The sequence below is a fragment of the Streptomyces sp. NPDC058308 genome, from assembly GCF_042880275.1.
GTDB lineage: Bacteria > Actinomycetota > Actinomycetes > Streptomycetales > Streptomycetaceae > Streptomyces.
The window spans coordinates 66,829-124,499 of sequence record NZ_JBHVZA010000015.1; the positions used below are offsets into that span (position 1 = coordinate 66,829).

The window sequence follows — 57,671 nt, forward strand, 5'->3', positions numbered from 1 at the left end:
GCCCCGGCCGGGGCTCCTCGCACAACTTCGGAGGTTCAGGAACAGGCACGACTCGACGGCGCAGCTCACACAGATCGGTGGGGCTGTGGGCCTCTCCCCTTCGGCGGTGGAGCTGCCACCTGAGTGGACGAGGAAGAGCGGCTGTTCGTCGGGGAGTTGCCCGGACGGTGGATGTGTGTGTGCACACCTGGCGCAGCAGGGCCAAGGGTTGGTGCCGGAGCTGGGGTCAGGGTCGGGGCCTGTCGGGCCAGGTGCGGGCGACGGGGCCAGCGCCGTAGGTGTGCTCCGCCGTGGGGTGGTCGAGGCGGGTCTGGAGCTGGGCGAGGAGGCTGGCTCGCTCGGTGGGTCCGTAGGTGACCCGCTGCCCGGTCGCTGCATCGAAGGTCAACAATTCGCTGTTGGGTGCGGTACACATCAGGGCTCGTTCGATGGCGGGCAGCCCCAGCCGGATGGCGTCGCAGGTGCCGAAGCGGCTCAGGATGAGGAGATCGTGGGTGACCTGCTCCCAGTCGCCGACGGCCAGCCACCCGGCCCCGCCGTCCAGCTCATGGGTGAGGGTGGCCAGCGGCACGATCTCGCGGGTCCGGCGGCGGCCGTTGTTGAGGATGCGGTGCATGCGGTCACCGTCGGGCTGTTGCACCCGGCTGTGGAGCAGGATCGCGGCTTCCACGATGGTGGTGTTGATCTCGCGCAGTCCGTGCGGCGGGAAGTAGGGCTCGTGGGCGAACAGGAAGTACGGCGCGTCTTCCGCGTTCGGAAGGCTGCCGGAACGGCTCGTCATGGCAAGGGCTCCTCTGCGATGTGTTGGCTGTACGGCCTCTGCAGGCACGCGGTGCGGGGTGGACGGCGGGCGGTCATGGCTCCTGGTTTCGGTAGGGCCGTTGGGCGTCAGGTGGCACAGACAGTGCACTGGCCGTCCCCGCCCGGGGGCGCTCGCCGTGGGGTGGGACCGGGACAGGAGGTGCAGAAGGGCCATCCGAGGCAGGCCGGGCAGAGGTCCTGGCCCCGGGCCGGCCCGGGAGCCTGACAGCCTGCGCACTCGACGAGGACCCGGTGCTCCAGGGTCTGCTCGAGCGGGTGGGAGGCATGCGAGGCGGCGTCTCCTGCGGGCATGTCGTTCAGGACGGCCAACTCGCGGACCTGGTGCGGCGGCGGGATCTGCTGTGCGGCGCGCAGTCGGGCCGCGGTGATCGCTGCGACGGAGGTGCGGACGGGCTGAGGCAGAGGGCGGCCGGCGATGACGTGCTGCAGTTGCCGTGTGCTCCAGCCTGTCTGCAGAAGGCCAGCGACGACCGCGCCCTGGTCGTGCAGGGCGGTTCCGGTCAGGAGCAGTTCGGGATACAGCGCACCAATCGCGAGCAGCAGGCGAACGCCCGGCTCATGCGCGTCGGGCTCCGGCATCGGGTCTGTTGCACGAGGCGGCGGAGAGAGGGCTGTGTCCTTGCGCGGGTGCGCGTTACGGACGGCTGGACGGAGGGGGTTGGTGTTCTTCTCTCTGGTCTTCTTGTTCTTGGTGTTCTTAGTGGTGCGGTCCGCCTGTGCTGGCGCCTCCTGTGCTGGCATTCCCGGTTGTGGATGTGGCCTGCGGCTTTGCGGAGGCCGGGCGCAGTGGCGGGCCTCATCACCGGCCAGGATGTCGTGGAGGTGGGCGGGCAGGTCCGTGATCGCGTATACGGCCTCGCCGAGGGTGCCGTCCTCGCGTCGCTCCCGGTCGCGGACCAGGTATCCGTGGTCTTCAAGTTCCTTCAGTCCGCTGGCGACCGCGTCCCGGCCGTCGGTGCCGGCACGCGCCAAGCCCGCCACGGTCACCCGCCAGCCGTCCCGGTGGCTGGTGATCAGCCCGAAGAGGCCCTTGGCTTTGAAGCTGATCCGGGCGTCGCGGAACAGGGCGTTGGCAATCTGCACGAAGTGGTCGCCCGCCATCGCACCGCGTCGGATGCCTGATCCGTAGTGGTTCATCGTGATGCGCTCCGTGGCACGGGGCCGCCGTGCTGTGCCAGGTGCCTGATCGGTAGGGCACCTTTGGGGCGGGTGCGAGCGGCGGCGAGGAGCACCCTGCCCCGGGCGGTGGCTGCGGCACGGTTCGCCGTGGGGCGCATACGCGGCACCCCGTTCGTGCGGGGGCTCGGTGCGCAACGCGTGGCTGGCGGCGGGAGGGGCCAGGGCGCGAGGGGCGGGGCGTGGTTCATGGCCTGAGCCAATCCGGCGGCCTCGACCGGTTCGCCAGCCAGCGAGCCCCGACCACGATCACAACGGCATCACAACGGGCGGGGTTCGTGGTGGCCGGGTCCTACTGGCTGCGCTCTACGTCTCCCGGCGGGGTGCTGTCCATGGTGCGGGCGGCGGTGGTGAGCAGTGTTCCTGCGGTCGCGGCCGGCACGGTGCAGTGCCGGTAGAGGCTGCGCCGTCACGTGGTGCACCACGGCAGTGCGTGCTGGGTCCTCTCCGCTGTCGCCGGGTTCTCGGCCCGGCCACTGCTGGCCGCCCCCCGACCACCATCTGGTCGGCCCCGGCCACCGCTGGTCGCAGGGGGTGCGCAGCGCTCACTGTGACCTGGCGCCGCTGGCCGGAGTGGTGGCGCGTGTGCACCAACGGCGCGGGCGCTCCCCCGGGAGCCGGGCACAACTTCGCCGCTGGCACTGTGCCGCTCGGCGCTGCCGCGACGCGGGCTCTGCCCCGGAGCCGTGTTGCTGCGCGGCAGAGGGCGGGGCGAGAAGCCGCGCGCGTGCCGGCCTGGTGGGGTGGTAGCTGCTCCCACGGGCCGACCACGGATTCGTGACCGGTTCGACGCTGTGGTCGGGGCTGCATGGTCGGCGAAGCGGTCGGGGCGGACGGGTTCTCTCAGGGCACCAACCCGCCTGCTCTTTCCGGGAGTTCACGCATGTACCGACCCAAGCAATCAGCTGATGCCGGGGGGCCGCCGGTGGCTGCCGGGGTGGCGCTGACCCAGATGCGGCGACGTGTGCGGTACTCCCGTGCGGGCCTCTGGGCGGCCGTTGCGGCCGGCCCGATCGCGCTGGCGGTGGCCCTACTGCAGCCTTCTCCGACGGTCACGGCCGCGCCCCGCAGCGCCCCGCAGCATCCTGTGCACAGGCGCACGGTGGATCCTGCGGGCTATGTCGCACAGTTCGTCGATGTCTGGCTGCGCAGCCGCGAGGACACCAGCAGTGCGGCCGGGCGGCGCGCGCAGTCGATGGCTCCCGATGTCCCCCTGCCGTCGCTGGCCGAGGATGCGCCGGCGCCGCGCCGGGTGACACCGGTGCGCAGCGTGCCGCGCACCGGCGGGCAGTGGTCGGTGACGGTGGCTGCGCAGTATGCGCAGTCGGTGCGCTACTTCGCGGTGCCCGCGCTCGTCTCCGCGAGCGGCGCCTCCTTCGCGGTGACGGCCGCGCCGGCCGTGGTGGCCGCGCCCACCCCGCACGCGGTGCCTGCTTCCAGTTATCGGGTGAGAGTCCCTATGGGCCCGCTGTGGCAGACCGCCGAGGAGTTTTTGTCGGCGTACCTGGCCGGGCGCGGCGAGGTCGGCCGGTATCTGGCGCCCGGGGTGCAGATGTCGGCGGTGTCGCCGGTGGCCGCGAAGGACGTCAAGGTGCAGGACGTGGCTGCCCGGGAACCGGCGGCCGGCGCCGTGGGGCCGGGAGAGGGGACGCGGGTGCATGTCCAGGTTCACGTCGAGGCGAGCGATGCGGCCGGGCGCTGGCCGCTGTCCTACGAGCTCACGCTCGCTGCCCGCGGCGGCCGGTGGGAGATCGCCGCGCTGTCCTCCGGGGCGGGCGGTGAGCGGTGATGGACACCGTCAACCGTGCCGTGCTCGCAGGCAAGTTGGCTGATCTGGGCGATTCCTGGATCGGGACGGCGAAGGACTGGGGCACGGCCGGTCTGCAGGCGGCGCTGGTCGTCATCGTCGTCGTGATCATGCTGCAGCGGTTCAGTCTCAAGGCGGGCATCGGCGCTCTGATCCTCATGGTGATCGCACTGGGTCTGTACAACTCGCGTAACCAGCTGGCGGACATGTTCGAGGACGAGGTGAAGAATCCGGCCAGGAGTGCTCCCGCCTTAGAGCATCCGATACCTGCGGGCGGCCCGGTAGGCGGGCAGGGGCCGGTATGAGTACGGCGGCCGCCCCCCGCCGGGCACGCTTCTACACCTCCGCGCGGCGCTATCCCTGGGTGATGGGAAAGATCGCCGACTGGCGTTTGCCGTTGGGCCCCTACAACGCGGCCCAGATCGCGCTGGCCACCGTGGGCGGCTTCGTCCTGGTGAAAACCCTCTGGCTGTGGGGCGGGTTCGGGCCGCTGTCGGTGCTTCCGGTGACCGCCTGGATCGTGGGGATCTGGCTGCTGCGGCGCCCGAAGATCGGTGGACGTACACCGGTTGCGGCGGCCTTGGGCTTGGTGGCGTTGGCGGCTCAGCCCGCCGGTGGCCGCATGGGCCGCCGTGCCGCACGCGACCGGCCCGCACGGCGCCTGGGCGGCGGCTTCACCATCGAAGACCTTCCCCACCCCGGCGGCCAGCTGCGCCCGGGGCCCGCACCGCGCGCCGGGCACCCGGGCCCGCGAGCCGCCCGGGCCCAAGGCCCGAACGCCGGCCACTCGCCATCAGCCAGGCCATCGACCGCGGCGTCTGCTGCGCCCGTGCCTTCGGTGCGCGCCTTGCTGGCTCAGGCCCACCTCCGCGCCCAGAACGCCGTCGAGACCAAGGAGGGGTGATGCGTGTTCCCATCCGGCACATCGCCGGGCATCTGCTGTGGTCCGCCCAGGGGCATGTGTGGGCCCTCTACCGGCTGCATCCGGGCCCCGACAGCAAGGGCCGCGGCCAGGAGACGGTGCCGGGCACCTATGTGCCGCCCGCGGTCCACGACGAGCTGCTCGACAAGACGACCACTCTGGTGCGTTCGCTGTCCGGGGCGCCGCGGCTGTTCGGTCTGTGCGCGCAGGTTGATGCGGGTGAGGTCGCCTGGCGCATGGTCGACGGACTCACCGAGCCCGACGGGGCTCTGCCCTCCGGGGCCCGCCCGTGGATCGAGCACCTGGACGCGGCGCTGGATCTGCTGGAGGGCCAGGAGATGCACCAGCGCACCTGGTGGCTGGCCGTCCCGCTGGAGAGCGTCCGCCAGGGGCTGAAGGCGGCGACGGCACTGTGGGCGGAGGTCTCCGACTCGCTGGGGCTGCAGGCCGCGCCGGTTTCCCGCGCCGAGGTGAGCGTGTGCCGGGACCAAGCCGCGCAGGTGGAGGCGCAGTTGGCAGGCGGGGCTGCGTACCGCCCGGCGCGGCCTGCGGAGATCGTGTGGATGATCCAGCACGCGGTGCACCGGGGCCTGGCCGAGCCGCTGCTCGACCAGGCGGCGAGCAGCGACCTGTACGGCGGCCAGGTGCACGGCGCGGTGCTGCGCTCCCCCAGCTACGCCGATTTGGGGCAGGTACGCCTCGAGGAGGGCGGCACCGACAGCACGCTTGGGGCCCGGGAGTCGGCCGGCTCCCGGCGTCCTGGCCGGGCGGAGCGCCGGGGGCCGTGGTGCAAGACACGCTCTCCATCACCGCTGCGGCGTCGCTGGCTGCAGGTCGAGAGCGCGGCCGGGACGGGCTATCAGGCGCATCTGGCGCTGGCCGAGTGCCCGCCCGCGGTGCGTCAGGAGGCCGCGAATCTGTTCACCCAGCTTGAAGTCCTCGACTTCCCCGTCGATTTCACCGTCGATCTGACGCTGGTGCCGGCGGAGACGGCCCGCGCCCAGGTGCAGCGCAAGAAGAACGAGCTGGTGGACCAGGCCGACCAGTACGAAGTCCGGCCCACCGGCATGCCCGCCTCCTTGCCCGAGGCCGCGGTCGATCTGGGCGAGCTGGAGAGGCGGCTGTCGCGCAACAGCGTCGAGGTGGAGGTCCAGAGCGTCACGGTGCTCACGGTGTGGGCGCCCACTGCTCAGCTGTGCGATGCGCGGGCGCGGGCGCTGGAGAAGCTGCTGGCGGGCGCCGACTACCGGGCGGTGCGCCCCTCCGGACTGCAGGTCGACCTGTTCACGCTCGGGCTGCCCGGAGTGGTACGGGCGCCCAGGCTGCGGGAGTTCACCCAGCATCAGCTCAGTGAGGACTGGGCGCTGTCGGGGGCGTTCGCGCACAGCGAGGTGGGCGATCCGAGCGGGCTGCTGCTGGGCCTGGACCTGGACTGCGGCACCACCCGGCCGGTGCTGGTCAACGTGGCGGATGCGCCCAGGCAGGATGCCTCGGCCTCGCTGGGGGTGGTGGGAGATCTGGGCGGCGGCAAGAGCGTGCTGCTGAAGCTGATCGCCGGTTCGGTCGTGGACCGGGGCAGCCGTGTCATCTGTATCGACCGCACCCCGGTGCGGGAGTGGGCGGCGTTCGCTCGGGCGGCCGCGCCGGGCCGCTGCCAGATCATCGACGCCGCGCAGGCGGCGCTGTCCATCGATCCGCTGCGCTTGTTCCCGGGCGCTGAGGGCCGTCACTACGCGCTGAGCTATCTCACGCTGCAGCTGGGCGTGGGCCCGATGACCACGGCCGGTGAGGTGTTGCATCACGCCGTGGAGCAGGCCGCTTCGTCCGCCGCCTGTTCCATGAGCGGTGTGGTCGCCGTGCTGCGGCAGATGGCCGCGGGTGCGAGCGGCAAGCGTCAGGACGCGGCTGCCACGCTGGCCGGGCTGCTGCGCGTGGTCGAGCAGAATCACCTGGCCCGCATGGTGTTCGACCCGGCGCTGCCTCCGGTGCAGTTGGAGGGCACTGGGGCCTCGGAGTTCATTGTGGTGACGACGACCGGGCTGAAGCTGCCGCCCAAGCAGGCGTTCGCGCACCCGGAGGTGCTGCATCAGCAGCCCCTGGAGGCGCTCATCGGCCGGGCGGTGCTGTACCTGATCGCGGCGATCGCCCGCCAGGCCGCCTTCGCCCAGCCCGAGCGGTTCTGCGCGGTCGCACTCGACGAGCTGTACTGGCTCACCTCGTCCGCCGAAGGCACCGCCCTGGTCCACGAGATCCTCCATGACGGCCGCAAGCACGGCGCGGGGCTGCTGGCCGGCGCCCACGAGGCCGAGGAACTGGGGCCCGACCGGGGCCTGATGGCCTACCGGGCGCTGGCCCGCACCACGAATCGTGAACGGGCTCGCCGCGGCCTGGAGTTCGTGGGCCTGGACAGCGGCGACAGCGAACTGGTGCGGCTGGTCACCTCCAACCTCTCTCCCGTCGGGCGCCGGGACCGTGCCGGGGAGCTGCTGCTGACCGGCCCGCGGCAGAACACCGGACGCGTCAAGGTCGTCATCCCCTGCCTGGAGCGGATCGCGTCGCGGATCACCACCACCCCCGGCCAGGCCCCAGCGTCGGGGCCCGCACCACAGGAGGCCGCCTGATGATCAGCCGGGGATGGGACCGGGCACGGCGCCGCCAGGCCGCTCGCCGGGCTGCCGCCGTCCTGTGTCTGAGCGGCCTGATGCTGGCCGCGGCCGCCGTGATCCTGCGTCTGCCGCCGGCATGGCCTGCTGGTCACCCGGCCGGAGGCCCTGCCGGGGCTCAGGACCGTGCCGGGGCCTGCGCGTTGATCACCGGCCCGGCCCGGGGTTCGTGCACGGCCGGGCCGGACCGCACAGCGCGGGCGCGTCCGCAGGAGCACTCCGTTGTCGTGGCACAGCTCCTGCCGCCAGCCGCCGCCGTGGTCGCGCTCCTGATCCTGTGCCGGGTCGGAAGGAGGGATCCCTCATGATCAGGTGGCGGCCGCAGAGCGTCCGGCTGCATACCTTCGCCCACGCCCTGGCGCTCGCGGTGGTGTTTCTTGTCGTCAACGGACAGGTCGCCTACGCCGCGGACGGCGGCGGGGACATGATGGCCCCACTGAACGTGGACAGTTCCGAGGGCGTGCCGCTGGATGGCTACGAGCTGTCGGCACAGGGCGGTTCGGTCTTCTCGCTGAAGAGCAACGCGTACGCGTTTTTGATGAACGGGCTGTTCACGCTGGTGCGTCTGCTGGTCGGACTGGCGTGCTGGGCCGTTGAGTTCGCCCTGCGCTTCCCTCTGATCAAGATGCTGGCCGATCCGGCCCAGCGGGTCTCCGAGACCTATAACGACATCGTCGTGGACACCCTTGGCCTCAAGGGCCTGTTGCTGGCCTGGGCGTTCGTCTTCGGCGGGATCCTCCTGGTGCGGGGCAAGGCCAGCAAGGGACTGGGGGAGATTCTCCTGACGCTGCTGATCGCCGCGTTCGCCGCCTCCGCGTTCGTCCGCCCGGACTACCTGCTGGGCCAGGACGGTCCGCTCGCGCAAAGCCAGCAGGCGGCCGCCGAGGTCGCCCAGGCCACCATCGACTCTCACGACTGGGGCGGGAAACTCGCCAGCGGGAACGCGGGGCCGTGCGCCGGGATGTGGGGCAAAGCCCTGGAGAAGTGCCATCAGGTCCAGGAGGAGCGCCCCTACTCCGCCTCCGAGGTGGCCAAGCCCATCCAGGATTCGCTGTCCAACGTCCTGGTCGTCAAGGGCTACATGCTCGTGCAGTACGGCCGGATCCTCGACCCGGGCAAGAAGGCCGACCGGCAGGCCTACGCGCTGCACCTCAAATGGGTCTTGGGCGGCTACAAGCCCTCCGCCGAGCAGGACAAGAAGGACCCGTGCGGGATGGTGGCAGGCCCGCTCAAGAAGTACTGCCAGGACGGACACGCGGGCACCAAGCGCGCCGCGGCTCAGGACCTGCCCGAACTCACTTTGGGAGGACAGCTGCTGGAGTCCGCGACCCCGGTCCTGAGCGAGCCAGACCAGCAGTTCGCCGCGTTCCTGAAGGATCTCAAGAAGGCGGGGCCGGTGGGCCAGGCCTGCGCGGAGTACGCCAAGGAACCCGCCGGGTGGCGGGCCGCCGGCGTGTTGATGCTGTTCGTCTCCGCGCTGCTGATCTGCGCGATCGCCCTGTCCGGCGCGTTCGTGCTGGTGGGGGTGCAGGCCGCGGATGCGGCGGCCGCCGCGGTGGGCGGGGTCGCGCTGGTGTGGGCGATGCTGCCCGGTCCCAGCCGGCAGGCGGTGTGGAAGTGGCTGGCGCTGCTGGGCGTCTCTGTCGCCGCGATGTTCGCGGTGTGCATGTTCCTGCCCGCCTACGGCATCGGTATCGACATCATGCTGACCGAGGGCCCCACGGTGCCCGCCGAGCGGCTGCTGGCCCTCAACGCCCTGGCGCTGGCCGGTCTGGCCTTCCACCGGCGTCTGCTGCAGGCGATCTCCTCGGGCGGGCAGCGGCTGGCGCTGCGGATGCGCTACGCGAAGATCGGTGGCACCCATCTGCCGGGCGACAGCTCCGAGATCGGCGCGGCGCTGGCCGTGCACGGCGGCGGCCTGGGGGCCGGCGGCGGGTTCGGGCTGCGCACCCTGGGCGGCGGATACGGACGGCTCGGGACCCGCCAGCGCATCATGCGCTCGCTGGGCGCGATGACGGACGGCACCGGCCTGCCCATCGACTCCGGGCGGCTGCTCGCCGACGCGGGTGCGGAGGCCTCCCGCGGTCTGGGGCCGCTCGCGCTGGCTGCGACCGGCGCCCGGGTGGGGGCCCGCGGCGCCTGGTGGCTGACGGTGGGCAAACATCCCGGCGACCAGACGCTGGAGAAGATGCGCAAGCCCACCGCTGCGGGAGATGACGCGGCTCCCGCGACGCCCTTCGCGGGCGCGGGCTACCCGGTGCGGGGGCCGGGCGGAGCGGGCCGGGCAGGGCCGCCGGACCGCTACCGGGACAAGGACGGCATCATCACCGACCAGCACAGCGGCGCGGTCCTGCACGACCAGCACAGCGACCGCACGCTGTTGTCGACCCGCGCGCACAACCGGCTGGTGCGGCTGCGCGGTTACCGCATCCTGAACCGCACCGGCCGGATCGCGCACGGCGCCACCTACGGTCTGCCCGCCAACACCCGGCGGGCCCGGGCCCAGGCCTCGCGATACACCCACGACGCCCGTCAGCAGCTCGAGGTGTGGCGCAACACCGGGCGTGAGGACGGCCGGGCCTGGACCGGCCGCGCGTCGCGCGAGGACGGCAGCGATCCGGCTGGACCGGTGGCCGGCTCGCGGCGCCTGCCGCCCCCTTCCCCCGGGCCAGGACCGGGCGCGCCGGTGCCTGGTGGCCCCTCGCGTCCTCCCTCCGCCCCGTCGGGCGGCGCGCCGGCCTCGCCTTCTCCCGGCCCGACGCCGTCCGACTCTGGCTCCTCGGGGCCTTCCGGGCGGTGGCTGTCGCCCCCGCGGCCCGCTGCGCCTCCGCCCCGCCGGTCACGCCCCGGGGCCCTGGGTTCCAGTGCCGGCTCACGCGAGGAGGCACGCCGTCGCTTCGAGGAACTGCAGCGTCGCATCGCCCGGCAGCGGAACGAAGATCCCTCGCCCCGCGTGGACCTGCCCCCTGAAGACATGGAAGGGGAGGAGCCGTGACGCCAGGGAGACGGCGCCGGCGCGTGAAGTGGGGGTGCCTGCTGGTGGTCTTACTGGTCGCAGCCTCCTGTGCCGCCCCGGTCGCCGGGGTCCTGTCCGCTGCGGCCCAACTCTCCGGGCAGGACGCCCAGGGCGAGGAAGAACCGGTCCTGGAGGGCAGCGCCGCGGACATCCCGCCCACGATGCTGGCTGCCTACAAGAAGGCCTCCCGGCAGATCGGCCGTCATGTGCCGCGGTGCCGGGGCATGTCCTGGCCGATCCTGGCGGGCATCGCCAAGGTGGAGAGCAACCATGCCGCCGGGCGAACCATCGCCAAGAACGGCGACATCCACCGGCCCCGGATTCTGGGCGTACTCCTCAACGGGTCGGGCGCCGGACAGAACCACACCGTCTTCCCTGACACCGACGACGGCCGCTGGGATGGCACCGCGGACGGCGAACGGGCCGTGGGCCCCTTCCAGTTTCTGCCCTCCACCTGGGCGTCCGTGGGCCGCGACGGCAACGGAGACACGGCCAAGGACCCGCACAACGCCTTCGACGCGGCCCTGGGGGCGGCGGTGTATCTGTGCGACCGCGGCCGCGACCTCACCCAGCGCTCTGAGCTGCACGCCGCGATCTTCAAGTACAACCGGTCGCAGGAGTACGTGAACAACGTCAGCAGCCACATCACGCAGTACCGCACAGCGGCCCCCCGCTCCACGAGCGTGGAGCTGGAGGCGGTCTCCGGCAAGGCGAAGACCGTGCTGAAAGCGGCGCTCGCCCAACGCGGAATTCCCTACTCCTGGGGCGGCGGCAATGTGAACGGTCCCAGCACCGGGACATGCTGCTCCCCCAGCGGCACGTCCGGCGCCGGAATCAAGGGGTTCGACTGCTCCGGGCTGACCACCTATGCCTACGCCCGGGTCGGAATTGCCCTGCCCCGCACCGCCATGACCCAGGCCCAGATGGGCCGGCGCATCCCCGCCAGCAGCGGCACGGGCGCGCTGCACCCCGGCGATCTTGTCTTCTACGCCGGCCGCAGCGGCGCCATCTTCCATGTCGGGCTCTACGCGGGAAAGGGGCAGGTGGTCAACGCCGCACGGCCCGGCACGCAGGTGCGCATGGACCGCGTCGAGGCGATGTCCGGCTATGCGGGAGGGGCACGCCTGCTGTGACGCCCAGCTTTCCGCGATCACACCCGACACCGCGTACCCCGTGGCTGCTGCTCAGCTGCACCCTGCTGCTTGCCCTGGTCGGCGGCCTGCTCTTGGCGGCATCCCCCGGCGAGTCCGCGCAGGCCACAGGGCCCCCTTCCGCCCCTGTGGCGTCCGCGCCCGGGCCGCAGAGGCACAGCGCCTCCCTCCGCCCCGCCCGGCCCGCCCCGGGGCCGGCGAGTGCCGCCCCGAGCTTGTCGGCATCTGGCGGCGGCCGTGCCACCGACCCGGAGATGCAGCAGCAGCTGGAGAGCGCGTGGCCGCCGGATCTGCCCGTCGCGGACGAGGAGCAACTGCGCCGTCAGGGAGCAGCCTTGCTGCAGGCCGATGCGACCGGAGTGGGCCGCGGCCGCTTCCCCCAGGTGTTCGGCACGCGCCCCCAAGGCCTGATGGCGCCCGCCTTCAGCCGCCTGCGGATCCAGGCGGCCATCGCCCGCCGGGACCATGCCGCCGACCGGGCGGTGGTGCACCTGGTGTGGGCGGGCGCCGACCGGGGCGGGACCTTCACCGACGGGCGCACCAGCCGCTACCTCTTCCACCGAGCCAAAGGAGCCGCCACATGGTCACCCCGCACCTGACACCGCAGGCCGCCGGCCCGCTCGCCTACGCGACGGGGGCAGCCCAGATGGTGCTGTGGCTGGCCGCGCACTGGTGGCTTCTCGCTCTGGCCGTGGCCGCGCTCCTCATCGCCGCCGTGGCTCTGACCCACCATCTGGCAATGAAGGCCTCCCAGGAGCGGATGAGTCTGGAGCTCTCTCCCGCCCCCTACTTCGAGCCCACCACGGAAGAGATCTTCAGGCGCGGCGTGGAGCTCGCCCGGGCGTGCACCGCCTTGCCGTGGTGGGCGCCGCGCCGCACCAAGGCGGTGCGGATCCGGCTGCGCGCCGATGACCGCCATCCCTTCGCCTACCGGCTCGAAGGACCCGCGGGGGCCGAACGCATCCTGTCCACCACACCGTTCGGCCCGCACGTCCGCGTTGCCAAGGCCTCGCCGCTGGCCGACCGGGCCCGGGCGCACGAGGTGCGCGCCGAGTTCCTCCTGCGCGGCAATCCGGTCGCCGGGCTGCGCGAGGTTCCGCTGCGGCCCGACCCACTGCAGCCACTGGTGGACGCCGTCGCCGACCTGCGCACCGACCTGGGCGACCTGGCCGAGGTCTGCGTCGATCTGCAGCGGGCCCCCAAGTGGGCGCTCAGGGTGCGCCGCTGGCAGCTGATGGGCCGCGCCCGCCGCGCCGAGGAGCGGGAGGCGGCGCGCGCGGCGCGCTGGCTGCAGCGCGACGGGGCGGGCCTGGACGTGTCGCTGGTCGCTCACCTGCAGCAGTTGCTGTCCGAGCGCGGCAGCGGGGCACTCCGTGCACGCCCGGTGGTGATGCCGCCGTCGGTAGGCCGCGTGGACCGCTCCGAGGCGCTGGGCAAGCTCGCGGAGGACGACCAGCTGGTGCGGGTGCAGATCCTGGTGCGCTGTGCCTCCGACATCGAGGGCCGCGCGCACGCCCGGATGGCGCGGATCCAGGCCGGCTTCGACGTGTTCGGCGGGTCGGCGCGGCTGGCCATGCGCGGCCTGCGGATCGGGCCCTGGCGGCTGGGGGCCGACCGCTGGCCGCACCGTGCCGTCTTCGACCGGCGCTGGCGGACCGGGCAGTGCGAACCGCCGCGCGCGAACTGGGTGCGCCTGGAGGAGCTGACCGGGCTGCTGAAGCCGCCCACCGTGCACTGCCGGCTGCCACTGCTGCCCGCGGACCTGCCCACCTGGCGGCCGGGAGATCCCGAATTGCTGCTGCAGGGCTGGTACCGGGGGCCGGACGGGCAGCGGCGGCTGGTGGCCACACACGCCGCCGAGACGCTGTACGAGCTGGGCGTGGGCAAGTCAGGCGGCGGAAAGACGGAACTCGCCATAGCGCAGGCGATCGGGTATGCCCATGCCGGGGGCGGGCTGTTGTTCATCGACCCGCACCGCGACAGCTTCGCCCGGGCCGCGCCCTATCTGGCCCATAAACACGTCGCGCAGCGGCTGGCCCGAATCGACCTGACCGGCATCGGCGCCAACCCACAGGTCAGCTCGTGGAATCCGATCGGCATGGATCACCAGCGGGCCCGTCACGAGGTCGTCGAGGGCGTAGTGGACTCCTTCGCGGCCGCCTTCGGGTGGGACGACGCCTCCGCACCGCGCGCGATCGCGATCCTCACCGCGGCCTTGACGGTGCTGACCGCGGTCAACGAGCTCGCCTGCCGGGCCGGGCGCCCGGCGGATCAGGCCACCATCTTCCACGTCCGTGCGCTGCTCACCGACGCCGGCTTTCGTGCGCAGGTGCTCGACGCCGTCGGCAGCTTCCTCAATGAGGACTCACGCGCCTGGTGGGAGCACACCTTCCCCACCCTCCCGCCCGATGCGTTCGCGATCCTGCTCAATCCGCTGACCCGGCTGTCCGGCAACCCAGTCACCTACGGGTTCCTCGGTCAGGGCCAGGGCATCTACAACATCCGCGCGGCCATGGACGACCGCATGGTCGTGTGGGTGTGCACAGCCGGCCGCGGTCCCACCGACCGTCTCGTGGCCGCTCTTCTCAATCGTGATCTGCTGCAGGCCGGACGCTCCCGCGTAGACCTGCCCGCGGACCAACGGCTGTGGTTCAGGGCCTACTTCGATGAGCTCATCACGCTCGCCGAGGCGTCCTCGGACTCGATTGCCAGCATGTTCGAGGACTTCCGCAAGTACCGCGTGCAGATCCATGCGCTCACCCAGCTGCTGGCCCGACTGCCCAGCGATGTGCGCCAGTCCCTCCTGCAGAACGCATCCACCCTCTCGACCACTAAGGGGTCCCGGGCTGCTATCGCGCCCCTGGCCGAGGAATGGGGGGAGCGTCCCAGCGCTGCCGAGATCGCACACCTAATCCAGTACGACCACTACGCCACCTTCACCGTCGAAGGGCGCCGTATCGGGCCTGTCCTGATCCACGGGCCCCATCTGGACGACGTTTTCGCCCACTTGGCACGCCCGGCCAAGGTCGGCGCCTTGAAGCGATACGCCGACCGCAACGCCGGCACTTTGCCGTTGCCCGACCTCACTGCGCGGGCTGCCGCCCAGTTGCAGCGGGTGTGCGCCTTTTTGAGCGAACACGCACTGGCCCCTGCCGTCACGCTCACGAAAAACCGGAGCTACCAGTGACCCCACACAACCGTTCAGGACACCCTCGATCACGCTCGCCTCCCGCTCGAAGAGCCCTGAACGGAGAGCGGCCCTGCCCTCTCGCCGCGCTGGCGCACATAGGAGGCATGGGCGGGCACGGGATTACTTCCGATCAGGGCGGCACCGTGGCGCGCCGTGTGTGCGGGCCGCGGTGCCCCGTCCACACACCCTGTCACGGCAGGTGAAGCACCAAATAGGTACGTAGCCCGTTATAGATGCATACGCACAAGACCTACAGGCCTGCTGGACTGTGGCGCAATTGCATCACTCGTAGCGGAACGCAACCATCAACTATCTGAATCGCATGGAGCGTTGACAGAGAGCGCCCTACTGTTCGCATCACAAATCGCACGCATGACGACGGCCACAACTGGCCCTATCCGCCCCAGAGTTGCCGGTCTGACCACAGACCGCATCGGGCATTCACCTCAACAGGCCATGCGGGGAGAGCACACATGACATCGCGATCGCACCACTACGTCCGCGCGCGACGAACTATGCCTCTGGTATCTCTCACTGCTGTGCTCGGCATCGCCGTCGCCGCGTGCAGCAGCGGCAGCACCGCGGACGATGGCCCGGACAAAAACCCCACGAAGTCCGCCAAAGTCTCCCCGGCACCGACCAAGAGCTCGGCCGACCCGCAGGCGCAGGAGAAGAAGGCCGCACTGGCCACATATGCCCGCATGTGGGACGAGCAGGTCAAGGCGTACGCCAAAGCCGACACCGAGAGCACGGATCTCAAGAGGTACGCCACCGCGAACGCATTTGCCCGCGCCAAGAGCGACGTAATGGGTCTCAAGGCCAAAGGGATCGTCGCTACCGGCGAACCTCAACACGACACCACGGTCACCAGCATTGACGTCGACCGCGAGGTGCCCCGGGCCACGCTCCGTGACTGCCTGGACACCACGAACTGGCAGTACCAATACCGCAAGACCCGCAAGCCATTTCCCTTGCCGAAGGATCGCATCAAGAAGTACGTCGTCACCGTCAAAGCCGAGCAGTGGGAGAAGCAGTGGATGATTCTCGACGTCACTCCGCACAAACGCGCCTGCTAGCTGCCTCGTTAGGCAGCACAGTGGTGACTGCGGGACTAGTGCTTGCTTCTCCGGCACAAGCCAGTCCTCCGGAGACAGGGTGCACCTCAGTCTCCTCCTTCGTCCTCTGCGACGTAGAGAAGACCTGGGAGCAACCCCGCAGGTCCGGAGGCTCAGCAGATCCAGCCATGCAGGGCAAACACAAGAAGGGGCAGAGGGGTCCTTCCAGCGACTGCATCGTCACCAAAATGAGCCCTCAGCCCCCCTCAAGCAGCGAACTATGGGAGGGCAACAAGCCTGGTACCGGCGCCATATACACACGCACCTGCACAGGAATGCTGGTAGGCACCAGTCTGGGCGTTGGGCCGAGTGTGCCGTTCCAGACATTCTGGTCTGCGGCTGCCCCAGAGCCAACCGTCGACCCGCGAGCCCTTGCCCAACAAGCCGTGGACAAGATGCTGCTGACCGGCCCGAAGATCGCCAGCCCCCAGGCGACGGGCAAATACACGGTCGGGGTCCCGATGTGGTTGTGGGTGGACCCCTCCCCCACCACGTTCGGCCCGAATACCGCCAGCGCATCGGTGGGCAGCGTAACGGTGTCGGCCACCGCAAAGGTGTCCTCGATCCGCTGGTCGATGGGCGACGGCAGGAGCGTGCTCTGCCACGGCGCCGGAACCAAGTACAAGCCGTCGCACGGCATGACCAAGTCGCCCGACTGCGGACACCTTTATCGGGTCCCGTCCAAGAAGCTGACGGCAGGCCGTTTCAAGGGCACCGCGACCGCGACCTGGGCAGTGGAGTGGCACGTCACCGGAGGTGGCGAGACGGGCGAGTTCACCGAGGTCCGCGACAGCGACTTCACGGTAGCCGTGGGCGAGATGAGAGTCCTCGACTAGGCAGGAGGGCAAGCACGTGGTGTTAAAGAACATGACGAAGAACAGGCCGCAGGTGCCCGCCCCGCCCGGCGCTGACCCGGTGATGCGCCCGGACATCGCCATCACCGACCCGGAGCCGCCCCGCCGGCGACGCCGCTCCTTCATGGTGATCGGGTCGGTGATGGTGCTGGCCGGCGCCATCGGCTTCGCAGGGCTGATGAACGCCTCGAGTGAGCGCTCCGATGTGCTGGCGCTGGCCCGCGACGTGCCGTCCGGGAAGAAGATCACCGAGCAGGACCTGCGGGTTGTGGCGCTGCCTGATGATCCCGGGCTCAAGCCGGTCGCCGCGGCGGAGAAGGACGCCGTGGTGGGCCGCCGGGCCGGGGCCGCACTGTCCCAGGGCTCCCTGTTGACCTCTGCTCAGCTCACCGGGCGTGGCGGCCTCAAGGCCGGTGAGGCACTGGTGGCCGTTGAGGTGAAGCGGGGCATGGCGCCGGTGGATGCGCTGCGCCCAGGCGACGCGGTGAGTCTGGTGACGCGGCCCCAGGAAGGCGCGACGGACAAGGAGCAGTCCGAGCTGCCCCAGGTCGCCGGGCGGGTAGCCAAGGTGGGTGTCCCCGTCAGCAGTGGCGACGTCGTCGTCCAGGTTGCCGTCTCGGACGTCGAGAGCGGCGTGGTGGCCTCCGATGCCAGCGCGGGCCGAGTAGCGATCGTCCTCAAGGCCGGGGGCTGATCCATGTCCGTCATGGTGCTCGCCGGCGGACACGGTTGCGGAGTCACCGTGTCCTGTCTGGCGCTGGCTCTGTCCAGTCCACGTCCCTCCCTGCTGGTGGAGGCCGCGGGCCGGCAGGCCTCGATCCGCAGCGGATACCGCCAGGGCGCCTGGGGTGGTGACGTGGGGCTGTGGCACTTGGCCCAGGCCCACCTACAGCATCAGCTCGCCGAGGCCTTCGAAGTGCACCTGCGGCCGCTGGACGCGGATGGCAACCGCCTGATCCTGCCCGGGCTGACCGACCCGGCGCAGGCGTCGGCGCTGTCGGGGACATGGGAGCCGCTGGCGCTGCTGCTGCATGCCATGGACCAGCACGCCGGGTACGACGTGGTGGTCGACGCCGGGCAGGTCGTCGTCAACGGGGGCGGGCTGCATGCCGGGCTGTTCCCGGCCGTGCTCGCCTACCGGGCCGATGTGGTGCTGCTCGTGCTGCGCAACACCCTGACGTCGGTGGCGCAGACGCTGCCGGTCGCCCGCGTGCTGCAGGGCGAGCTGGAGCGGTGCGGCAGCGGCAGCGAGGCGCTGCGGCTGCTGGTCATCCAGGAACTGAGCTCTGCAGCAGGGGGTCTGCGGACGGATGCCATCGCGCGCCGGTTCGGCGTCCCGGTGGTGGACTTGCTGCCGTGGGATGTGCCATCCGGTTCGCTGTTCACCCATGGGGCGCTGCGGCCCCCGCGGCTGGCCAAGCTCCCGTTGCTCAAGCAGGCCCGGAAAACGGCTGCGGCGATCACGGTGGAGGTCAACACGCGGCGCCGGGCGCTGGATATGCCCGCCGCGCCGGTGACGTCACCGCAGGTGGCCGGGGTGCTGCAGCGGTTGGCCGCGGTCCGCCTGGCGGGCCAACCGGTTGATCCCCGGCTGCCGGGGGTGGCCTCTCATGGCTGAGAAGCAGCCGGTGCCCGGGGCGCCACGCCTGCAGGACGTCTTGCGCCAGTCCTTGACCCAGCAGGCGCCTGCCCCGACCGTCGCGCCGACGGCCGACGCGCACACGCGCCACTCTGCGGCGCTGTCCTCGCCCGCGGCGCTGGATGTCACCGAGCAGGCCGGGGCGTTGCCGGTCTCGCCGCAGGACATCGCCACGCTGCGCGACGCGGTGAGCGATGACATCGTCGCCGCGGATGAGCAGGAGCCGCTGGCCGATGAGAGTGCGCGCCGCGAGCGGGCCCGTTCGCTGGTAGCCGAGCGGGTTTCGCGGTGGGCGGTGGACCAGGCGCGGCGGCACGCGACGCTGACCCGCGCGCAGGTGGAGACGCTGTGCCAGTCCGTCTATGACGCGTTGTTTCATGCCGGGCCCTTGCAGAAGTATCTGGACGACCCGGACGTGGAGAACATCGTCGTGCTCGGCGACACCGTCCAGGTCGACTACTTCAACCGGCCCACCATCGCAGTCCCGCCGGTCGCGCAGAACGACGACGAACTGATCGCGCTGATCAACCGGTTGGCGTCCAGCTCAGGGCACCGCGAGCGGCGGCTTTCCGCCTCCTCCCCGATGGTCTCCTTCCGGTTGCCGGACGGCTCCCGCGCCGAGGCCACGACCTTGACCGGTGATCCGTTTTTGGGGGTACGCCGACACCGCGTGATGGCCTCGAGCCTGGAACAGATGCAGAAGTGGGGCACCCTCTCCCCCGCCCTGTCCGCGTTCTTGCACGCACTCGTGCTGGCAAAGAAGAACGTGCTGTTCGCCGGGGATATGGGCACCGGTAAAACGTCACTGCTGCGGGCGCTGGCGAAGAAGATTCCCGCCGACGAGCGGGTGGTCACCCTCGAGTCGGACCGGGAGCTGTACCTCGACCAGGTCGAGGGCGGCGCCCAGTTCCTGGCCATGGAGTCCCGCGAGTCCAACGGCGAACTCGTCGATGGCCGGCCGGTCGGGCAGATCACGGTGGAGGACATGTTTCCGCACGCCCTGCGGATGCTGTCCACGCGCATCATCGTCGGTGAGGTCCGCGACCGCGAAGCGATCGCGATGCTGCAGGCGATGAGCGCCGGCGGTGCCGGCTCCATGTGCACGCTGCACGCCGCCTACCCCAACCTGGTGCTGCCCCGCCTGGTCACGCTGTGCCGGGGGATGCACCGCGATGACGTCCACGAACTGGTGGGCACCGCTATCCACATCGTGGTGTACCTCAAGCAGATCAACCAGACCCGTCAGGGCGGGCGCCGCCACCGGTTTGTCTCCCACGTCCTGGAGGTGCAGCCCGGTGAGGGCGGGCACCCCTCCATCCAGGAGATCTTCTCGCCCGGGGGGTCCGATCCGCGCGGGATCCCGCAGCTCGTGCCGTCCTTCATCGAGGAACTGGAGGCGCTGGCCGGGTTCGACCGGCGCTGGCTGACCGTGCCGCAGTACGGCGCATGGCCCGCCCCGCTGGACCTGATCGGCACGAGGGAGGACGCGGCGTGAGCACAGATCAATGGAATCTGCTGGCCGCGGTGTGCGGGGCGCTACTCGTGGGCGGGGGCCTCCTCGCGGTGCGCGGCGCCGTCCCGGCGCCTCTGGCCGCCCAGCGTCCCCCCTCGCCGTGGGTGGCGCGCTGGTGGCAGGCGCGAGAGTCGCTGCCCGATGCCTGGGCGCGCCGCTACCGGTTCATCATGGCCCTGGCGGGCCTGTGCGCGGTCGGGGCCTGGCTGTACTGGGCACGGCCGGTGCATGGGCTGCTTGCCGCGGTGGGGGTGCTGGGTATCCCGTGGATCTGGAATCCGGCCGGCACCAGCCAGCGCCAGATCGTTCGCTTGGAGGCGCTGGCGGAGTGGATGCAGCAGCTGGCGGGGGTGCATGAGTCCGGCGGCACGCTGGACAGTGCGATCACCGCGTCGGCGACGCGTGCTCCGGTGACCATCCGCCCGCAGGTACGGCTGCTGGCCGCGCGGCTGCGGGTGGGCTCCAATCCGGTGCTGGCCTACCGGCAGTTCGCCGATGCCTTCGCGGACGGCGCCGTCGACAACGCGGTCATGCTGTTCCTCACGCACGCCCAGGACCACGGGCCGGGACTGAGTCGGGCCCTGCAGTCCATGGCCCACCTCACCGAGCAGGAGGCCATCACCCTGCGCACGGTGGATGCCAAACGCAGCCAGGTGCGCACCGGGACGCGCTGGGTTTCCATCATTTCGCTGGCGATCGCCGCGTACATCGTCACCAACCCGTCGTGGGGGGAGATCTACCGCACCGCGCAGGGCCAGCTCGTGCTGCTCGCCCTGGGGCTGATGTTCGCCGCGGCTCTGGTGGGGATGCGCAGACTCGCTCTGTCGCGGCCGGCACCGCGGCTGCTGGCCCCGCTGCCGGTCCCCGGCTCGGCCGGTCCCCTCGGGTCTGTGTCGGGCCCCTCGGTCCGGACGAAGGGGGCACTGCTGTGATCTCGACCGGCGCACTGGCCTACGGTGCGATCGCCGGCGCAGGCCTGTTCCTGGTGGTACGCGAACTGCTGCCCGCCCGGCCGGACATGGACGGCGTCCTGGACCGTCTGGAGAACACCACAGGCCAACCTGGGCAACCGGCGACGCCGGACGGGCACGGACGCGGTGCGCCCACGGTGTGGGAACGGGCCGGCGTGCAGATCCTGGCCTCCCACGGCCACCGCCTGAACGTGCCGCGCGCGGACTTGGAACTGCTCAACAAGTCGGTGCCCCACCATGTGGGCACCAAAGTGGTGGGGTCCCTGGTGGCCCTGGCCATGGTGCAGGCCGGTGGGCTGCTGCTGAACCTGGCAGGCTTGGGGATCTCCTTTGCTCCGCCGCTGCTGGTCTCGGTGGGCTTCGCCGCCTACATCTGGTTCTCCGCGGACGCCGACGTGCGGCGCAAGGCCAAGGCAGCCCGCCTGGAAGTGCGCTACGCCATCGCTTCCTTCCTGGAGCGCGCCCAGTTGGAGCGTGGCGCGAACGTTGGGCCCGAGGCAGCGGTCCAGCGCACCGCCGAGGTTGGCGACCACTGGATCCTGACCCGCATCAGTGCCGCCCTCAAACGCGCCGAACTGGCGGGCATCCCGCAGTGGGAGGCCCTCAAACAGCTCGGCGAGCAGCTCGACATCCCCGAGCTGGCCGCCCCGGCGGAGTCGTTCTCCCTGGCCGGTGCCGGCGCCTCGATCCAAAAGACGCTGGCGACCCAGGCGCTGCTGCTGCGCCAGCGGCTGCTCACCGACCGGGAGGCGGAGGCGAACGCGGCATCCGAGCGCCTCGTCGTGCCGGGCACGGTGCTGTTCACGGTCGTGCTGGTGATGTTCGCCTACCCGGCGTTCAGCGCCCTGACATCCATCTGACGACTTGACCGCGCACCCGTGGTGCGCCCTCCGACGAGGAGTTCCGATCATGAAGTTCACGGGGTTTGAGAAAGTGGCCTTGTGCCTGCACACGGCGTGGCTGACGCGGGCGGAGAAGATGGGCGGCGCCCGCCGGGATGCCGGGATGGAGACGCTGGAGAAGCTGATTCTGGGCGCGGTGGTGCTGGGCGTGGCGGTGGCGTTCGGCACCGTGTTCAAGAGCACCTCCACGACGCTGATCGACCGGTTCAAGGCCGCCGTCGGCGCATGAGGAGTCGCATCCGGCGGTGGTGGCGCGTACGGCGGCAGGCCGTGGGCGGCGGCCGCGGACAATCGGGAGTCTCCACGCTGGAGTTCCTGGTCATCGCGCCGATCCTGCTGTTCATCTCCTTGGTGGTGCTGCAGCTGGGTGTGTACTTCCTGGCCAGTACCGCCGCCCACACCGCGGCCCGCAAGGGCGCACGGAGCGGTGCGCAGTTCCAGTCCAGCCCTGGGCAGGGCGCGGCGCGCGCCGAGGACTGGCTGGCCCGGGTCGGAGTGGTGCAGCAAGCCCGCGTGAGCACCGCCGGGTCGAGCGGGGAGCGGGTGCGGGTGACCGTCTCGGGGCGGGTCATGAACTTCCTGCCGTGGGACGTGCGGATCGAGCGCAGCGCGGAGGACACCGTGGAGAAGAACCAGTGAACGAGCGACGTAGCCACGCGCACGCCCACCACCGGGATGCCGGGGAACGTGCTGCGGCGCTGGCCGGCCGCCGGGAGGGCGATCGGGGTTCGTACACGCTGGAGGCTGTGGTGTGCCTGACCGTGCTGGTACCGATCCTGGGAATCATCGCTGCGTTCGGGCTGGCCGGACTCGGAGACAGCACGTCCGCCAATGCCGCGGCCGCGGCCGCCCGGGCGGCCAGTGAGTCCACCGACCCCTCCACCGCGCAAGCCCGGGCCCGGCAGGCAGCGCTCAGGTCACTGGGGCAGGCGCAGCGCACCTGTGCCAGTTCCGACGTCCAGGTCGACACCAGCCGGTTTCCCTCGCAACCCGGCCAGGCGGGCAGCGTCACGGTGACCGTGCACTGCACGATCCCGCTGGCGCAGTTGGCGGTGCCGGGGCTGCCGGGCTCCAAGACGCTGCGGGCGACCCGGCACAGTGCAGTGGACCGGTATGTGGCCCGCACCAACGAAGGGCGCACCCCGTGACGGTGCCAAGGAGAGCCGCCCGGCAGGGCCGCGGCTGGGCCCGCCCCCGCTGCCTGACTCAACACCGCGGCGACCGCGGCTCGGTGACCTTGTACTTCCTCGGCTTCGCGATCGTCATGATCGGACTGCTCGCGCTGCTGGTGGACGGCGGGCGCCTGCTGATGGCCGACGCGGATGCCGAGGACATCGCCGCGGAGGCGGCCCGCGCCGCGGGCCAGGAGATCAACGCTCCGGGTGCCATCACCGGCCAGGGCACCCGCGCCGACCCGGACAAGGCCGTCGCCACCGCCCAGGCCTTCCTCGCCGACGCCAAAGTCCAGGGCACCGTCACGGTTGCCGCGGACGGGCAGAGCATCACCATCACCGTCCACGACACCTACCAGACCCTGCTGCTAGGTGGATTCGGCTACTCCAGCATGCAGGTCACCGCACACGCCGACGTCACGCTCGAACGCACCGACCCGGGAGCATAAAGATGTCCCACTCCTCCCCCGGCCGCCCCGCCCTGCCCGCGCGGGTGCTGCGCGCAGCGGGCAGCCTGGCCGTTCTGGCGCTGCTGCTGAGCGGTGTGCCGTGGGTCCTGGCCGCCGCCGGCACCCTCCCGGCCGGCATACCCAGCGGCACGGACATCACCGAGGCTCTGATGTCGCCGGACGACGGGCATGTCCTGTTCACCGTGCTGACCGTGCTGGCGTGGGCATTGTGGCTGTGGTTCGCCCTGGGCGTGCTGGCCGAGATCCCCCATCTGCTGCGTCGCCGCCCGTCTCGTGGACAACGCCGCGTCTTGGGCGCGCCGCAACGGCTGGCCGGGTTCCTCCTGGGCGGGCTGCTGGTGCTGCCCGCCGGTACGGCGATGGCCTCCCCGGTTCCCGCGGCGGCCGCCACCGCACCTCTGCACTTGGCCCACACCGTCCCGCACACGAAGGCCCCCGCGGCGCCCGCCATCACCGCCGCCTTGCGGGCTGAAACGCCCGTGCAGAGGGGGCCGGTCCATGTGGTGGGTGAGACGGGGGACACTGTGTGGGACCTGGCCGTGGAGTACCTGGGGTCGGGAAGCCGCTCCGCCGAGATCCGCCGGCTCAACCCGGGTCTTCCGCAGGGCGCGCTGTTGCCCGCCGGGCTCCACGTGCAGCTCCCGGCCGATGCCCACATCTCCTCCCCCGCCCCGGTGTCCGAACAGGCAGGGGGCAGCGGCGAAGCTGGGAGGCGGATGCGGCTCGCGGCAGCCCAGCGCCCAGCAGCAGCGGCCAGGGACGACCAGGGCGAGCGGATCCATACGGTCGAGGCCGGGGAGTCGTTGTCCGCCATCGCCGCGGACGAGCTGGGCGATGGCGACCAGTGGCCGCAGCTATTCGACGCCAGCAAGGGGCATGACCAGCCGGGCCATACACCGCCGCTGCACGATCCCGACCTGATCTACCCCGGCCAACAGATCACCGTGCCCGCGGCGCCGGGCCCCACCACACCCGGGGCCCCCGGCGATAAGAAGGAGGAACACAACCCGCAAGATGCTGGCGCCGACGGTGGCAAGGACACCGATCGCGAACCCGGCCCCGGGGCCGGGGAGAGCGGTCCCACGAAGCCGTCGGCCACACCCGAGAAACCCGACCGTGAGGATCAGCGGCCCACCCACCGGCCTTCCCCTCCCTCCGATGCGTCCACACCGTCCGGTAAGCCGACTTCGGTGCCCGCCCCGGACACTGACCCGTCCACGGAATCGGAGGTGTTCACTCTGCGCACCGCGGGGGTACTGGCCTCCCTGGCGGCCGCAGTGACTCTGGCCCTGTCCCTGCGCCGCATCCTGCAACGCCGCAGCGCCCGGCCCGGCGAGCTCATCGCCATGCCCCAAAACACCTCCCCGACCGAGGCGCAGCTGGCTCAGGCCGCTGAACCCACGGGCATCCTCCGACTCGACCGGGCGCTACGCACCCTTGCTCACCACGCCGCCCAGCAGGGGCACGCTCTTCCGGCCCTGCGCGGGGCCCAGATCACCGACCGCAGCGTGCAGGTCCTGCCCGACGACCTGCAGGCCGCCGCCGTACCCCCCTTCACGGCCGGCCGAGCTGGCTGGTGGGTGTGCGAGAACACCGCCGAGCTCCTCGCCGAGGACGAGGCCGCCGACGTGCCGCCCCCCTACCCAGGTCTGGTCACCGTCGGCGCCGACGGTGACGGCCAGCTGGTGCTGCTCGACCTGCCGCACACCGGTGTCCTCCTGCTGGACGGAGACCGCGCGCACCGCACGGAGGTCCTCACCTCGCTGGCCCTGGAACTCGCCATGAGCCCCTGGGCGAGCGACGTGGAAGTCGTCGTCGTCGGGTTCGGCGAGGGCCTGAACCACCTGCTGCCCACGGGCCGCATCGCGCACATCAGCGCAACCGCAGACGCGGCACGGGACTTTGCCGAGCGTCTCCTCGAAGCCCACCAGGAACCCAAGGAATCCCGCACTCCCTACTTGATCCTGTGCGCTGCCGACCTCGATGCCGACAGCTCCTGGCAGCTCGCCGAAACCTTCCACACATCGAGGACCACCATGAAGGTCGCGCTCATCGTCCCCGCCGGCCAGGCCCGTCTCCTCTTCGAGGACAGCGACCTCCTGGATGCCGCCAACACCCAACCGCAGACCCTCGACAGCCTCGGTCTCGACATCACCCTGCAGCGCCTGGAACGCGACGCCCTCGAAGAGGTCACGGCCGCCCTCAAGGTATCCGGACAAGAGCCGCGCCCCGCCGACGGAGCCTGGCAGCACGTGCCGTCCGAGACCCGGACCGCGCACGCGGCCCGCACCACGGCTTCCCCACACACCGGCCCGCCCCGCACCTCCGCAACCGACCCCCTCGGCCCAGCTGCCGGTGCAAGGAGCGCCAGCTCCCACCGCACGGCCGACGACGGAAAAGGTGACGGCGGGCTGGGGATCTTCCCTGCACTCCTGACCGCCTCCGCCTCTCCCACCACCGTGCCCGACCTGCCCGCACAGGAAGACCCTGACGGGCCCGATACACCGCTGGCCCCCGCAGCCGAGGACGACGAACAGCCCGCTCCCACGCTCCCGCAGGCGCCACCGGCACCCTCGCACAACTCCAGCAGCCCCTCCCCCGAGCCAGCCGCCGGCAGCCCGGGCTTTGAAGGCCCGCGTCCCGGTGTGCCGCTCATCCAAGTGCTGGGGACCGTCGCCATCTCCGGCGTGGCCGCCTCCCGTCACGGCGCCCGCGAGGCACAACTGGCAGCCCTGCTCCACCTGCGTCCCGGGCGCACTGCGGACGCCCTGTGCACGGAGATGGACCCGTCCCACCCCTGGGCAGCCGAGACCCTCAACTCCCGGCTCGGCGGCCTGCGCCGCGCTCTCGGCAAAGACGACACTGGCATGTGGTACGTGCCACGGCGCTCCGTGAAGGGCGACCCGTTCACGCTCTCGGCGAAGATCTGCTGCGACTGGCACGTCTTCCTGCGGACCGTCGAGGCCGCTCTCCCCCACGGCCCGGCCGGCCTGCCCGACCTTGAACGCGCCCTCCATCAGGTCCGCGGGAAACCCTTCGGTGCCCAGCCGCTGCCCTGGAGCGAGCCGCTGCAGCAGGAAATTGCGATGCGCATCGTGAGTACAGCGCACACCGTGGCAACGTTGCGTCTGGAGTCCGGTCCACACCATGACCTGACCCTGGCCCGCCGCGCCATCGCCATCGGACTCGAGGTCGACGACAGCGCAGAACTTCTCTACCGGGACTGGTTCCAGATCGAAGCGGCCGCAGGCAACCGGAGCGGCCTGACCGCAGCGATCTCCCGCCTCGACCAGGTCAACCGCTCCCTGGGCCTAGCGACCGAACTCGACACGGAAGTCCTCATGCGCAAACTCCTCGACCAGACCGGCGGTCAGGGGTGATATGCAGACAGCCGACCGCGCCTTCAGATTCGCGAGCCGCGCAGCACGCCTGCGCACGAAGGAGACCGCAGCCAGCCGGCGGTGAACCGCAAGGTGGAGTCAGGCTCTTCAGAGAGGGCAACTGATCTGGTTTGCAGGCAGTTTGGGGGCACCGTGATCGCAGCAGCGGGTTGGTTGTGACGTTGTTCAGCGGTCCCGGCATGTTGGCTGCCAGCGGCCCCAGTTGGTGGGTCGTTCGGGCGCATTGAGGCGTGGTGACGGGGCGAAGTGGCCCAACCTCGGCTCTTGCGGTGAGAGGGTTCCATGGTTTCCGGCAGGGGCAGTGCTGTGGATCTCATTGTCCAAGCAGGAGGAGCAGGGAGTTGTTGGCACGTCCTGTCCAGGGGTCGTGGATGCGCAGGACGTTAGGCATGGCCTGTCAGTGGTCACTGCCAGACTCTGGGTATGACGTGCCGTGACTTTGTGACACTCACCCTGCAGGAACAGCTCGCCATGACTGCCGAGGCCGATATCCCAGATGTGTGGGACGACGACGCATCCTTCGGCTGCCAGTTGCGCGGGTCTCACTCCGGCCGACATGTCGCCTTCATCGACCACCTCGCCTGGGACGAGGACCCCCCGGTTATGACGTACTGGCTGTGGTGGGACGCCAGCGGCCACACCCTGACCCGCGCCTCTTCATGCTCCGGCTGCCACCTGCCGCAAGGGCATCCGACTGACTCAGGCTGCAGCGCAGATGCCGAACAGTGCACGGCAGAAACCGACATCACTGACAGCGACAGGGCCATGTTGGAAAACCTGGCAGATGCCGTACACGAAGCTGAGACACACCATCGCTGCCAGTACACGGCTGACCACGGCGGTCCGCATGTCCGCCTGGCACAGAGTCAGGACCGAGCCGACAACACCAGCACCGCCTGGTGGGTGTGCTGGCCTACCTCCGACACCAGCCGCCCCTATGCCCTCTCGGTAATGCGCGAATGCCCCGCCACCGCGGCCGCAGCTAACGACGATGGCCTGTGCCTGCACCCTGCCGGGCATCCGGGCAGTCACCTGTTCTAGGACATCCGGCAACGTTGTCCCTGTTTAGGGCGGTGTCGCAGTCCAAGAACGCCGAGGCGCGCATTGATCTCGCGCCTCCGTTCCGAACGCCTCTTTTGCGATACCACGTACCCCAGTTACGGGACGAGGCCGGTCGGTGAGTGGCGGGCCCCGAGACGGGCCGGAAGTCCTGAGAGGCCGTCTCGAGACTTCCGGTCATGTCGGTTGAGGAAACGGCGATCAGCCTGGAGCAATGCCCTCTGCGGCAGCGTTGTCGAGTGGTCGGTCTAATCCGTCCGCCCCCCGGCCGCCCGGCGGTCTCGACAAGATCGCTCACACACCGTTCAACCGCACTCCCTCTGAGGGCATCAGCGGCCGCTGGGCCAGCCACTTGCCAGGTCGAACGAGACCAACAGCACCTGTCAGTTCCGTCGGAAGATCACAGCGGCTGCACCCGCGGTCACGATGGTGGCGAGCAACCATCCGAGAACGACCAGTACGAATGCGATCCGCTGGGAGCCCCGGCGGTGCGCCAGGCAGGCCGCGACGCGCGGTGTGAAGTGCCGTATAAGACGCTGAAGGCCAGGGTTTTCGACCACCGTTGGCCCTTAAATCAGACCAGCACCACACCCATTCGATCACGATGGCGTACTCGCATTCCTGGACCGCGCGCACAAGCGCACCAGTGGTCTGCCGTCGTAGTACAGCTCGTACTGGAAGCGCTCGGACCATTCCAGACAGCCGCGTGTGATGTGTGATCGTCGCGCCGGAGGGCGCCGGCCGGGGGTGGCCCCCTCGCGGCAAACGAGGGGGCCGTCTCCCGGACTGGGATCCCGCAGGGGCACCGTGCGAGTGCCCCTCGGGGCACAGGTGGGTGCGCCTTCCCCTTTATTGGGCGCCGCAGTGGCAACGCGGCGCAAGCGGAATGCGGAACATTGCCCTTTCCGGGCCACAGCGTGCACGAACGCGCGAGAGACGACACGAAATCGCCCGTTCTGCGCCCTCTAAGAGGTCGGGCATTGTTCCCGGATCACCGATGGGCGAGTCCTGACGTCGGTCCGCGCTCCATGCTGGGGCCCGGCTTCTCGACAGGGGGACGCGGCAAACGTCCGAGGAGCTGACCCCCACGGACTAGGAAACCGCCCTCAGAAGGAAGCCCATGACAAGCAGAACTGCCGTTGTCGCAACGGCACTTGTGTCGCTCGTCGCCCTGTGCCTGGTGATGATTGCTCTCGGAGAGACCGTCGCCGCAGCCATCACGCTTATCCCGTCAATCGGCTTCGGGGTACAGCAGATCCTGCAGGCCTACACCCAGCACACCGAAGCCCGGCGCACGGCCACCGACTCGCACGAGGCCGGGGAGTCCCCGCGGTGACCATGCCGATGCCGCCGACCGGGCCAGGTGGTCCGGCGCCGACCAGGCCGGGCCGCAAACTCGGGCCGATCGTTCCCAGCGCGGGCACGGCCCACCGGGCCTGGCTCCAGCCGCTGCGGGATGCCTACCAGGCCAGCGGGGCGACCCTCGAACAGCTCGAACGCAGCATGGGCTGGTCCCGCTCCAAGCTCAGCGAACTCCTGCGCGCGGTAGGTCTCTACCCGCGCTGGGAGTGGGTGCGTTCCCTCATGCGCGCCCTGGGCGTTCCCGACTCATCAGTAGCCGCCCTGCGCGGCCTGTGGGTCATGGCCGCGCTCGAGGTGAACAAGCGCACCGTGTGGATCAACCGTTGCGTTGCCAAAGACTTCCCCGACAGCGAGCGGCCCGTGCATCTGAGTGCCTTCTACGAGCTGTACGGCGCCACCTACTTCCACTACGCCAACACCTTCCTGCGCAGCCCGGCAGACGCGCAACGCGCCGTCAACGACGTCTTCTTCCTCCTCCAGGTCGTCTGGGACGACGCGCGGTCCAGCGACAACACCCCGCGCTTCGCCTGGCGCGTCCTGCGCGAGACCGTCATGGAACGCACCCCCCATCCCGACGGCTACCCCACCCTGGTCGAGTCCGCCTTCGACTCCCTCGCCCTGAACCAAGCCCACGGCAGCGCCGCCGAACTGCGCCAAGTCGAGGAAACCATGACCCTCTTCCAGGCCGTGCGCCGTCTACCGCCCGGCCAGCTGGACGTAACCGTCCTCATGTACCTGCGCGGCATGCAGGACACAGACGTCGCCGACGTCCTCGGCCTTTCTGTCGGTCTGGTCCGCTCCACCGAACTCCACGCCAGACGCAGCCTGAACGACCGCCTCTTCCCCAACCGCTCCACCCCGGAGGGATAACGGTGACCGCACCCATTGATCACCTTCTCGCCAGAGCCCGCCTCATCGATGCCCCCATCCCCATTTCCCCCGCCCCGTCCACATCCAGCGCCTCGCCCCCATGGATCTACTCCCCCATCCACCGGCGGGGTCGCGACAAGCAGGCACGGGACGCCGCCTGCGACCTGCACACCCTGTGCGAAACCGTGCTTACCCGCGCCGCGCTGGATGCCCTGACCCAGGACTTCCTCACCCACGCGCTCCCCACCGAACCCGATGCCGCCCGCGTGCTGGGCTGCATCCTCCAACTGGGCAACGTCCCCGACGCCGCTCGCTTCTGGTGGCAGTTCGCCGCCGGCGCCGGCGATCACATCGCCTCTTACTGCCTCGCTCTGCAGCACCAGTCCCTAGGCGAAGACACCGCCGCCACCTGGTGGATGGAACAGACGCCGGGCGCCACCGACCTCGACGAACACCTGCCCGCCACGCCCGACCAGATTCCCGACATCCACCGGCCAGCGAGCTTGCCCACCACGCTACGGATCCTCAGCAGACTTAGGCCCAGCCGTCGCCTCCGTGCCCGACAACCCCTACTCGCCGCCGTTATGGACTACGTCGTCTCCGCCATCAAATACGTCGACGACGACGTCGAACTCCCCCTGCCAGCGCCTGAATTCGTTGCTCGCATTCGCGCCCTGACCGCCCCAGGCACTTTGCACCCCAGCGATTCGACCATTTCGGACCAGGACGCGGCCCCTCTGCCCGCCCGGCCCCGTGGCGGCCCCGCCCGTTCCGTCTACGGACGCCTCGTCCTGGTGGAGTACATCTGCGCCCCATCTTGATCCGCACACGAACGCGGTTGCCCTGCACCCAGCAAGCGTTCCGGCGACACCCCTGAGGGGCCCCGCTCTGCCGGTGACGCGGTGAGGGTCCTTTAAGAGCCTGTCTCTGAACCATCTGATCAGAGGTTCAGAGACAGGCTCTAGCTTGATCTTTAACGTCCGGCGTCGAATGGTCCGTCGAACTTGATCACCCGGTTCGGTAACTGCCGTACATGGAGGCGGCCTTCGGCTGAACATGTGCTCCGACCAAGGAACACACACATTCAGCACGAAGGCCGTGAGGATGAGTCTGCTGCATCACGACGCCCGGCGAGAGTCGTTGGCGCAACTGTCATGCTTCCGGGGCGAGTTCTACGCTTGCCTGACCGCTCGTTCGGACGCCCTGTTCGAGCTGACTGATGCTGTTCTGTGCGGCGACGGTCCGGTGCGGTCACTGGCCGAGCTCTCGCTAGTGGGTGAACACCACCGCGGCCATGGAGGGCTCTATGCCGCGGTGGCCCGTGGAGGTATCGATGCTGGCCGGCTGCGGCGGGCGCTCGCCGAAGTACCACTGCCGCGGGCTGCCGACGGCCAGCTGGTCCTGGCCATCGACGTCACCTGCTGGCTGCGGCCCGACGCCCACACCTCACCGGAACGGATCCTGTGTCACACATACGGCCGGGGCAAGGACCACCACATCCCGGTCCCCGGCTGGCCCTACTCGATCATCTGCGCACCCGAGCCCGGACGCAGCTCATGGACCGCACCACTGGACGCACTGCGTCTGACACCCGGCGACGACACCGCCACCGTCACCGCCCGGCAGCTGCGCGAGCTGCTGCAGCGACTGATCGCAGCGGAACAGTGGCAGGCGGGCGACCCCGACGTCCTCATCGTGGCCGACGCCGGATACGACGCACCCCGCCTTGGCTTCCTCCTCAAAGACCTGCCTGTCCAGGTACTGGCCAGGATGCGATCCGACCGCGTCCTACGCAGAGCTGTCCCACCACGGCTCCCGCACACTCAGGGCCGACCGCCCCGGCATGGCGGCGAGTTCGTCTTCGGCCAGCCCGACACCTGGGGCACCCCGGACACCGAAACCATCACCGACACCCGCCTCTACGGAACCGCCAGGGCCCGCTCCTGGGACCGCCTGCACCCCAAGCTGACCCACCGCTCCTCCTGGGCAGCCGACGATGGCACCCTCCCCATCGTCGAAGGGACGGTGATCCGCCTGGACATCGACCACCTGCCCAGCGGAGCAACACCCAAGCCGGTCTGGCTGTGGTGGTCGGACACCGATGCCACCCCGGCAGACGCCGACCGTCTCTGGCAGGCATACCTGCGGCGCTTCGACATCGAGCACACCTTCCGCCTGTTCAAACAGACCCTCGGCTGGACCTCCCCAAAGATCCGCACCCCCGAGGCGGCTGACCGATGGACCTGGCTGATCCTCGCCGCCTACACCCAACTTCGGCTCGCCCGACCAATGGCAGCCGACCTGCGTCGGCCCTGGGAGAAACCCAGTTCCCCGGACAGGCTCACCCCCGCCCGAGTCCGCCGCGACTTCCGGCACATCCGCCCACAAGCGGTCTGCCCGGCCCAAGCACCCAAACCATCTCGTCCGGGCCCCGGACGGCCACCGGGCCGAAAGAACACCCGGCCCACACCCCGCCACGACGTGCACACACCCCGCAAACACCGTCAGCGAAACAGCGAACGACGAAATCAACAACCCCACGACCACGCCGCACAGGTTAAAGATCAAGCTAGGTCTCGTTCACCGTTCATCGCATCCTGGCCTCGGTCGCGGACGAGGACGAGCGGTGGGCGGCGATCGAGGACGCGCCGTTCAATCCGCGCACTGGGACTCGGCAGTGGAAGCCGGACGGCGCCCAGCGCGTGGTCGGCCAGCGAATCGACCGCCCGGTCACGCTGGACGAGAAGGTCGCGGCGGTCGCCGACCTTCCCCGAGATGACGAGGTCGGGGTGGTCACCGAGCTGACCCGCGACGATGACACCGCACAGGAAGTCACCCGTGACCTGCTGCACCGTCCGGGGTGGCCCGCTCGACGATGCGGAACAACACCACACAGATGCTGGTGAACCGCGCTCAGTTCGACAACACCGCCGAGAGCCGCGAGAAGATCCGCGACCGCGTCCAGGCCGTCCGCAAGATCGAGCACACCCTCGAATACGTGGACCTGGTGGGCTCCTGCCACGGCTTCGTGGCCACCCTGGGACGGCTGGTCCCCAAGATGCGCGGCCAGCAGTTCACCGACGACGAGCGCGAGACCGTCCGGCGCCAGCTGGCCCGGGTCCGCGCCGCGGCCTAATGACTGGAGGGCGCGCTCGATCACGGCGAGTTCACCCTGGACAAGCAGCTGACCCAGCCCCTGAAGGACGAATGAGCCATGCCGCGGCGCCCGCCGGCCCCGCCGCGGGAAGCGCGGCCTTTGTCCGAGCACTACGGTCGGAAAGACCACGAGAGCTCGACAACTGGCCAAGGATCGCAACTCTCTGCGGCTGATGGGTGTTGGCCGTGAACTATCCGGGTACATCTGCCAATTTGGCGCGCATCCTGGGTGCAGGAAGGCGAAGTTTGTGAACGCCGGGGGGCGCTGTGTCGGGTACGGGGCTATCGTGGAGCGAGAGGCTAGCTGGCATATGGGGGCGGGCGGAGTCGACCGTCACGAAGATCGTTCTCGCTGTTGTCTTCGCTCTGGGCTTGGTCGCCCAGTTTGTGAAGCCTCTCGGTGACGCTTTGCAAGACAAGGTGTACTTGGGCGGGGCACTACTCACCGCGGTGGGTTACGTGCTCTACAGCGAGGTGCAGCGTCTGAACGCTGCGCACACAACAGGTCAGGAGACAGAGCAGTCGCTGACCGCCACGGTGCGCCGCCTTGAAGACGAACTGCGGCGGCTGAACCAGGTGCTGCGCCCTCGGGCCACGCAAGGGGCGTTGCAGGCCGAGATCCAGCAGGCGCTCGAAGCTGGGGGAGATGTGCAGCTGACGGCGATGGGTTTCACCGGCGAGACGTTCGTCACCATGGTGAACAGCTTTCTGTATCACTTGAATACGGATCCCGCGCGTCGAGTGCATCTACGCGTCCTGGTACCGGACTTCACCGAGGAGATCGACGTCCCGGGCCAGGCAGGGGCCGCAGGCAAGGTCTCTGACGCTCCGCGGTTCCGTGAACATTTGAGGCACATGGTCGTGGAGCACGAGCGAAGCCTGAAGGCCCACATAGGGCGGATGGCCGGGCGAGGAAAGGGAACACTCACGGTCGAGTTCCGCGTGCTGCACATGTCGCCCTTGCGTAAGCTCTACTTCATCAACAGTGGCGTGGTGTATGAAGGGCTCTACAAGCTCGATCTGCGCCCTAACCCGGACTCTGATGCAGTTCCTAGGCCGGACACGTCCGAGGGCGATCTCCTGGATATCATCGGTGGCTCTCGGCTGGACCGCTGGTCCCTGGACAGCGGCGAACAAGACCGAAAGAACCTCGCCCACTGTCGGGAGTTCTTCGAGACGCTTTGGCGGGGAGCCCGCGAACTGGCGCCAGCAACGCTGCCTCCAAGTCGGCCAGATGCCCCCTGAGCCGCTCGCCGCATATCGGCGGGAGCGCTCGCCAGCAGGACGAGACCGGTGCCTTGCAGGTACAGCGAGCATTCTCTGCCCATCGCACAGATTACTGACCGGACCCGTGTGGGCCAGCACGGCCTGGGAGATAGTGATGGCCCTCTGCCAAGGCTTCCTGATGCGGGAATCGGTGAGCAAGCGAATCACTCGCGCCGTGGCACTGGCTGCGAGCCCCATCGGGAGAATCCGGCCGAACCCAGTCGGCTCACCCCCGTCCGGGTCCGCCAGAGTTCAGGAACCTGCGCCCGAACCTGCCCTGCCCGGCCCGTGCACCCAAACCCAACCGACCCTGCGCCGGCAGGCCGCCCTACCACTCGCTACGACGTAGTAGGCAAGACCACCAGACGCCCCGAAAGCATCACCGAACGCGATCAGCTCAGAGGCGGACCACGACTTCAGAATGGAACGGCCAGCCCGGCCTCGCGCAATCGAAACAGTGCCCTGCCCATGCACTAGGCGACCGACGCCCCGTCGGCTCTCATCCCACCGTCCAGCGGCCCACCAGAAGCGGCAAATGTCCACGCCGGCTGACCGTCACGCATGCGCTCCGCGTCGACCCGGATCATGGCGCCAGCCCCCTGCTCGCCAAGCCACTCCAGGATGGACAGCATCACCTCCTCGATGCCGCTGTCCAGGTCCACCTTGGGCCACCGCCCCATCTCCTTGGCCATGACCACAACCCTACTCAGCATCTGATCGGGTCGCGTCACGCACCCTTAAAGCGGCTCGGACCATAAAGAACAAGCTGAGCACGTTCAGATCATGCCCTCCGGCCTCGCAAAGCCTTCCGGAAAGTCCCACGACGACATCGCGGGGGCCGCCGGCCCGCGGCAGAGGGCGACGGTAGTCGGGAACGTCATGGTCGTGGACCCAACCAGCTGCCGGCCGACCCACGGCCTTGCTGTAACAGAGCTTGGTCCAAGAGCCAGTACTCCGTGGAGAAGACTGAACTGAACACGCCCCCATGGAGATGAGGTTGCCCCAACCTGACACGACGGGATGGGACGACGAACAACGGTCAGCCGACTGCTGCCTGCCGCCCTGGATGACGCAGCATCCGCAACGATCCGCCGACCGTTACCCAGCGCCCAACCGGACACACCCCCGCCATACCGCCTGACCGGCCCATCCATCACAGCATGCGAGCGGCCATCGGACACCGCAAGAACAGCCACCCCCAAGGTCTTCAGGCTGCCATTTCAGCCAGCGGTACACTCCTTAAAATCACACGGATATCATCCCCTCCCTCGCGCCACCTGCTGCTGACACGAGTGGAGCAGTCAGGCACCCCGGTTGAATGGGGCAGTGCACTACAGCACAAATGCGCCACCTGCGCGTACGATCCGCATCCATCACTCCCGATGCACTGATGAAAGGTCGCCACCATGCCGGAAGTTCAGTTGGAAGCTGCAGGAGTCCAGGGGCAATACGCCACCCAGGTGGCTTCGGACCTCGAGACCAACCGCAAGGAACAGGAGCGCATCGCCACTGAGATCGCGGCCTTGCAGGAACAACTGCAGCGGCTGGAGCACGACCACTCACTGCTGGTCAGGGTGCAGGAAGCCCTGAGTACGGCAGACACTGCAACGCCCGGCCTGAAGAAGAAGACCATCCGTCAAAAGTCGGCACCCAAGCCGCAGCGCAACACCAGCACGGCGGGTGGAACCCGCACGAAGGCGTCCGCAGCCAAATCCACGCCAGTCCCCAAGGTTCCGGCCGCACGCTCCGGGGGCCCGACGCTGGTCGAACTCGTCCGCGACCACCTCGACCAGCACAGCGAACCGCGTTCCGCTGCCGAGATCACCTCCGCGCTCACTAAGGCCTATCCGGAGCGCAGCATCAAGACCACGGTGGTACGCACCACGGTGGAGGGTCTGGTGGCCAAGGGGCTGGCTCAGCGCAGCAAGCAGGGCTCCTCGGTCTTCTACGTCTCAGCCACTCCCGCCGAGCAGACCTCGGCGCCGCAGCCGGCCTTCGCCACCAGCTGAGCTCACCACCGCAGTGCCCTGTGGTATCGGTTCATACCGCAGGGCGGGCCCGTCGTTGCCCCGTGGCGCACCAACTTTTCGGCCGCACGGCCTGCCCCGCCGCGACGCGACCCCTAGAAGGAGGACATGGTGGACGGCGAGACCTCCCCCGCACCGCAGGCCCACCCTGCACGGAAACTGGCGTCTTTGGCGGACCGGGTCAGTGGCGTCCTTGCTCCCGCCGTGCCCGGCCTCGGTTTCGGCCTCACCGAGCTGGATGCCGCCACTGGCGGCCTGCAGCCGGGCCGCCTCACTTTGGTGGCTGCGGCGCCCGGGGCGGGTGGCAGCCTGCTTGCTCTCGCTGCCGCGCGCCGCAGCGCGCTGGGCGAAGGGCGCCGAGTGCTGTACGCGGCCGCGGGCCTGACCGCAGATGATGTGACCCGTTGGATCATCGCGGCCGAGTCGGGAACCGACCACCGCAAGCTGCGGGCCGGGGCCCTCACCTCAGCCGAGCGCGAGGCGGCCGAGCAGGCCGGTGCCCGTCTGGTTCAGGCCCCTCTGCTCGTCGATGACGGCGCCGATCTGACCGCCGAGGCGATCGCCGAATCCGCTCCCTACGTCGATGACTTGGCCCTGATCGTCGTGGACCGGCTGCACCACAGTCCCGACCCGCACCTGCCGCTGTCAGGGCCCCGGGTTCCGCCCGCGGTTCGCACGTTGATGCACCTGGCCCGCCAGCTGTCGGTGCCGGTCCTGGCCGTCCTCAACACCGACCAGACACACGTGGTGCGTTCTCTGGACGCCGATGTGACTCTCACCCTGGCGCTCCCCGCAGGTGCGGACACCGCCACGGTGACGGTCACCGAACGCGACCTGGGCCAGACCACTCTCCTCCTCCAGTCCGACCTGAACCACGCACGCTTCACCGACGCACCCCCACCCTCTGCGCTGCCTGCTCCCGCTTCTGCCGAGTCCGCTCTTGCTGTGGCGGAACACGAACTGGCTGACGCCGCTCTGCCCTTCACCTCCGGAGCCCTCAAGGGCCTTGCCTCCCGCGCCGTGCAGATCCTCTCCGATCACCGCGACGGCGTCCTCAACGCCGATGGGAAGGGGCTGCCCGGTCTGCGTCGCCATACTGCTGCTCTGGCCCGCGACGCTCAGCTGGGCCTTCCCAGCCACCCCGCGGCCGAGCGCCTGCGCGCTGCCCTGGACGCGTTTGCTACCGCCCTGCAGCAGCACTCGACGGAGCGCCAGCCCCCGACCCAGCACGATGACACTCCCCTCGGCGCCGGGCCGGGCCTGCGCGCACAGAGCTCCGAGGCTGGAACCGCTGTCGGCGATGCCGGCCTGGGCGCTCCCGAGCCCGAGGACCTGGAGGGTCAAGGCGCACCGGAACTCCAGCCCGGTGACGAGGACGACGAACCGGGAAACGCCCCCTTCCCTGCCCTGCGGATCCTCAAGGAGGCCATCAGCCGGTCAAAGATGCACCCGATCGCAGTCATCAGTAAGGACGAGCGGGACGAGGCGCCTTGGGCTCTCTTCAACGAGGTCATGGACGGCGAGCCCCGCTGGGTCCATCCTGACGTGGACAGCGTGCGCATCCGAGGCGGCAAGCGCCATCAGCTCATCGTGCCCGACCGGTTCGGCCCCGGACAGCTTTGCACCATCGACCGTAACGGCTCCTACCCCTCCGCCTGCTCAGCCGTCACCTTGGCACCGAACAAGCTCAAGCAGACCGGTCCCCTGGAGCAGCGTGCCAAGGACCAGGCAGGCATCTTCCAGATTGATGTACCGGTCTGGAAGCACGCCCACATGCCGCACCCTCTGGGACGTCTGGCCATGCGGCCGGACGCTCAGGGCCGGATCTGGGTGACCACGCCGCACATGGAGATCCTGGAGAAGCTGATCAGGCAAGGTCACCTCACCGAGCCGCTGCGCATTTACGACTCCTGGACCGGGCGGGCCAACAACTCACTCCTCAAGCCGTTCTACCAGGCCGCGAAGACGGCCCGTGCCGAACTGATCGGTACGGGAGAGGCGTACATCGAGTACAAGCGGCGCCTGTCGATCGCTCTACGCCTGCTGTGGCCCAAGGGCGAGAGCGTGAACTCCCCGTTCTGGCGCCCGGACTGGCGCATGAGCATGGTCGCCGAGGCCTCCGTACGCCACTGGGTCATGGCCTGGGGTGCCGTCCAGGACGGCCACACACTGATCGCCCTGCGCAACGTCGACGAGGCCGTGTTCTGGACTCCGGACGGCATCGCTCCCGGCAAGTACAAGGTGGGAACCGGGTTCGGCGAGGTCAAAGTCAAAGTCGAGCAAGGAGGTGAGGACTGATGCCCCACGGCGAAGGGAACACCCTGGGCGCAGCCCTCAACAGCCTCCTCGCCGGCTTCGGTGCGCAGCCCAGGAATCGGCTCAAGTCCTACCGGGCCAAGGGCTGGCACGCCCAGCTCGTCCACCTCACCGAAACCCATCGCGGTTACGCAGAACTCGAGCGGGCCGGGCTCGGTGTCACCCACGCCACCCTCATGAAGTGGCTGGCCGACGACGAGTACACCGTGCGCCGCGCCTATCGCGAGACCATCCACCAGGCCTACGAAGCCGCCGCCACCACTCCCGCCGGCCCCATCCCGCAGAACTTCAAGGACCACCAGTTCGAGATCCGGGGCCTCGTGAAAACCGGCGCCGATGAACGCGAGCGTGGCGCTCGAGGCACCGCACCACTGCGCATCGACGGCCGCAACGGGCACTGGGCCTCGATCGAGTCGAAGTGGCAGGGCGGAGAACTCGACGACGGCTCCTTCGAAGATGACTTCATCGACTTCGTCATCTGCGACGACATCGGCGAAGGCACCGACGGATGGGAGTTCTCCGGCACCTGGTACACCATCAGCTGAGTCTGTCCTACTGACCTGTTCGAAGTGTTGTCGTGGTGGGTGACGGGTGATGATCCCTGCGGTAGGGCGGCGGGCTGACCGCCGAACGGCAGCACTTTCGTGAACAGATTCGGTTCGAGGCCGGCGAGCGGTTCGAGCGGGGTGAGAAGAACGTGGTGATCGCGAAGGAGCTGCGGGTGAATGTGCGGTCGGTGGAGCGGTGGCGGCGGGCCTGGTGCCAGGACGGGACTGCTGCCCTGGCCTCCGCGGGCCCGCCGAAGCTGCCCAAGCTGACCGATGACCGATTCGCCGAACTGGAGCAGGAATTGGCCCGGGGGTCGGCCGTGCACGGCTGGGAAGACCAGCGCTGGACCCTCGCAAGAATCCGCGTACTGATCTTCCGGCAGTTCGCGCTGGATGTCTCGCCGGCCGCGGTATGGCGGCTGCTGCACCGGCACGGCTGGTCCTGGCAGTCACCCGCTTGCCGGGCAATCGAGCGCGACGAGCACGCGGTGGAGCTGTGGAAGAAGGATGTGTGGCCGCAGGCGGATGACTGTGGCGGCGCAGGGAGCCTACGTCGTCTTCGAGGACGAGGCCGGTTCGGGATGACCTCTTCACGGGCTCGCACCTGGGGTCGGCGCGGGCAGACGCCGGTGGTGCGAGTGCGTGGCCGGTCCTGGCGCCGCTACTCGATCGCTGCCCTGTGCTGCTGCCGCCCTCCCGGCTGATGTACCGGCCCCGCCAGCACCGCAAGCACCGCGGCAAGGGCCGCAACAGCTTTGCCTGTACCGACTACCGCGACCTCGTCGTGCGTGCCCACATCCAGCTCAGGGCGCCCCCATCGTCCACGCACCGGACCGCCGGGATGCGCCAGTACGCGGCCGACCACGACTGGCTCACCATCATCTGTCTCCCCCCTACTGCACCGAACTTGAACCCGGCGGAGGGCGTCTGGTCATTACTGCGGCGCGGCTGGCTGGCTGGCTGGCTGGCCAACGTCACCTTCACGGACGGCGACCACCTCGAACACACCCTCCGCCGCGGCCTACGGCACATCCAGCACCACCCCGAACTCGTCGACGGCTGTCTCACCGGCGCCGGACTCAGCCTGACCAGCCAAGCGATAACACCCCGAACGGATCAGTAACGGGTTGTGCTGCTTATCGAACCGAGGCAGCAAGGTAAGGGCCGATGTTTTACGCAGATGCCCCTACCTCGCCACCGCGGGCAGAGGTCAGGGTGCCAGGGCCTGCCCTGCGTGAGCGGCAGCCGTAAGCCCTAGTGCGCTGGGGCCGTAGTAGGTGCCGCTGGCCGGGTTGACGCCGCTGGCGGCGGTCTCGATGTGTAGAAGTGTCCCGTCCCCCGTGTTCTCGCCCTCCGCGCCGACGATGAGGTCTACGCGGACGTTGCCGCGTACATCGGCCAGGGAAACTGCGGAGCCGAAGTGGTCGCCAGTTTCGCTGTCACCGGTGATGTCGGGAGTGTCCTGGTTGATGGCCACGGTGCCGGTACTTGTCAGGCCACCGGCGCTGCCGGGCAGAAGCAGGACGGCGCCGGCGTCTTTGCGGTCGGTCTCAGCACGGGTGATGTCCTCGTTCGGCAGTCCGGTCATGACGTCTGCGAAACCGTCCAGATTGGCGTCGCCGATTGCTATCGAGGAGCCCATGGCATCTCCGGATTCGGCTCCTCCGGGTACTCCTTCACTGCTCTGGTCGAGAGAAGTGGCGCCACTGGCAGTGATTCCGCTGGAGGACCCGTAGAAGGCCGTGACCTGTCCCCCTGTGGGTGAGCCGGACTCGGCGGTATAAGGCTGGCCCACGGCGATGTCGGTGTAGCCGTCGTCGTTGAGGTCACCTGCGGCGATGGAGCGGCCTCCCTTGACGGGGAGTACGCTGCCCGGCTTCAAGCCGCTTGAGGAGCCTTTGAACTGCATAATGCGGCCGGCGCCATCGGGGTCGATGTAGGTGATGGCTACATCGGCGTAGCCGTCCTGGTTGAAGTCGCCGCTGGCGGCGTCAGGGTGTGTGATCGCGCCCGGGGCAGTGAGCAGAGGGTTGCTCGTGGCCGTAGCTGTGGCACTGTCACGCACCCACCAGGCGGCGGGTTTGCCGGGGGCGAGGGCGAAAATGTCGGCCTCACCGTCGCTGTTGAAGTCGCCGGCCGTGACCGCCTCCCCCAAGCGTGCGTCGGTGACGCGGGCGGCCGATTCCAGGCTGTAGCCGTCTCCGCTGTCGAAGTCTGGGCCGTACAGGGCAGTGACGTAACCGCTGTCGCTGTGGCCATCTGCGTCGTTCTCACCCGGGGCACCCAGGACCAGGTCGGCGTGGCCATCACCGTTGAGGTCGCCATAGGCGCTGTCGGCGCCGAAGGCGTCCCCTGTTTCCGCGGTGCCGGGGACACCGGGCGCATTCTGGGTCAGGACGCGCTTGGCTGCACTGTCGGGGCCGTCCTTGCTGCCCGGCACGACGGTGACCGCACCCGCTGTCTTGAGAGTGCCGACCGTGCCTTGCGGGGCGCCGACGGCCATGTCGCTGAGGCCGTCGCGGTTCACATCGGCGGTGGGGGCCGCCGAATTCGCAGCGGGGCTGTTCGCATACGCGCGTGCGTAGGGCAGTTGGGCGTTCAGGTTCTCGTCGGGTGTGGAGGTGGGCATGGCCTCCGAAGCGCTAGCCAGGACAGGGAAGGTCACCTGCTCACCGGCCTCGTACTTGCCGTTGGAGGCGCTGGCCGTCATCGTGGCCGTGCCTGCGGGGTCGTGTCCGGACAGACCGAGTTTCCAGGCGCCGAGCCGCGCCAGCGACTGCAGGGCTGCGGGGGTGGGCCGGCTCGTGCCCATCTCACCCAGAAGGGCCACGCCGGCGGTGTCGGTGTTGAAGCCCGGTGTGTGAAAGCCGGTCACTGGCTTGTCCATGCCGCCGCCGCGGCCTTCGAAGATGGTGCCGCATTTGTCGATGAGGAAGTTGAACCCGATGTCGCTCCACAGGTGGTCGGGATCTGTCATGTGGTACGCCTGGATCCCCCGCACGAGCGCAGCCGAATCGGCGCAGCTGTAGTCGTTCGTGCCGCCTGCGGCATGGACCAGTACGGCTTTTGTCTCGGCGCCGAAGGCGGGGGGCTGGGTGGTGTTTTCGTTCGCCTGCCACTGTGTCCGTGTCGTGATAGGCGGCCGCCCTGCGACTGCGGTCGCCTGGTTGGCTGCCGGCATATGGGAGGCGCTGGGGTGTGTAGGGCGGGCGGCAGCAGACTGGTCCGGTGGGTTGGACGGGCCGGGATCGAGGAGCTTGACGCTGACCGCCTTCGGCAGGCGTTGCCTTCCCTGAGCCGGCCTCAGGCGGGCCTGCGCGGCGTCGGACGGTCCGACCCATAGCGGGTCCGTGCGCATGACGCCGGGATGCTTATGTCCTGAACCTGTGGATTCCTGCCGTGCATTGACTGATAGATCCAGCCACTTTGACCACGTGCCGGTGGCGGCGCTGCGTACCCGCACTTGAGCCGAGCCGTGGAAACGTGCAGCCCCGGACCATTCCATCCAGGCCATGGAGAAGTCATCGGTTGGCGTCGGGGGTATTTCTTCGCCACTCGACGGCGGCCGGGGAAGGCCGAGCGAGCGGACCTTGACTGGCTGAAATGAATCTGCCCTCAAGTCCCTTTCAGTGTCAGCTTGCGCGGGCCCGGCGCCGATGAAGGTTCCGCTGACCAGTGCCCCTCCCAAAACTACAGGGAGCCATCTCTTCTTTGGGCGCAGTCGAGACTTGCTGTTGCCTCTTCGCATGCAGTGCTCCTCACTCTCAGGCCATGGGCGATTTCCTTTCGACCCATGGGAGGGAGGAATGGTTGCGCACTCCAGCATGTGACGGTCGCCTCACATTCATCTTTCATTAAGGCACCTGCTGCGGCTGGCTGCCTGGAAGGATCAAACGGTTCACACACAACGGCCTGGGGAGGGCATGGTGCGGTTGCGCCTGCGAGGGGGGCGTCTTGTCGCGTCCATTACTGCGGCGGCGGTGATGTTGGGAGCTGGGGGACTCACCGCCACGTCTGCTGTCGCGGCACGGCCTGCGTCATCCACCTCAGCGAATGACACAGCACCCCGCGCCTCCGGGCCGGTTGAGCCGCGGAAAGCGATGACCGCCAAGGAGCGGCGGGCACAGGTGGCGGGAATCCGCACCCACGCTCAGCCCGGCACGATGACGGTCGGACCGAAAGGCGAAAAGCGGGTCTATTCGGGCAAGACGAAGCGGATGGTCAGCCCGCTCGGCCTTCCGGCGCCTGCCCCGAAATCGGCTTCAGCGGCTGCCGCACCGCCTGCCCCCAAAAAGTTCAGGCCTGTCCCCATCTCGTACATCAGCTTTCCGCTCGAGTGGGGCGGGATGCGCTGGGACAACCCTGACGCGGTGAGCAAGTGGTCGCACCACATCGCCTTCTACCGGGCCTCGGACAATGTCCAGTTGTCAGAGACCTGCTTCCGCGGGAGCGAAAGCTATCCGACGGGCACTTACTACAACAGTCAGTACGACAAAATGTCCCTTGATGAGGAGTACTACATCAAGGTGGCCGTCTCCAAGGAACCGGCTGCGGATACGACGACCGGCTGGGACTGCGCCAAGAACTGGAGCGCCGAGGCGAAGTCGCCGGCGATGCCGCCCCAGCCCCGTCACATCACTCTGCCGGGCGCCGAACAGACCGGCTGCGCGTGCACAGACACCACAGGGCGGCCGAGCATCCTCGGCCACATGGGTGACCCGGTCAACACCTCGACCGGGGACCTTGCCGAGACTGCCCTGGACGCCAAGGTCCAGGCTCCCGGCGTCCCGATCAGCCTGGGACGCATCTATAACTCGGGCAACAGGACAGCGGGTGCACTCGGCCCCGGATGGTCCTTTCCCTATGACGCCCGCCTGACTGTGTCCGGGACGAACGTTACGTTCACCTCGGATACCGGCGTGCAGGCCAAGTACACCCAGCAAGCCACCGGAACTTACCAGCCATCCTCGAAGGGGGTCAGATCCGCACTGTCCGGCTCGGCCTCCGACGGGTTCAAGCTGACCCTCCCGGACGGCGGCACCCTGGCGTTCAACGGCTCGGGCCGCCTCACCTCCTGGAAGGACCGCTCCGAGCACGGCATCGAGCTCAGCTATAACACAGCCGGGCTGTCCGGGATCACCGATGCCGTCGGCCGCACGGCCAAGGTGGACACCGACCCCGCCACCCATCTACTGCGGCGCGTCGAGCTCCCCACCGGTCAAAGCGTCGAATACGGCTACACCGAAGGCCGCCTGACGTCGGTGAAGGGAACTGATGGGCGTACCACCGGCTACGGGTATGAGGCCGGGCGGCTGGCCAGCATCACCGATGCCGCTGGCCGGAAGGTCATGCAGACCTTCTACGACGATGAAGGACAGGTGTCCCGTCAGGTCGACGCCGAAGGCCGCGAGACCACCTTCGACCGCAGCGTCTATCAGTCGTCGTTCACAGACGGGCGGAGCGGCATCTGGACCGATCTGTACTCGGGCAGTCTCCTCACCGCCCGCATCGACCCTTTCGGCAAGTTCACCAGCCTCCTCTATGACGATGCGTTGCGGGTGATCGCTGTCGTGGACGCAGAGGGCCACCGCACCAAGTTGACCTATGACGCGGCCGGCAACCTCAAGAGCCGCACTCAAGGTCCGCTCACCCAGAAGTGGACCTACTACGACGACGGCACCATCAAGACCTCTACCGACGGCCGCGGCGCTACGACCACCTACAGCTACGACGCCAAGAAGCAGCTGAAAGAGGAGAGCGGGCCCTCCGGCAAAAACACGTACACCTATGACAGCGTGGGCAACATCAAGTCCGTGACATCGCCCCGCGGCAAGGCCACTACGTACGACTACGACGCCGAGGGAAACCTCAAGGCAGAGACTTCTCCGTCGGGCGCCAAGACCACCTATACCTACGACGCGGCAGGCCGGCAGAAGACCGTCACCGATCCGCGCGGCAATGCCGAGGGAGCGGACCCGAAGAAATACACCACCACCAGTACCTATACCTCTGAGGGCTGGCTGGAGACTGTCACCGACGGGGCCGGGCACGTCACCAGCAACACATACGACGCCAACGGCAACCTCAAGACGGTCACCGATCCCGCTAAGCGCGTCACTACGTATGAATACGACGCCTTCAACCGCGTCAAGGTGACGACCGGGCCGGAGGGCGGCCGCACGCTCACCGGCTATGACGTTGCAGGCAACCTCGCGTCGGTCACCGATCCCAGCGGGGCCAAGACGACCTACACCTACGACGCGGCCAACCGCCTGGCTACGACGACGAGCCCCCGCGGCAATGCCGAAGGCGCGGACCCGAAGAAATACACCACCACCTACGGCTACGACGACACCGGCAACCTCACCACAGTCGTCGACCCCACCGGCGCGAAGACCGTCACGGGATACGACGCTCTCAACCGGCCGACCACAGTCACCGACCCCCTCAAGGGGGTGACCGAGACCAAGTACGACAACAACGGCAACGTGAAAGAGATTATCGACGCGCTAAAGAAGTCCACCCTCTTCACCTACAAGCCGAACGATCTGCTGGAGACGGTCACCAATCCGCTGGGCAAGGTCACCCGCTACGACTACGACGCGGACGGTAACCGCACCAGCATCACCTCGCCGCTGGGGCACAAGCACAGCTCGACCTACGACGCGGACGGCCAACTCGAAACCGAGACTGAGGCCCGCGGCAACGAACCCGGGGCCGACCCGAAGAAGTTCACCACCACCTACAAGTACGACCTCGCCGGTAACCTCAGGCAGCTCACCGACCCCCTGGGCCACACACAGAAGTTCACCCACGACGAGCTCAACCAGCAGCGCACGGCCACCAACCAGAACGGCGAGACGACCAGGACTGACTACGACGTACTGGGCCGTATCGAGACGGTGACAGCCCCCGATGGCGGGGCCACCACCTACACGTACGACGCCGCGGGGAACATCAAGACCCGCACCGACGACAACAAGCACACCACCACCTACGGCTACGACGGCAGCAGCCACCTCAAGTCGATCACCGACCCGATGGGCCGCCAGACCAGCTTCGGCTATGACACCGACGGCAACCGCGAGACCGTCACCAACGCCCGCGGCGTCACTTCCAGCACCCTGCACGACCCGCTCGGGCGCCCGACCAGCACGACCTATACCGACGACACCCCGGACGTCACCGTCACCTACGACGACCTGGGCAACCGTAAGAAGGTCGTGGACGGCACCGGCACCCGTACCTTCACCTATGACCCCCTCAATCGGCTCAAGACAGCCTCCGTCCCCGGGCAAGCCAAGGGCTTCGTCTACGACTACAACGACGGCGGACAGCTGACCAGCCGAACCCTGCCCCACGGCCGTAGCACCGCCTACACCTACGACAGCGACGGCAACCGCCAGACCGCCAAGACCGGTGCAGCCACCACCACCTACGGATATGACCCGGCCGGCCGGCTCACCAGCACCACACTGCCCAGCACCAACGGATACACCGAAACTCGCACCTTCGACGCCATCGGGCGCGCCACCAGCATCGCCAGTGCCCGCGGCAGCACCACGCTCTCGCGCTGGAAGGCCACCCTGGATGCTGCAGGCCAGCCCAAGCGCATCGACTCCCAGCACAAGTCCAAGGCCGAATCGCTCTATTACACCTATGACAGCGCCGGCCGCCTGAAGAGCGAATGCGCCTCCCCCACCCAGGCCGACACCTGTCCCACCGAGGCACCCGCCACCACCTACACCTACGACAAGGTAGGCAACCGCCAGACACGCACCACACCCAGGGGCACCACCACCTACACCTACGACGGCGCCGACCAGCTGACCAAGGCCGCCACCGGGAGCTCCGCAACCGACTACGGTTACGACAAGGACGGCAACCAGACCACGGCCGGCGCCCGCACCTACGCCTACGACGCCGACAACCGCCTCACCGGCATGACCGCAGGCGGCAAATCGTGGGGCTTTACCTACGACGCCGACGGCAATCGCACCCAGCGCACCAAGACCGGCGTCACCCTCGCCTGGGACATCAACAACACGCTGCCGCAGCTAGCCGCTGAGTACACCTCCACCGGCACCCCGTTCGCCGACTATCAGTACACCCCAACCGAAGAGATCGAGTCCGAACACCGCACCGTCTCTGGCACGGACAGCGCGTACTACTACCACCGCGACCTGGTCGGCTCCATCACCGACCTGACCACCGCCACCGGAACCCAAGCCAAGACCTACGCCTACACCAGCGCCTTCGGCACCGGCGGTCCCGGTATCGACACAGGCCAGCCCGGCAACAACTTCGGCTACGCCGGCCAGTACAAGGAACCGGTAGGAGGCGAGGACGCCGGGCTGGCAGACGCACTCGGCTACAACATGCGTGCCCGCACCTACACCCCCGACCAGGGCCGCTTCACCGGGCGTGACCCCTACACACCCGGCCAGCAGACACCCGCTGGGTCCCCGTACACCTACACCGAGAACCGCCCTACCTATCTCTACGACCCGGCCGGCACCTGCTCATGGACATCCTTCGGCGGCGACAAGAGCTGCTGGACCAAGGACATCCCGGGCACCGAGTGGATTCCCCTCTCGCCTGTCATTGACAAAATCGGTGACTCCTACCAGAACACCTGCCAGAAGGGATCCGACTACGCCAAGGCGAACGGCCGCTCAGGATGGAGCGGCTGCATCGACGAGTACACCGGCGTCGGGCCCATACGCCGCGGGGTTGACTCCTATCAGCAGGGCGACATCGCTAACGGAACGATGCAATGCCTCGGCGGCGTAGGCCAGTTCGGCCTTTTCCTCATGCCAGGCCCGAAGGTCCCTGTTGCGAGCTCCAACAGCCTGGCTGCGGCAGTCGGGAACCTGCGCTGGGGGGCCGGTGGCGGCGGGGTCACGATGAGAGGACTGTCATACAAGACTCCACAGACACCCGACCTCGTCAAGCTCATCAACCCCCTGAACGGGGGCCAGAACTGCCGAGCCTGCTCCGTCGCAGTGGACTCAACGCTCTCCGGAGCTCCCGCCTCAGCCATGAACATTCAGGCCGGCACGGTGGCCAGGATTGAGAAGTTCTATCCTGGAAGGCGCTTCAGGCCTTCCAACCTGAGCCGCATAGTTGAAGAAATCGCAAGAGGAGGAAACGGGGCACGAGGGATTGTAGTTGGGACCAAGGGTCGCCAAGGACACGCCTTCAATGTCGTAAACGTGGGAGGAGATGTGGTGTTCCTCGACGGACAGACTGGACATGCCTCACACATAAAGTACTGGCGAAATTTCACGTTCATGAGGACGAGGTAGCATGATTGACTCCACTCGGGCTCTTCGCCTCGCGGAGAGGTTCCTAAAAGAGCACCAGCGGTCAGAGATTCCCCTGGCCATCGACGAAGGCAGCGTAATCACTCAAGATGGTTATCTAGTCGCTCCGTGCAATAGCGAAGAATTCATCCGAACAGGGAATTCTGAAGCAATGGTGGTCGGCTGCACCCCCGTGAGGGTAGATCTCAGAACCGGTAGTTGCCGATACTTGTCGCTCGCAGAGGCCATCGAACTCGACGTGTGATCGCCGCGGACAGGGTGACAGGGCTTTGGGTGCGGTTCTTCCTGAGTGAGATCGCGGTCAGGCCGTGAGAGCGTATTGGTGCTGGCCAGCTGGATAGAGGCGCTGGTGCTCAGCGGCGAGATGGTGCGCCCAGCAGGTGTCAAGACGGCCCGGGACGGGCCGCAACGTCACGGCAAGTTGAGGCGTGCAGCCGGTCCACCTCGGCCTGAGCCGCAGCTCTCAGATCATCGTTTCCGCGGCGGTGGATCCGCAACCGCCGCGCGGGCTGCTTCAAGGCCGCTTGCCCTGTATCCGGCGCACCGCACAGGACGTGATGCCACGGCACGCTCCGGTCCCGGGCATAAGACGCCCTTATCGGTCGGTACCGAAGGACGGCTTGCACGGTCAATGCGGACACGATGGTGCATCCCAGCTGGGTCGGCGAGCCGCGGCCGTGACGGCAACCAACCACCTGGCCGGTCGGTGACCTCGGCACCCAATTGCGGGTGGTTGTACAGCGCGTAGACGGGCAGACGGCCGGGCGGCCAGTGCATCGTGGACCAGCAACTCGCTTTGGCGCGAGGAATTGTCAAGACCTGTGGATCGATCTTGGCCAGGCCACAGTCTCGATGGGCGGCGTGACTGACGTTGATCTTCTTCTCGTTCGAGGTCCGCGCAAAGCGGCGCCCGAATGGGGAGACCGTGGCTGCCCGTGAAGATGTTGGCCCGACATGGTGCCTTCCCTCAACTCACTCGTACGGCCAGTCGGCCGATCAGACAGTTCGCCAGCCGACTGCCGGTCAGTCAGCGGGCAGGCCGAACCAGCGGAGGAGTACGGGGCGTGCGTCGTCGGGGGCGTCCTCGGGTCCGCGGGCATAGCGCGCGAGCAGGGCCTGATAGTCGTCATGGAATGCGCCCAGCTCACCCTCCGTGAGGTGGATGAGGCTGCGGGAACCCCGCATCCAGCCTTCGGACTCCGCCTGTCCGGCGGTGAACTGCCGGGCGAGCTCGACGTCCTCTTCCATCCTCATTCGGTCCAGCTCGGCCGACATGGCGCGCTCGGCCTCCGTCAGCTCACCCTGCGGCGGTCTGCGGATGTCGAGCCCCCGCACACCGCGCCACCAGCGCTCCCGCCCGGTGGAGCGCTCGGGGGTGTCCTCGATGAGGCCACTGCGCTCCAGCATGCGCAGGTGGTAGCTGAGCGTCCCGGTGTTCTGGCCGAGGGCGGCGGCCAGCGTAGTTGAGGTGGCTGGGCCCGTCGCGCTGAGGTGGCGCAGGATACGCAGGCGCAGGGGGTGCGAGAGGGCCTTGAGCACTTCTGGGCTGTCGACCGTGCGCCGCCCTGCGGCTTCCGCTCTCCGCTCTTTCGTCATGGAGGCAGTCTATCCAGATAGCAGCGTTTCCTCTGCAGACCTTTCCCTGCAGAGAAAGCTCTGCAATGCTGAGGTGTATGACGTCGAACCGAGTGACCTTGAATCGCACAGTCCGCCGCTTCACAAGTGCTGCTGCGGGGGCCCTGCTTGCCGGACTCGCCCTGAGTGCCGCCCCCGCGCATGGAGCTGAACGGGCCGCGGATTTGCCCGAGTTCGACTTCTCCGCCTGCCCGACCGTCGATGAGCTGCCTGCGGGTGCGGACCCCGGGGCCTGGCGCTGCGAGGTCATGCACGCCACGGGGCATCTGCGCATGGGCGCCGTCGACGAGCCGCTCACCGAACCTATGAAGATCACCTTTGCGGAAGGCCGTGTAGATGGTGAATTCCGCCAGGTCTTCGGTGAGATGACTGCTGCGCCGATCCGGGCGGGAGGCACCCCGTTGACCCTGACTCCGCAGTACGGCGGCTACTCGGACTTCCTGTCCGACGACACCCGGCGCGGCGAGTTCGACATCAAGTTCGCCATAGGCTCGGCGCACGGGCTGCTGGCCCGGCCGTCGTCGGGCTGCTCGGTGGGCAGCGATGAGGACGCGGTCCACCTAGTGCTCAAGGACACCGATCCCACCCGGGTGATATCCAGGGACCCCCTGGTCGTCGCCTTCGGTGCCCAGGACGCGGAGTTCGCCGCCCCGGGCACTAGTGGCTGCGGCCCCCTGAGTCGCGCGCTCGACCGGGCCCTGGATCTGCCGTCCGCGGCGGGGTCGAACGCCTTCAACATGGATGTCACGGTGGCCATCCGGTCCTACACGTAGACCGGTTCCGTGAGTAATCGTCAACACCTGTGAGCCAGTTGCGGTGGTTCAGGCCGCGTTAGCCTCGGAGCGTTCTACGAGTTGGCCGCGCTCGAAGCGGGCTCCGGCCCGGACGAGGGCGACGAGGGGAGGAGCGTTCACGGCCCGCCAGCGGACTTGGGCGGACTCGACGAGCTTGAAGACCATCGCGAGGGCCGTCGCGTGGGAGCCGGCGCCCTTCGTGACCTTCGTCCGTAGCCGCGCCGTCGTGAAGGTCGACTCGATGGGCCTGGTGGTCCGCAGGTGGATCCAGTGCTCGGCCGGGGAAGTAGAACGCCAGCAGCTCGGCCTCGTCATCGACGATCTTCTTGACGGCTTTGGGGAACTTCGCCCCGTACTGCTTGGCGAACGACTTGACCGCGCCGGCCGCGTGCTCGCGGTCCTCGGTGTTGTAGATGTCCTGGACCGCCTACTTCGCCGCCGACTGGGCTGACTTCGGAAGGCTGTCGAGGACATTGGCCGTTTTATGAACCCAGCACCTTTGATGGCGCGTTTCGGGGAAGACTTCGTCGATCGTGTTCCAGAAACCGAGAACGCCGTCACCGACGGCGAAGGCGGGAGCGCGTCGGCGGCCTGGATCGCCAGGAGTGTCTTGCCGGGGCCGGTCGCGGACACGTACAACGCCCGGGCGTGGGGCCGTCGCAGGTGGCGGGTGATGGCCTCAAGGCCTCGGGGCTGGTATGGGTGTAGCTGCGGGCGGGCTGCTCTTGGCGGACCGGTGTGACCATGGCGCCCAACATCGCCGATGCGGCCGCGTGTTGTTGCTGCCTGCGGGTTGGCCGACCAGTGCTGTCGAGATGCGGCGGCTTGGGAGGAGGAGGGCGGTGGGTCAGCACCGGATGTGGTGGGTGGGGTGGGGGCTGGGTTTGGTCTTCAACTGCGGAGAGGCGGGTGATATGAACGTGTGGGGTTGCGGATCAGTTTGTCGCACATCGGGGGCTCAATGAACGTAGCGCAGTCGTCTTCTGTGTCCCCTGACGAGCCGCTGTTCACGCGGCTCCCGGAGCCGTCGCAGGCTCCTGTGACAGTGGTCACCCCCATGATGGCCCTGCCACCTTCGCTGACGCCCAAGCAGCTTTTGACGCACCTGTCGGCCGACGCCTGGGAGGAGTTCATCTACGAGTGGGTGATGGGGCTCAAGGAGGCGGGGTATGTGGACGTGGTGAGTATGGGAGGCTCCAACGACCGTGGTGCCGATGTGGCGGCCTTCCTTACGGCTCAGAAGACCGATGGCGTCTGGGACTGTTTCCAGTGCAAGCACTATGAGCGGGCGTTGTCGCCGGCCGTCACCTTCCCTGAGATCCTCAAGATCCATTCCGCAGTGGCGGAGCAGCAGTACAAGGTGCTGCCCCGGCGCTATGTGTTCGTGGCGCCGAAGATCGGAGCATCACTGGTCCAGCTGCTGGCCAAGCCGTCAGCGCTGCGTTCTCAGTTCTTCGCCTGGGCGGAGAAGAACAAAGATAGGATCGTTGTGGAATATCAGGGGGGCATGCTGGAGCGGGCGTTGGGGCTCGCCCGTGTATCGGACTTCTCCCGTTTCGAGGCGGGCAATCTCGACACGATCCTCGAGCAGCACGCGACAACGCCGTATCACGTCAGGCGTTTTGGGACACAGCTGCCCGACCGGCCGGCGAGTGAGCCGACCCCACCGGAACCTGCCCCGAACGAGGCCCGGTACGTCCAGCAGTTGCTAGACGTCTACCACGAGAAGTGGGGGTGTTCCCCGGCCTCTCCGGCCGAGGCCAAGGTCCATCCCCGGGCAGGGCGTAATCTGCAAAACCAGCGCGAGGCGTTCTACCGCGCCGAGCAGCTGCGGATGTTCGCCCGGGACAGTGTGCCGCCCGGGACGTTCGAATCACTGCAGACTGCGGTCTACAAAGGGGTGGTGGAGGTCGAGGAGGATGACTTCACCTCCGGGTGGGCGCGCCTCAAAGCGGTCCTGGCTGCCGCGCGGGAGATGCAACTGGGCAACAATGTTCTGGTGCAGGTCGTGGACTCGGACGACCGCAAGGGCATCTGCCATCAGCTCGCAAACGAAGACCGTCTGACATGGGTGCAGGGGGCGGACCGGTGAATCCCCTCAACAGTCCCCTGGAGGTCGGGGTGCGGGCCCTAGTGCTGCTGTCGGCCTCGTTCCCCGAGCCGCTGGATGTGGCGCGGCTGGTCTATCTGGACCACGTGATGCTGCACAGCGGCGACATGGACGGCCCGCCCAGCCTGCTTCCCTCCTTGCCGGCAGGGCCGGGCGAGCTCGCCATGAAGCGGCATCTCATCGAGCAGGGACTGATCGTGCTGCTGAGGGCTGGTCTCGCCGATATGGAGGCCGGCCCGGGCGGGCTGGTCTACCGGGCCAGCGAGGAGGGGCCGGGGTTCATCGACATTCTCGAGGCCCCTTACACCTCAGCTCTCAAGGAGCGCGCGTCCTGGGCGATCTCTGCCCAGGACTCCTCGCGTCTGGACGTGCGCGCCGCCACACGGGCCATCACCGAGCGGTGGGCCCTGGAATTTCACTCCCAACTACCTGCTGCAGGAAGTGATCATGCCTAGTCTGCGGCTGCTGCACCTGACGTTCGCCGGTATCGGGCGAGAGAAGGCGCAGGTCGTCTTCGACCCACGGCTGACCGTTATCTACGGCGCTTCGGACACCGGCAAGTCGTTCGTGACGGAAGCGATCGACTTCATGCTGGGGGCGCGCAAGCTTGCGCTCATCCCCGAGGCCGAGGGCTACTCCCAGATCCTGCTGGGCATGGAGCTCCCGGATGGGAGCGTCATCACGCTCATGCGGGGCCCGCAGGCCAGCCGGATCGGCCTGTTCCACAGTGACGAGCGCGATCTGGTGTTCCGGGCGCCGGATCTTGATCTGGCCGCGCAGCACAGCCCCAGGAGTGCAAGGAACCTGTCCCGGTATCTGCTAGAGCGGCTCGGTCTTGACGGTGCGTTGATCGGCACGAACGACACGGGCGGCACCAAGCTGCTGGGGTTTCGCGATCTGATGCACCTGTGTCTGGTCAGCGAAACCCGGATGGTGTCGAAGGTGCCGCCAGTCCTCAAGTCAGCAGCAACCAGCGGGCAGACAGCGAGCAAGTCGGTGCTGAAGCTGCTGCTGACAGGGCAGGGCGAGCCCGCCAACGGGCCACACCTCAGCCAGGGGCAGCGCCGGGTCCACAAGGGCAAGATCAGCCTGCTGGATGAGCTCATCCTCGACCTGCAGCGGCAGTTGGACCCGCAGGGCGGCAACGAAGCAGAGCGGACCGAACAGCTGCGGCGCATCCTCACCCGCCAGGACATCGCATCGGCCTCCCTGCGAGAGGCCACGGCCCGTCAGGCCGAGGCAGTCGCCCGCCGCACGGGCCTGTCAGTCACACTGAGTCAGTACGACCAGCGCCTGGCCGAGATCGATGACCTGATCGGCCGGTTCGGCCTGCTGCGCAGCCAATACGAATCCGATCTCGCCCGGCTGGCGATGGTCGGCGAAGCCGGTAACCTGCTGGGCTACTTCCGCACCGGTACCTGCGCCTTTTGCGGAGCAGAGCCGGAGCACCAGGCCGCGGACCACGACGCTCGAGAGACCACCGCACTGCACACCGCGGTGCAGGTCGAGAGCCACAAGACTCAACAGCTGCTGTCGGACCTACACCTGACCATCGAGGACCTGCAAAACCAGCGCACAGAGATCGCCGGGCAGCGCGAGAACAGCCAGATCCAGGCAGCAGCCGCGGACCATGCCATCGCCGTGCTCGACGAAGAACTTCAGCCGCTCCAGGACGAAGCCGCCGAACTGATGGCTGCACGCTCCGCCGTGGAGCGCGAACTCGGAATCCACCATCGGATCCAGGAACTCGAGGACGTGAAAGCGGCCCTGGTTGCCGATGGGGCCCAACCGGGCGGACGCCCCAGCGGCAGCATTTCATCCACCATCGTGGCCGCATTCGACCGCAGCGTCGAGCGCACCCTGGATGCCTGGCACGTCCGTATCCACGACGTGGCGTACGACCAGTACACCGCGGAGTTGTTCGTCGGCGAACGAGCCCGCGCCGGACACGGCAAGGGCATGAGAGCCGTGTTGCACGCCGCGTTCGCCACCTCGCTGGCCGATTACTGCATCGGCCAGGAAAATCCCCACCCCGGCTTCGTCATCCTCGACTCGCCACTGGTCACCTACCGCCAGCCCGGAGTGCTGCGCACCGATGACGCCGATCTGCCTGACAGCGTCATCGACTACTTCTACCGGGACCTTCTGGACAGATTTGACGGCCAGGCGATCATCGTGGAGAACAGCGACCCACCCACCGACGTCATGCAGCACGCCCAGGTGTACATGTTCAGCCGCGCCCCGCGCGAGCACCGCTTCGGCTTCTTCCCCGTTGACTCCAGCTCGGCTCCCTCAAGCACACAGTGAGGTACGGGGCGCATCCGTGGAGGCAGGATCTGCGAGCAGCGCTCACCGATTGGTACAGGGCAGGTGTGTGGATGGTGTCCCGCCGAGTGGTGTAGTCACTGGTCGAGCTGATCCGGGTTCTGCCGTGGCGGAAGCTGGCGATCGTCCACGGCCGGTTGTGTCGTGAGGAGTTCGGCCATGGAGGCTTCGGAGAGGTAGCGGCGGTCGAAAACCTGCCACTCGTCGTGGAGTTCGGCCAGGACCGCGGCGGCCAGCCGGTCGAGGGCGGCAGGGTTGGGGAAGACCTGGACGACGTCGGCCCGTCGTTTGATCTCCCGATTCAGCCGTTCCAGCGGGTTCGTGGACCAGATCTTCTTCCAGTGCGCCGAGGGGAAGTCCGCGAACGCGGTGATGTCGACTGCGGCGTCCAGCAGCATCTTCTTGACCTGCGGGAACTGGCGTCCGAGCATGTCGGCCACCACGTTCAGCTGGGTGCGGACGGCCTCGCCGGTGGTCTGCGCGAAGATGGTACGGATGGTGGCCGCCACCATTTCTCCCGAACCTTTCTCGATCACCCCGAAAACGTCCCGCACGAAGTGAACTCGGCACCTTTGCCAGGCCGCGCCGAGAAAGACGGTGCGGATCGCGGCCACCAGCCCGCTGTGGCTGTCGGAGATCACCAGCTGGACGTTGTCCAGGCCGCGGGTCCGTAACGACCGCAGGAACTTCGTCCAGAACGGCTTCGACTCGCTGTCGCCGACCATCAGCCCGAGGATCTCGCGGTGCCCGGTGACGGAGATCCCGGTCGCGATGACTACGGCCTGGGACACGATCCGGTGGTTCACCCGTGCCTTGCAGTAGGTGGCGTCCAGGAAGACGTAGGGAAAGACGGTGTGGTCCAGCGGCCGTTCCTTGAACGCGGTCAGCTCTGCGTCGAGTTCACCGCAGATCCGTGACACCTCCGACTTCGAGATGCCGCTGTCCGCGCCCAGGGCTTTGACCAGATCATCGACCGAGCGGGTGGACACCCCGTGCACGTATGCCTCCATCACCACGGCGAACAGGGCCCGATCGATGCGCCGGCGCCGCTCCAGCAGCGAGGGGAAGAACGACCCGGTCCGCACCTTGGGGATCTTCAGGTCCAGGTCACCGGCCTGAGTGGTCAAGAGCCGGTCACGGTGCCCGTTGCGCCACGTGGTGCGTTGGTCGGAGTGCTCGCGCGGGGCGGCACCGATGACCTCGGTCGCCTCGGCCTCGATGAGTTCCTGCAGGATGCGCTCGCACAGCATCCTGATCGTCTCAACTCCGTCGGCCGTACGTAGTGACTGAAGCAGCTGGATCAGGTCAGACTGGGACAAGGCCATCGTGCGCTCCTCCGGTTGAACTGCCCGTTCACCAGGGAGACTTGCTCGATGGCCTGCCCTTGTTCAGGGGGCAGGAAGCGACAGCGGGTGCACGCCCCGGGCAGACACCCGCGCGTTCACGTGAGGTACGTCGCAGGCTGCAGTAGGTCGGAGGTGTGCACTACGGCGCAGTTCCGTCGGCTGAACATGATGCCGGGCGGAGGGACTGAGAGGCAGCGGTAGCAGGGGGACACGATGAGCATCGCAGGTGTGGTGAGCGTGGCCAGCGCATTGACGGCCGTTGTTGCGGTTGCGCTGTCTCTACGGCAGACGCGGCTGATGTCACGTCAGAGTCTGGTCCCTGTCGTCCTGGAGGCATTCAGGGAAGCTCGCAGTCCGGAGTGGTTCGAGGCGCGCGACTTCATCGTTGAACGGCTGGTCGCCGAGATTTCTCCCGCCCAAGGCGTGACACGGCAACCCCCACAGGCCCGCGCCGCGCTCCGCAAAGTTGGCTTTCTCTTCGACAACTTCGGACTACTTGTTGCCCACCGGGTGGTGCCGGAAGAACTCGTCATCGGTTTCTTCGGAGGCTACCTCGATCATCTCTGGAAGATCATGGAGCCCTACATCCGCAAAGAGGCCGAACTCACGGGGCAGGGGTACATGGTCTTTTTTGAGGACCTTGTCGCCCGCTCCCGGTCGCACTCGATCGAAAACGTTCGCGAAACTCTCGGCCTCCGGTCGATCGACACCGACCTCTAAGTTTCCCGTGTCGTCCCGCCACCAACT

The 57,671-nt window shown here is 68.4% G+C and carries 44 protein-coding genes and 4 pseudogenes; 40 read left to right on the plus strand and 8 right to left on the minus strand.

Annotation, left to right across the window (positions count from 1 at the left end; translation table 11 throughout):
* Positions 1-226: 226 nt before the first annotated feature.
* Together ACFVYL_RS21280 and ACFVYL_RS21285 are read right to left on the minus strand one after the other, a co-directional pair.
* Positions 227-781 (minus strand): hypothetical protein, encoded by a 555-nt coding sequence (locus ACFVYL_RS21280; protein WP_389718347.1) that lies wholly within the window; start codon positions 779-781, stop codon positions 227-229.
* 107 nt (positions 782-888) lie between these two features.
* A complete protein-coding gene (locus ACFVYL_RS21285; RefSeq protein ID WP_389718350.1) occupies positions 889-1,959 on the minus strand; it encodes a hypothetical protein in 1,071 nt (356 codons plus the stop codon).
* Positions 1,960-2,881: 922 nt separating this feature from the next.
* On the opposite strand from ACFVYL_RS21285, the gene ACFVYL_RS21290 reads away from it, so the two are divergent.
* The 29 genes and pseudogenes from ACFVYL_RS21290 to ACFVYL_RS21430 form a co-directional block, all read left to right on the plus strand.
* Complete coding sequence (locus ACFVYL_RS21290; RefSeq protein ID WP_389718353.1) at positions 2,882-3,787, plus strand: conjugal transfer protein; 906 nt, start codon at positions 2,882-2,884, stop codon at positions 3,785-3,787.
* Complete coding sequence (locus ACFVYL_RS21295; protein WP_389718355.1) at positions 3,787-4,110, plus strand: hypothetical protein; 324 nt, start codon at positions 3,787-3,789, stop codon at positions 4,108-4,110. The genes ACFVYL_RS21290 and ACFVYL_RS21295 overlap by 1 nt, the downstream gene beginning before the upstream one ends.
* A gap of 62 nt (positions 4,111-4,172) precedes the next feature.
* The gene (locus ACFVYL_RS21300; RefSeq protein WP_389718357.1) at positions 4,173-4,709 is read left to right on the plus strand and encodes a hypothetical protein; all 537 of its coding nucleotides are present in this window, start codon (positions 4,173-4,175) and stop codon (positions 4,707-4,709) included.
* Positions 4,709-7,348 (plus strand): ATP-binding protein, encoded by a 2,640-nt coding sequence (locus tag ACFVYL_RS21305; RefSeq protein WP_389718359.1) that lies wholly within the window; start codon positions 4,709-4,711, stop codon positions 7,346-7,348. The genes ACFVYL_RS21300 and ACFVYL_RS21305 overlap by 1 nt, the downstream gene beginning before the upstream one ends.
* A 346-nt stretch (positions 7,349-7,694) precedes the next feature.
* Positions 7,695-10,385, plus strand: a complete 2,691-nt coding sequence (locus ACFVYL_RS21310) for a hypothetical protein (protein ID WP_389718362.1) — start codon at positions 7,695-7,697, stop codon at positions 10,383-10,385.
* 44 nt (positions 10,386-10,429) lie between these two features.
* On the plus strand, positions 10,430-11,539 hold the full coding sequence (locus ACFVYL_RS21315; RefSeq protein WP_389718365.1) for an NlpC/P60 family protein: 1,110 nt from the start codon (positions 10,430-10,432) through the stop codon (positions 11,537-11,539).
* Between the two features lie 233 nt (positions 11,540-11,772).
* Positions 11,773-12,156, plus strand: a complete 384-nt coding sequence (locus tag ACFVYL_RS21320; protein WP_389718367.1) for a hypothetical protein — start codon at positions 11,773-11,775, stop codon at positions 12,154-12,156.
* The gene (locus tag ACFVYL_RS21325) at positions 12,138-14,744 is read left to right on the plus strand and encodes an ATP/GTP-binding protein (RefSeq protein WP_389718369.1); all 2,607 of its coding nucleotides are present in this window, start codon (positions 12,138-12,140) and stop codon (positions 14,742-14,744) included. The genes ACFVYL_RS21320 and ACFVYL_RS21325 overlap by 19 nt, the downstream gene beginning before the upstream one ends.
* Before the next feature lie 542 nt (positions 14,745-15,286).
* Entirely contained in the window at positions 15,287-15,823 is a 537-nt protein-coding gene (locus ACFVYL_RS21330) for a hypothetical protein (RefSeq protein ID WP_389718371.1), read from the plus strand.
* A 425-nt stretch (positions 15,824-16,248) separates the two neighbouring features.
* Entirely contained in the window at positions 16,249-16,698 is a 450-nt protein-coding gene (locus tag ACFVYL_RS21335; protein WP_389718374.1) for an ATP/GTP-binding protein, read from the plus strand.
* 31 nt (positions 16,699-16,729) lie between these two features.
* Positions 16,730-17,410 (plus strand): SAF domain-containing protein, encoded by a 681-nt coding sequence (locus ACFVYL_RS21340; RefSeq protein WP_389718377.1) that lies wholly within the window; start codon positions 16,730-16,732, stop codon positions 17,408-17,410.
* Between the two features lie 3 nt (positions 17,411-17,413).
* Positions 17,414-18,334 carry a hypothetical protein gene (locus tag ACFVYL_RS21345; RefSeq protein WP_389718380.1) on the plus strand — a complete coding sequence of 307 codons (921 nt, stop codon included), beginning with the start codon at positions 17,414-17,416 and terminating at the stop codon, positions 18,332-18,334.
* Positions 18,327-19,850: a CpaF family protein gene (locus ACFVYL_RS21350; RefSeq protein WP_389718383.1), complete on the plus strand. Its 1,524-nt coding sequence runs from the start codon at positions 18,327-18,329 to the stop codon at positions 19,848-19,850. Before ACFVYL_RS21345 ends, ACFVYL_RS21350 begins: the two co-directional genes overlap by 8 nt.
* Positions 19,847-20,800 carry a type II secretion system F family protein gene (locus tag ACFVYL_RS21355; RefSeq protein ID WP_389718385.1) on the plus strand — a complete coding sequence of 318 codons (954 nt, stop codon included), beginning with the start codon at positions 19,847-19,849 and terminating at the stop codon, positions 20,798-20,800. Before ACFVYL_RS21350 ends, ACFVYL_RS21355 begins: the two co-directional genes overlap by 4 nt.
* On the plus strand, positions 20,797-21,699 hold the full coding sequence (locus ACFVYL_RS21360) for a hypothetical protein (RefSeq protein WP_389718386.1): 903 nt from the start codon (positions 20,797-20,799) through the stop codon (positions 21,697-21,699). Before ACFVYL_RS21355 ends, ACFVYL_RS21360 begins: the two co-directional genes overlap by 4 nt.
* Positions 21,700-21,748: 49 nt before the next feature.
* Complete coding sequence (locus ACFVYL_RS21365) at positions 21,749-21,970, plus strand: hypothetical protein (protein ID WP_389718388.1); 222 nt, start codon at positions 21,749-21,751, stop codon at positions 21,968-21,970.
* Positions 21,967-22,380, plus strand: coding sequence for a TadE/TadG family type IV pilus assembly protein (locus ACFVYL_RS21370; RefSeq protein ID WP_389718390.1), 414 nt, complete (start codon positions 21,967-21,969; stop codon positions 22,378-22,380). Before ACFVYL_RS21365 ends, ACFVYL_RS21370 begins: the two co-directional genes overlap by 4 nt.
* Positions 22,377-22,889 carry a hypothetical protein gene (locus ACFVYL_RS21375; protein ID WP_389718392.1) on the plus strand — a complete coding sequence of 171 codons (513 nt, stop codon included), beginning with the start codon at positions 22,377-22,379 and terminating at the stop codon, positions 22,887-22,889. The genes ACFVYL_RS21370 and ACFVYL_RS21375 overlap by 4 nt, the downstream gene beginning before the upstream one ends.
* Before the next feature lie 83 nt (positions 22,890-22,972).
* A complete protein-coding gene (locus tag ACFVYL_RS21380) occupies positions 22,973-23,362 on the plus strand; it encodes a pilus assembly protein TadG-related protein (RefSeq protein ID WP_384251143.1) in 390 nt (129 codons plus the stop codon).
* A gap of 2 nt (positions 23,363-23,364) precedes the next feature.
* A complete protein-coding gene (locus ACFVYL_RS21385) occupies positions 23,365-26,763 on the plus strand; it encodes a LysM peptidoglycan-binding domain-containing protein (protein WP_389718395.1) in 3,399 nt (1,132 codons plus the stop codon).
* Between the two features lie 462 nt (positions 26,764-27,225).
* Positions 27,226-27,825 carry a hypothetical protein gene (locus ACFVYL_RS21390; RefSeq protein ID WP_389718397.1) on the plus strand — a complete coding sequence of 200 codons (600 nt, stop codon included), beginning with the start codon at positions 27,226-27,228 and terminating at the stop codon, positions 27,823-27,825.
* Positions 27,826-28,963: 1,138 nt separating this feature from the next.
* Complete coding sequence (locus tag ACFVYL_RS21395; RefSeq protein ID WP_389718399.1) at positions 28,964-29,179, plus strand: hypothetical protein; 216 nt, start codon at positions 28,964-28,966, stop codon at positions 29,177-29,179.
* A 2-nt stretch (positions 29,180-29,181) separates the two neighbouring features.
* A complete protein-coding gene (locus ACFVYL_RS21400) occupies positions 29,182-30,075 on the plus strand; it encodes a helix-turn-helix domain-containing protein (RefSeq protein WP_389718638.1) in 894 nt (297 codons plus the stop codon).
* Between the two features lie 2 nt (positions 30,076-30,077).
* Positions 30,078-30,896 (plus strand): hypothetical protein, encoded by an 819-nt coding sequence (locus tag ACFVYL_RS21405; protein WP_389718400.1) that lies wholly within the window; start codon positions 30,078-30,080, stop codon positions 30,894-30,896.
* 283 nt (positions 30,897-31,179) lie between these two features.
* Positions 31,180-32,636 (plus strand): annotated as a pseudogene (locus ACFVYL_RS21410) (NF041680 family putative transposase).
* A 36-nt stretch (positions 32,637-32,672) separates the two neighbouring features.
* Complete coding sequence (locus ACFVYL_RS21415) at positions 32,673-32,981, plus strand: DUF6192 family protein (protein WP_389718640.1); 309 nt, start codon at positions 32,673-32,675, stop codon at positions 32,979-32,981.
* Positions 32,951-33,211: a DUF6192 family protein gene (locus ACFVYL_RS21420; protein ID WP_389718402.1), complete on the plus strand. Its 261-nt coding sequence runs from the start codon at positions 32,951-32,953 to the stop codon at positions 33,209-33,211. Before ACFVYL_RS21415 ends, ACFVYL_RS21420 begins: the two co-directional genes overlap by 31 nt.
* A 392-nt stretch (positions 33,212-33,603) precedes the next feature.
* Entirely contained in the window at positions 33,604-34,476 is an 873-nt protein-coding gene (locus ACFVYL_RS21425) for an ATP/GTP-binding protein (protein ID WP_389718404.1), read from the plus strand.
* 222 nt (positions 34,477-34,698) lie between these two features.
* Positions 34,699-34,899, plus strand: a pseudogene (locus ACFVYL_RS21430) (transposase); the annotation flags it as partial.
* Between the two features lie 71 nt (positions 34,900-34,970).
* Here the strand turns inward: ACFVYL_RS21430 and ACFVYL_RS21435 are convergent.
* Entirely contained in the window at positions 34,971-35,189 is a 219-nt protein-coding gene (locus ACFVYL_RS21435) for a hypothetical protein (RefSeq protein WP_389718407.1), read from the minus strand.
* A 714-nt stretch (positions 35,190-35,903) separates the two neighbouring features.
* Here ACFVYL_RS21435 and ACFVYL_RS21440 point away from each other — a divergent pair.
* The 5 genes from ACFVYL_RS21440 to ACFVYL_RS21460 all read left to right on the plus strand — a co-directional run bounded on the left by ACFVYL_RS21440 (position 35,904) and on the right by ACFVYL_RS21460 (position 40,511).
* Positions 35,904-36,506, plus strand: a complete 603-nt coding sequence (locus ACFVYL_RS21440) for a hypothetical protein (RefSeq protein ID WP_389718409.1) — start codon at positions 35,904-35,906, stop codon at positions 36,504-36,506.
* 126 nt (positions 36,507-36,632) lie between these two features.
* Positions 36,633-38,822 carry a DnaB-like helicase C-terminal domain-containing protein gene (locus ACFVYL_RS21445; protein WP_389718412.1) on the plus strand — a complete coding sequence of 730 codons (2,190 nt, stop codon included), beginning with the start codon at positions 36,633-36,635 and terminating at the stop codon, positions 38,820-38,822.
* Entirely contained in the window at positions 38,822-39,385 is a 564-nt protein-coding gene (locus ACFVYL_RS21450; RefSeq protein ID WP_389718414.1) for a hypothetical protein, read from the plus strand. Before ACFVYL_RS21445 ends, ACFVYL_RS21450 begins: the two co-directional genes overlap by 1 nt.
* A gap of 155 nt (positions 39,386-39,540) precedes the next feature.
* Positions 39,541-40,092: a winged helix-turn-helix domain-containing protein gene (locus ACFVYL_RS21455; protein ID WP_389718415.1), complete on the plus strand. Its 552-nt coding sequence runs from the start codon at positions 39,541-39,543 to the stop codon at positions 40,090-40,092.
* Entirely contained in the window at positions 40,068-40,511 is a 444-nt protein-coding gene (locus ACFVYL_RS21460) for a transposase (RefSeq protein WP_389718417.1), read from the plus strand. The genes ACFVYL_RS21455 and ACFVYL_RS21460 overlap by 25 nt, the downstream gene beginning before the upstream one ends.
* Before the next feature lie 87 nt (positions 40,512-40,598).
* On the opposite strand, the gene ACFVYL_RS21465 is transcribed toward ACFVYL_RS21460, so the two are convergent.
* Positions 40,599-42,902, minus strand: a complete 2,304-nt coding sequence (locus ACFVYL_RS21465) for an FG-GAP-like repeat-containing protein (protein WP_389718419.1) — start codon at positions 42,900-42,902, stop codon at positions 40,599-40,601.
* Between the two features lie 586 nt (positions 42,903-43,488).
* On the opposite strand from ACFVYL_RS21465, the gene ACFVYL_RS21470 reads away from it, so the two are divergent.
* Entirely contained in the window at positions 43,489-48,696 is a 5,208-nt protein-coding gene (locus ACFVYL_RS21470) for a DUF6531 domain-containing protein (RefSeq protein WP_389718422.1), read from the plus strand.
* Between the two features lie 1,041 nt (positions 48,697-49,737).
* On the opposite strand, the gene ACFVYL_RS21475 is transcribed toward ACFVYL_RS21470, so the two are convergent.
* Positions 49,738-50,310 carry an ArsR/SmtB family transcription factor gene (locus tag ACFVYL_RS21475; protein WP_389718425.1) on the minus strand — a complete coding sequence of 191 codons (573 nt, stop codon included), beginning with the start codon at positions 50,308-50,310 and terminating at the stop codon, positions 49,738-49,740.
* 92 nt (positions 50,311-50,402) lie between these two features.
* Between ACFVYL_RS21475 and ACFVYL_RS21480 the strand changes: the two genes are divergently transcribed.
* On the plus strand, positions 50,403-51,122 hold the full coding sequence (locus tag ACFVYL_RS21480; RefSeq protein WP_389718642.1) for a hypothetical protein: 720 nt from the start codon (positions 50,403-50,405) through the stop codon (positions 51,120-51,122).
* Between the two features lie 48 nt (positions 51,123-51,170).
* Here ACFVYL_RS21480 and ACFVYL_RS21485 read toward each other — a convergent pair.
* Together ACFVYL_RS21485 and ACFVYL_RS21490 are read right to left on the minus strand one after the other, a co-directional pair.
* Positions 51,171-51,732 (minus strand): annotated as a pseudogene (locus ACFVYL_RS21485) (transposase); the annotation flags it as partial.
* 41 nt (positions 51,733-51,773) lie between these two features.
* Positions 51,774-51,908, minus strand: a pseudogene (locus ACFVYL_RS21490) (hypothetical protein); the annotation flags it as partial.
* Positions 51,909-52,104: 196 nt separating this feature from the next.
* On the opposite strand from ACFVYL_RS21490, the gene ACFVYL_RS21495 reads away from it, so the two are divergent.
* From ACFVYL_RS21495 to ACFVYL_RS21505, 3 genes are read left to right on the plus strand one after another with little or no spacing between them, the layout of a single operon-like run.
* On the plus strand, positions 52,105-53,235 hold the full coding sequence (locus tag ACFVYL_RS21495) for an ABC-three component system protein (protein ID WP_389718427.1): 1,131 nt from the start codon (positions 52,105-52,107) through the stop codon (positions 53,233-53,235).
* The gene (locus ACFVYL_RS21500) at positions 53,232-53,708 is read left to right on the plus strand and encodes an ABC-three component system middle component 2 (RefSeq protein WP_389718429.1); all 477 of its coding nucleotides are present in this window, start codon (positions 53,232-53,234) and stop codon (positions 53,706-53,708) included. The genes ACFVYL_RS21495 and ACFVYL_RS21500 overlap by 4 nt, the downstream gene beginning before the upstream one ends.
* Entirely contained in the window at positions 53,701-55,560 is a 1,860-nt protein-coding gene (locus ACFVYL_RS21505) for a hypothetical protein (RefSeq protein ID WP_389718432.1), read from the plus strand. The genes ACFVYL_RS21500 and ACFVYL_RS21505 overlap by 8 nt, the downstream gene beginning before the upstream one ends.
* Before the next feature lie 95 nt (positions 55,561-55,655).
* Here the strand turns inward: ACFVYL_RS21505 and ACFVYL_RS21510 are convergent, their stop codons facing one another.
* Positions 55,656-56,903, minus strand: a complete 1,248-nt coding sequence (locus tag ACFVYL_RS21510) for an IS256 family transposase (protein WP_389718433.1) — start codon at positions 56,901-56,903, stop codon at positions 55,656-55,658.
* Between the two features lie 234 nt (positions 56,904-57,137).
* Here ACFVYL_RS21510 and ACFVYL_RS21515 point away from each other — a divergent pair, with 234 nt between their 5' ends.
* A complete protein-coding gene (locus ACFVYL_RS21515; RefSeq protein WP_389718435.1) occupies positions 57,138-57,644 on the plus strand; it encodes a hypothetical protein in 507 nt (168 codons plus the stop codon).
* Positions 57,645-57,671 lie beyond the last annotated feature (27 nt).

Excerpts from the sequence above, each read along its gene's own strand:
- ACFVYL_RS21280 (WP_389718347.1), bottom strand. The coding sequence starts at position 781 with ATGACGAGCCGTTCCGGCAGCCTTCCGAACGCGGAAGACGCGCCGTAC.
- ACFVYL_RS21285 (WP_389718350.1), bottom strand. The coding sequence starts at position 1,959 with ATGAACCACTACGGATCAGGCATCCGACGCGGTGCGATGGCGGGCGAC.
- ACFVYL_RS21290 (WP_389718353.1), top strand. The coding sequence starts at position 2,882 with ATGTACCGACCCAAGCAATCAGCTGATGCCGGGGGGCCGCCGGTGGCT.
- ACFVYL_RS21295 (WP_389718355.1), top strand. The coding sequence starts at position 3,787 with ATGGACACCGTCAACCGTGCCGTGCTCGCAGGCAAGTTGGCTGATCTG.
- ACFVYL_RS21300 (WP_389718357.1), top strand. The coding sequence starts at position 4,173 with ATGGGAAAGATCGCCGACTGGCGTTTGCCGTTGGGCCCCTACAACGCG.
- ACFVYL_RS21305 (WP_389718359.1), top strand. The coding sequence starts at position 4,709 with ATGCGTGTTCCCATCCGGCACATCGCCGGGCATCTGCTGTGGTCCGCC.
- ACFVYL_RS21310 (WP_389718362.1), top strand. The coding sequence starts at position 7,695 with ATGATCAGGTGGCGGCCGCAGAGCGTCCGGCTGCATACCTTCGCCCAC.
- ACFVYL_RS21325 (WP_389718369.1), top strand. The coding sequence starts at position 12,138 with ATGGTCACCCCGCACCTGACACCGCAGGCCGCCGGCCCGCTCGCCTAC.
- ACFVYL_RS21340 (WP_389718377.1), top strand. The coding sequence starts at position 16,730 with ATGACGAAGAACAGGCCGCAGGTGCCCGCCCCGCCCGGCGCTGACCCG.
- ACFVYL_RS21345 (WP_389718380.1), top strand. The coding sequence starts at position 17,414 with ATGTCCGTCATGGTGCTCGCCGGCGGACACGGTTGCGGAGTCACCGTG.
- ACFVYL_RS21350 (WP_389718383.1), top strand. The coding sequence starts at position 18,327 with ATGGCTGAGAAGCAGCCGGTGCCCGGGGCGCCACGCCTGCAGGACGTC.
- ACFVYL_RS21365 (WP_389718388.1), top strand. The coding sequence starts at position 21,749 with ATGAAGTTCACGGGGTTTGAGAAAGTGGCCTTGTGCCTGCACACGGCG.
- ACFVYL_RS21370 (WP_389718390.1), top strand. The coding sequence starts at position 21,967 with ATGAGGAGTCGCATCCGGCGGTGGTGGCGCGTACGGCGGCAGGCCGTG.
- ACFVYL_RS21385 (WP_389718395.1), top strand. The coding sequence starts at position 23,365 with ATGTCCCACTCCTCCCCCGGCCGCCCCGCCCTGCCCGCGCGGGTGCTG.
- ACFVYL_RS21395 (WP_389718399.1), top strand. The coding sequence starts at position 28,964 with ATGACAAGCAGAACTGCCGTTGTCGCAACGGCACTTGTGTCGCTCGTC.
- ACFVYL_RS21400 (WP_389718638.1), top strand. The coding sequence starts at position 29,182 with ATGCCGATGCCGCCGACCGGGCCAGGTGGTCCGGCGCCGACCAGGCCG.
- ACFVYL_RS21420 (WP_389718402.1), top strand. The coding sequence starts at position 32,951 with ATGCGGAACAACACCACACAGATGCTGGTGAACCGCGCTCAGTTCGAC.
- ACFVYL_RS21435 (WP_389718407.1), bottom strand. The coding sequence starts at position 35,189 with ATGGCCAAGGAGATGGGGCGGTGGCCCAAGGTGGACCTGGACAGCGGC.
- ACFVYL_RS21440 (WP_389718409.1), top strand. The coding sequence starts at position 35,904 with ATGCCGGAAGTTCAGTTGGAAGCTGCAGGAGTCCAGGGGCAATACGCC.
- ACFVYL_RS21445 (WP_389718412.1), top strand. The coding sequence starts at position 36,633 with ATGGTGGACGGCGAGACCTCCCCCGCACCGCAGGCCCACCCTGCACGG.
- ACFVYL_RS21450 (WP_389718414.1), top strand. The coding sequence starts at position 38,822 with ATGCCCCACGGCGAAGGGAACACCCTGGGCGCAGCCCTCAACAGCCTC.
- ACFVYL_RS21465 (WP_389718419.1), bottom strand. The coding sequence starts at position 42,902 with ATGGCCTGGATGGAATGGTCCGGGGCTGCACGTTTCCACGGCTCGGCT.
- ACFVYL_RS21470 (WP_389718422.1), top strand. The coding sequence starts at position 43,489 with ATGACCGCCAAGGAGCGGCGGGCACAGGTGGCGGGAATCCGCACCCAC.
- ACFVYL_RS21475 (WP_389718425.1), bottom strand. The coding sequence starts at position 50,310 with ATGACGAAAGAGCGGAGAGCGGAAGCCGCAGGGCGGCGCACGGTCGAC.
- ACFVYL_RS21495 (WP_389718427.1), top strand. The coding sequence starts at position 52,105 with ATGAACGTAGCGCAGTCGTCTTCTGTGTCCCCTGACGAGCCGCTGTTC.
- ACFVYL_RS21505 (WP_389718432.1), top strand. The coding sequence starts at position 53,701 with ATGCCTAGTCTGCGGCTGCTGCACCTGACGTTCGCCGGTATCGGGCGA.
- ACFVYL_RS21510 (WP_389718433.1), bottom strand. The coding sequence starts at position 56,903 with ATGGCCTTGTCCCAGTCTGACCTGATCCAGCTGCTTCAGTCACTACGT.
- ACFVYL_RS21515 (WP_389718435.1), top strand. The coding sequence starts at position 57,138 with ATGAGCATCGCAGGTGTGGTGAGCGTGGCCAGCGCATTGACGGCCGTT.